We start from the raw sequence: 57,671 nt of genomic DNA, 5'->3' as shown, positions 1-57,671 counted from the left end.
TACCAGCAACTGCACGCCAGCCTCGCCGGCGGCGTCGATAAAGGCCAGATGGCGCACCACGTTGGCCGCGATATCGAGCGGCATGGACGCCGATTGCGCCGCCGCATAGCGCAGGCCGGCCATCAGCTGTTCTCCCAGCCGCGCCGAAGCAGGCCGTAGAAGACGGTATCGCAGATTTCGCCGTTGACGATCCAGCGCTCCGGCATGTAGCCCTCTTTTTGAAAACCCATGCGCTCGAGCAGCTTGGCCGACGCCAGATTGCGCGGGTCGATATCGGCTTCGATGCGGTTCATGTTCATTTCCCTGAACAGGTAGTCGAGGGTGGCGCGCATCGCTTCGCTCAGGTAGCCCTGGCCCCAGTGAGCGCTGGCCAGGGCGTAGCCGATTTCGCAGCGGCGGTTCTGCGCGTGGAAGGCGTGCGGTTTGATGGTGCCAATCAGCTTGCCCGTGTCGCGCAGGACAAGAGCGAGTTGCATGCCGTTGCCGCTGCTGTAGCCGTCGAGCGCGCGCGCGATGTCGGCGTCGCCCTGCGCCGGATCGGTCCAGGCGGTGCCGCTGAAGTAGCGCATCACGGCCGGGTCGGAGTGGATTGTGTAGAGCGCCTGGGTATCGCTGGCGTGCAGAAAACGCAGCGTCAGGCGTTCGGTCTGTAGTGTGACGGGAGCAAGTTCTGGCATGGGGCAAGCGGGCAGGATGGGTAATTGGCAAGAATACACCAATGCTGCGTTTCAGGTATTCCGCTGTCGTCATTCGACATCGCTTCTTTCCTGGCGACAAAAACAGCACGACCTGATCCCACGCGTACCCAAGGCATGGTCCTACCTGTCTGGATAGCTTGCGGTGTAAGAATAACTGTTCGTTATCATCTTCAGGAGACAGGCATGAAAACCAGACTCGCGATTTCCCTTGTTGCACTCATGGTCGGCGGCGCAGCATGGGCGCAAAGCCAGAGCGGCACCGGCACCGCTGGCGCGAACAGTGGCACGAATGCGACCGGCACGAACACGCGCGAGCGCGCCACGCCGGCCAATCCGGACCGCCAGCCTCGTAGCGGCATCAAACCGCGCCAGAACCGCGACAAGTCGCAGGAAGAGCGCGATGTGATCACCGATCCGCGCGACACGACCAACAGCAGCACCAGTGCCAACACCAATCCCGCGCGTGATGCGGACATGACGGGCACCACCAGCGGCACCGAAATGCGCGGCTCGTCCGGCACCAGCGGCAGTACCGGCAGCAGCAATCCGCCGGTTACCGGCAGGTCCGGCAAGCGCGGCATGGACAGCACCGGCGCGGCCACCGGCACCTCAAGCACCGACAAGAAGCCCACGGTGCCGCCGACCCGCTGACCGGCCACACGCGCAAGCGGTAGCCGCGCCCTCCATCGTCGCTTGGCGATGCAGGGCGCGCTGTCATCGTCCGATCAACACGACCGTATACCCGCCTACGATTTCTCCTCCGATCCTCTGGCGCACGCGCAGTACCTGCGCTTCGCCACGCTTGATGTCGGCAATGCTGGCGTGGAAGGGGATGGCTTGCCGCTCGCATCCGCGCAGCACATCCTCGGCCGGCAGCAGCAGCTTGCTGCGCGCATCGAACGGAATATCGCTCAAGCGCTGCCTGCGCGCCTGGCCCACCGTGGCCGGCAGCAGACCGTAGGCCACCGGATTGGCCGGGGTGACCAGGCCGGGATCGGCCAGGCCCGTGTACAGCTTGAGCCAGTCCATGGTGTCCGGTGCGTCGAGGGTCGCTTCGATCCGCGCCGGCCCGGGGTTGGCCAGATAGCCCAGGTTCAGCGCCAGGTCGACCGCCGCCGGCGAGGATGATGGAGTGACGGCGATATTGCGCTGCCCGATATGGCGGTCCGCCGTGGCCGAGAACTGGTCGGGCGCGACGGCGTCGAGTATCGGTTCGTGCACCCGCACCACCAGGCATTCGTGGCCGCCGTTGACGAAGGCCGGCACCCAGCTTTGCGGACACTTGACGATGGCGTGGCAGCCGTGGCTCAGGTAGCGGCCGTCCGGGCCATTCACGACGCGCCATTCGGTGTGGTTGTTGAAGCGGTTGCCAAGGTCGACCCAGGTGGCGCCGATGAAGTTGGCGTCGGCGCGCGAGATGCCCAGCGTGGGGTCGAACCAGTAGAATTCCACGCGCACCCGCAGCGCCGGCGCTTTGCCCAGGTTCCAGACGTGCGCATACAAGGTGTTGGGCGCGTTGGCGCGCGCGATGCCGCCCACCGTGGCCGGCTGCACCGGCGCGCTGGCCGCGTCCTGGTTGGGCACCACGTAGATATCGGGCGACTCCCATAACACGCCGTTCAGCGGGCGCGCGCCGTTGTCGCCGCCGTTGGCGCGGATCAGGAGGAACGGCAGGAATTCATCCTTGCGCGGACCGAAGGTCGGACCGTTCTGGAGGATGCCCTGCACCTGGCCGTGGAACCACGGGATTTCGGCCGGACTGCCTGGCGGCGGGCGGTTGACGGTTTCGGGCCGCTGCGGCGCCGTCTTGACCGGGGGCGGCGGATCGGCTTGCGGCAGTTCGACCGTGCCGGGGAACGGGCAGCGCGGCGGCGGACACACCGGCCCGTGCGGCGGCTGGCACGGATCGTGGCCGCAGCGGCACTGCCGGCAGGGCACTTGCGGCGTGCCCTGCGCGTGGCAGGTGCAGGCGCGGTCTTGGTCGGATGGTTTCATGATGCCCCCCTGTCGTCGTCACTGTCTTTGCCGCCGGCGCCGCGCGCCAGTGCCGCCAGGATGCCGCTGCCCACATCCACGCCGCAGCCGGGGTTGCTTACGCCCGCTTCGAGAAAGTAGATATTCAAGGGCACCGACGGGTTGTGCAGCGTCGCTGGTTCGGCCTGCGATGGCCAGGTGCACGGCGGCTGGAACTCGAAGCCTTCGGGATCTTTGACCCCGCCGGGGGCGAGGCTGCGCGCGAAGTCCCAGGTGTGGTAGCCGTAGCCACGGTCCGCGTCCAGATTCCAGTCGACCAGCGGCACGGTGGGGCCGCCGCCCGGCTGCGGATTCTGGCGCGAATTGAGCCAGATCAGATAACTCGAAAAGCCGACCGCGTCGCCCAGGTGGCGATTCGCGCGCAGGGCCGGGCCGACCGCATCGGCCGCTTGCGGCGTGGCCGCGTTTTCGAGGTCATCGCGGATCTGCGGGTCGGCGCCCACGTTCTGGAACAGCACATCCGGGTTGGCGCGGCGCGGGTGCGGCCCGACGAAGGTGTGAGCAAGCTCCATGCCCGCTTCCTTGGGATACTGCCACGGATGCTCATACTCCGAGCGCGGATGCTGGCGCGGGTAGGACTTGTCCTGGAAGGGCGCCAGGTCGAGTACGTGCGTGTCGAAGTCAGGCAGCACGTTGCCTACATCGTTCAGCACGCCGGCAAATGCCTGCGCATCGGGCATATCGACCGTGATCAGGCCGACCGTGATTTCGTCGGCCATCGGCAGCAGGTAGCCCGACATGACCAGCACGGCGCGGAACGATTTGAGCAAGTGGAACAGCGGCAGTTCGAGCGCGTAGTAGAGGCCCAGGCGCAGCGGATAGGTGACGATGTCGGCCAGGATCGCCCACGGCAGGGTCGCCAGGTACACGGCCACCTGTACGATATACAGCAGCACCTTGATGATCGAGAGGATGAAGTCGAGCAGGTCGTCCCACCAGTTGCCGTCGCTGCCCCCGGCGCCGGGCGCGCTGGCCTGCGGATCGTTAAAGGTGGGGAACTGCAGGTTGGGGAACACGTCGGGCGGTGGCGGCGGTTCGTGCGCGAAGCCGTCGACGGTGGTCATCTTGAGGAAGGAGAACAGCAGGCGGTAACAGGAGGCGATCAGGTCTTCGCCCGGCTTGCCGTCATCCTCGCTCAGGATGCGCGGGTGCGCGCCGTCCTTGTAGTAGATCGCGGTGATGGTCTCGTGCAGCAGTTTGGCGATCGGGTCGGCCAGCTCCGAATCGACGTCGAGCAGGCGGCGCCGGGTCCAGTTCTCGCGCAGCGTGTTACCGCCCGGGTAGGCGGGGCGGGTCACGCCGGCGCCATCGTTTTCGCGGAAGGCGATGTCGAAGTAGAGCGCCGATTCGGTCAGCTGCGGGTACTGGCCGCCGCGCGCCGGCCCGGCGCCGTCGCGCAGGTAGCGGAAGGCGTCCATGTGGTTTTCCACCAGGTGGTGGCGCTGCCAGTGCAGCCGGAACGGCCCGCCCGAAATGGCGTTGACCAGCGCATGGCCGGTGACATCGGTGCCGACGTGCGTCATGTAGCCGAGCGCGTAGGCGCGCGCCTTGTCTTGCTGGTCCTTCGACTCGAATCTGGCCGCCTGGTTCCACAGTTCGCGCGCGAACTGGTCGGTGCGGCGGTAGTGCAGCATGTCCGACCAGAGGAAGGCCTGTTCGTCGAAGCCCTTGTTCAGGCCCAGCGAAAAATACTCGAACCAGTCGCGTCTGGTCACGGCAAAGTCTTCCAGCGCGGTGATCAGGATGCTGGACAGTTCGCCCGCGATATTGCCCACGCTCTCGGACAGGCCGCCGGTCAGCCGACTCAGTTCCTCGGCGGCGTTTTCGGTAATCGGCCCGAGATAACGTTCGTATTTTTCGATGTAGGGATCGAGCGCGTCATACAGCGTTTCAAGCGTGCGCAGCACCAGGATCAGGGCGCTCGATAGCGGAAACGGTCCCTGGTTGCGAAAGTCGGGCAGGAAGAAAAACAGGTCCGGCCCGATGGCGCCAAGGCTGGCGAAGTTGGGATGGCGCTGCATGATGCGCGCCAGTTCGGCGGTGTCGGCGCCGGTCCATTCGGGGTTGATGCGCGCGCTGGCGGCAGGTCGGAAATTGCCGCGCCCGAGCGCACGGGCGGTCGCGCGCATGGCGCTGATGTGTATATACGGTCCGGGCATGATGCCCTCCACAAATGCGGTCGTCGGTCGGAACCAGGGGACTGGTTGGTCGTCTGCATTTGTAACGGTAGACCTGCGCTACCACGCCGCCCTGTGGCATCGCAAAGGCGGCGCGATTGACGGGATCGCCTCAGTTGGCGGGCTTGCCAGTCTCGGCAGCAACAATGCCGAAGCGCACGCGATAGCGTATTGTGTTGATCCGTTTCGCGCCTTCGAGTTGGACGTAGGCAGCTTCGTCGCCACCATCCGGCCCGCCACCGACACCGCGCGTGGCGTATCCCCAATCTTCATCGCCGTAGGTGCCGGAACGACCGACCGTCATGCCCAGCTCCTCGACCTGCGACACGAACGACAGCCGGACCCCGGATTCCGATGCGATGAGCTGCGCCTTGCCGCGCGCATCGGCAAGCGCCGCCGCGTGGGCTTGCGCGCGCTCGGCGTCGGACGCTTCGAATTGCGGCTTGAGCATGGACACGTTCAGGGTGTAGCGCTGATGCTCGAAAATCGGTTGCAGCGCGTCGAGCGCGGTGTACAGGCGCTTCGCTTCCGAACATGCGATCAAAATCTTGAATGCGCGTTCCTGCCCCGGTTTGCTCTTCTTCCAGAACCACGGTTGCCAGGTGGCGTTGCCGCCCTCGCTCATTTCGTCGGGGGCTATGCCCGAGCTTTTGAGGACGCGAATGCAATCGTCGCGCAGCGCGCCGGCTTCGCTGATGGCGGTGTCGGCCTGCGCCGCGCGCACCGACAGCGACAGGTCGGCGCGGTACGTGGTCACTTGTTCGACCAGCGAGGACTGGCCGGTTACTTCAATATATGAATCCATGGTGGTGTCGTTATGCTTTCAGGAGATTGGTCCGGGGCAGCAATCATACGTGAACGCCGGCACGCGGGTCCGCAATGGCCACCGCCGACAGCACCATATGGGTGATCATGGCCTCGGCATCGTCGAAGTCCTTGCGCGAGAGCTGTTTGCGGTTCAGCACCAGTGCCATCTGCGCCGAAAAATCGGCATACGACTGGGTCATCGCCCAGATGGCGAACAGCAGGTGGGTGGCGTTGATCGGGCCGATGCGGCCGTCGCCGATCCAGCGTTCGAACACCTCGATATCCTTGCGCAGCAGCGGCACCACCCGGCTCTGGATCTGCTGCCCGTACAGCTGCGCGCCGCCGATCACTTCCATCGCATACACGCGCGAGGCCCACGGCTGTTCGCGCGAAAAGCGCAGCTTGGCCTGGATGTAGGCGCGCAGCACGTCGCGCGGTTCCTGGTCCGGGTCGGCCAGGGTGGCCATGCGCGCCAGCCAGTCGTCGAGCACGCCATCGAGCACGCGTTCATACAGCGCCTGCTTGGTCGGAAAATAGTACATCAGGTTCTGCTTCGACAGGCCGGCCTGCTCGGCGATGGTGGCGATCGAGCTGCCTTCGTAGCCGCATTCGGCAAACACGCGCACGGCAACGTCGGTGATGTCGGCTTCGAGCTTGTCGCGATTGAGAATGCGGCGCTTGACGGCGGGGCTGTGCGGTGCGGTGACGGTCTTGATGGCGGCCATGGTGACTTTCAGCATTGCGATTGCAGGAACTGGACCAGCTGGGGCGCATCGGCGGCATACGCCACGTTGAAGCGGAACCAGATGCTGGGGGACGGGCGCAGCATGAAAAATTCGTACGGCGAGAGCAGGATGCCGGCGCGCAGCGCGCGGTCGGCAATCACCTTGCCGTTGAACTCCGGCGTGGGCGCTTGCGGCCAGCCGGCGCTGACGAACATGCCGCCGCGCGGCTTGGCCAGCGGCTCCATGCCCGCCTCGCGCAGTCGTTCGATGGTGCGCTCGCGGCCCGACTGCAATTGGTCGGTCAGGCGTTCCAGCATGCGCTTGTAGGGCCGCGCCGAGATGGCGTGGTACACGGCGCGCTCGTTGATCTCGGAGGTGGTCAGCCCGGTCAGCATTTTCACGCGCAGCAGTTCGGGAATGAGCGAATTCGATGCGCAGATCGAGCCAACCCGCAGCACCGGCGAGAGGGTCTTGGAAAAACTGCCGACCCGGATCACGCGCCGCAAGCCGTCCATGGCGGCCAGCGAGGCGTCGCCGCCGGCGGCCAGTTCGCGGTAGATGTCGTCTTCCACCAGCCAGAAGTCGAACTGCTCTGCGGCCAGCAGCAGCCGGTGCGCCTGCGCCTGGGTGAGCGAGGTGCCGAGCGGATTTTGCAGCACGGTGTTGACGAACATGAGCTTGGGCTGGAGCGCCGCCGCCTGCGCCGTCAAGACCTCCATATCGAGTCCGTCCGGTCCGCGCGCAATGCCGACCGCGATGCAGCCGTGATGGCGGATCAGCGAGAGCAGGTTGCTGTAGCCCGGGTCTTCGACAAACACCGTGTCGCCCGGCTTGGTCAAGGTGCGCAGGATCAGGTCGAAGGCGTGGGTGGCGCCGTGGGTGAGCAAAACCTGGTCCGGGCTGGCCGCGAACAGATCGTCGGCGAGCGTGGCGGCCATGTGCTGGCGCAGCGTGGGAAAGCCGAGCGGATGGCCGTAGCCGCGCAGGCGGCTGGCCGGAATTTTCATCGCGTGGCGCACCGCGTCGAGCACCGTGTCGTCGCCATACCATTCGGGCGGCAGCCAGCCCGCACCGACCGGCAGCGCGTCCGACACGCCGGAATACAGGTCGGGGGTGAGGGCGTCGATGGCGGCGGGCGTCGCTTGCAGCGCCAGTTGCTGCGGCGCGCTGGCCGCCTCGCTGCGGGCGACGAAAAAGCCCGAACCGCGGCGTGAACTTAACAGGCCGAGCGTGAGCAGGCGGTCGTACGACTCCACCACCGTGAAGGTGCTCACCCCATTACACTTTGCGAAGCGTCGAACCGAGGGCATCTTGGTCCCCACGCGCAGTTCGCGCCGGTTTACCATCTGCGTGATGGCCGCAACGATCTGGTCGACCAGCCCGCCGCGCTTGCTGCGCTCGATCGCCAGCACCGGCCAGCCATCTCCGCAATTGCCAGGAGGCACTTCCTCATGCAAAACGTCGCTGTCATCCATCCACATTCCTTTGTTGCATTGCCGCGAACTGTATTGTTTGCGCCACCGATACGGTTGGCGGGTTTTGCGATTTGTGTATATGTGCCATAGTTGATCTGCTGACTATTATTGCATCATCATTTTGCCAACTGGTAAATAATTTTTTTGCTTGTAAAAATTCTTGGAGAGTCGCATGAACGAGTCCAGACCAGAATCGATGTCGTCGTTTTGGATGCCATTTACGAATAACCGCGACTTCAAGGCCAACCCGCGCCTGCTGGTGTCGGCCGAGGGGATGTACTACAAGGATGTCGACGGCAATAGCGTGCTCGACGGCACCGCCGGCCTGTGGTGCGTGCCGTGCGGGCATGCGCAGCCGAAGATCGTCGCCGCCGTGCGTGAGATGGTCGGCCAGCTCGACTTCGCACCCACCTTCCAGATGGGCCACCCGGCCGCGTTCGACCTCGCTGAAAAGCTGATGGACTACACCGGGCGCCGTTTCGGCCACGTGTTCTATACCAACTCCGGTTCGGAAGCGGTGGACACGGCGCTGAAGATGGCGCTGGCTTACCACCGCGCGCGCGGCGAAGCGGGGCGCACGCGCCTGATCGGGCGCGAACGCGGTTATCACGGTGTCGGTTTCGGCGGCATTTCGGTCGGCGGCATCGGCGGCAACCGGCGCACCTTCGGGCCGCTGCTGCCGGGTGTCGACCATTTGCCGCACACGCACAACCTGGAAAAGAACGCCTACTCGCGCGGCGAGCCCGAACACGGCGCCAACCTGGCCGATGAACTGGAACGCATCGTCGCGCTGCATGATGCGTCGACCATCGCCGCCGTCATCGTCGAACCGGTGGCCGGGTCCACCGGCGTGCTGATTCCGCCAAAAGGATATCTGAAGCGCCTGCGCGAACTGTGCACCAAGCACGGCATCCTGCTCATTTTCGATGAAGTCATCACCGGCTTCGGGCGCCTGACCACGCCGTTCGCGTACGATTATTTCGGCGTCGAGCCGGACATGGTCACTTGCGCCAAGGGCCTCACCAACGGCATGGTGCCGATGGGCGCCGTCTTCACCAAACAGCATATCCATGATGCCTTCATGGATGGCCCGGCCGGCATTGAGCTGTTCCACGGCTACACCTATTCGGGCCATCCGCTCGCCTGCGCCGCCGCCCTGGCCACGCTGGAAGTGTTCGAGGAACAGAAAATCCTCGACAACGCCAAGGCCGTGCAGGAATACTGGACCGACGCGGTGCATTCGCTCAAGGGGCTGCCGCACGTGATCGATATCCGCACGATCGGGCTGGTGGCCGGCATCGAGCTTGCCGCCATCGATGGCAAGCCTGGCGCGCGCGCGTTCAGCGCCTTCAAGAAGGCGTTTGCCGATGGCGTCCTGATTCGCACGACGGGCGACATCATCGCCCTGTCGCCACCGCTGGTACTCGAAAAGAAGCACATCGACGAGTTGTTCGGCAAGCTCGCTACCATCCTCAAAAACCTGGACTGACGCCATGAGCAATCTCGATACAAAGTTGGACACAATCGCCCACTTCATCAACGGCAGCAAGGTCGATACGGCGAGCGGCCGCTATGCCGATGTCTTCAACCCTGCCATGGGCGAGCCATGCGCGCGGGTCGCGCTGGGCACGTCGGATGATGTGGACGCCGCCGTCGCTGCGGCCGCTGCGGCGTTTCCGTCATGGTCCGCCACGCCGGCGCTGACGCGCGCGCGGGTCCTGTTCAAGTACCTGCAACTGTGCCAGGCGCATACCGACGAATTCGCGGCCATGCTCACGCGCGAACATGGCAAGACGTTCTCGGACGCCCAGGGCGAAGTGGCGCGTGGTATCGAGATGGTGGAATTCGCGGTCGGTATTCCGCAACTGCTCAAGGGCGAATTCACCGACCAGATTTCGCGCGGCATCGATGCCTGGTCGATGCGCCAGGCGCTTGGCGTGGTGGCGGGCATCACGCCGTTTAACTTCCCGGTGATGGTGCCGATGTGGATGTTCCCGGTGGCGATCGCCTGCGGCAATACCTTTGTGCTCAAACCGTCCGAGCGCGATCCGTCGGCCTCGCTGCTGCATGCGCGGCTGCTCCAGGAAGCGGGCCTGCCGGACGGCGTGTTCAACGTGGTCCAGGGCGACAAGGTCACGGTCGACGCGCTGCTCGATCACCGCGATGTGCAGGCGATCAGCTTCGTCGGCTCGACCCCGATCGCCGAATATATCTACGCGCGCGGCAGCGCAGCCGGCAAGCGGGTGCAGGCGCTGGGCGGGGCCAAGAACCATATGGTGGTCATGCCCGACGCCGACATGGACATGGCCACCGACGCCCTGATCGGCGCCGCTTTCGGTTCGGCCGGCGAGCGCTGCATGGCCATTTCGGTTGTGGTGGCGGTGGGTGATGCCGGCGACAAGCTGATTGGCGAATTGGGCAAACGTACCGCCGCGCTCAAGATCCGCGATGGCATGGCCTCCGATGCCGAAATGGGGCCGGTCGTCAGTGCGGCGGCCAAGGAGCGCATCGAGCGTTTGATCGGCGAGGGCGTGGAGCAGGGCGCGACGCTGGTGGTCGATGGGCGCAACTGCAAGGTGGCGGAACGCGAGAACGGCTTTTTCGTGGGCGGCACGCTGTTCGATCACGTGACGCCCGATATGTCGATCTATAAGGAAGAGATTTTCGGGCCGGTGCTGTGCGTGCTGCGCGCGCCGGACGTGGCCACGGCGGTCAACCTGATCAACGCTAACGAGTACGGCAACGGCGTGGCGATCTACACGCGCGACGGCGGCACGGCGCGCGAGTTCGTGCGCCAGATTCAGGTGGGGATGGTGGGGGTGAACGTGCCGCTGCCAGTGCCAATGGCGTTCAACAGTTTCGGTGGATGGAAGCGCAGCATGTTCGGCGACCATCATGCGTATGGACCGGAAGGCGTGCGCTTTTATACGCGGCACAAGGCGGTGATGCAGCGCTGGCCGAACACGGCGAGTGCTGGCGTGGAATTTGCTTTTCCACAGATGAAGTAGACGCCCCTGTAAGCGGGTGATGCGTACGGTTAGCCGATAAACCGTTCCCGCCTGCGCGGGGGCGACGGCTATGAGGTTAGCGTCGAACCCTCCGCAAAGTGGGTGAACTTATTACAAAAACAGGGATGTAAAATGATCGAATCTCTCAAACACCTGCCGCATGCGGCCGGCTCCAGCAGCGCACTGGCCGAACAGTTCACCGATCTCGCGCCGGCGCTGACCGAGCGCCAGGCCGCCATCGAAAGCGCGCGTTGTCTGTACTGCTACGACGCGCCGTGTACCCGCATCTGTCCATCCGAGATCGACGTGGCCAGTTTTATCCGCAATATCCATGACAAGAACATCAACGGTGCGGCGGCGGGCATCCTCAAGCAGAACATCCTGGGCGGCAGCTGCGCCCGCGTGTGTCCCACCGAGATCCTGTGCGAAGACGCCTGCGTGCGCAATCACGACGAGGAAGGCCAGCCGGTCAAAATCGGCTTGCTGCAGCGGCACGCGCTCGATCACGCCTCCTTCAAGTCCTATCCCTTCCAGCGCGCCGAACGCACCGGAAAGAAGATCGCGGTGGTCGGCGCGGGTCCCGCCGGGCTGTCGTGTGCGCACCGCCTCGCCATGCTGGGCAACGACGTCGTCATCTACGAGGCGCGCGAAAAATCCGGCGGCCTGAATGAATACGGCATCGCCAAGTACAAGCTGACCGGCGACTTCGCCCAGCGCGAGGTCGAGTTCTTGCTCGGTATCGGCGGCATCGAAGTCCAGCACGGCCGCACCCTGGGGGTGAACCTGCAACTGCACGAACTGCACGCCCAGTACGATGCCGTGTTCCTGGGCCTGGGCCTGAACGCCAGCCGCCAGCTTGGTTTGACGGGTGAGAACGCGCCTGGCCTGATGGCGGCGGTCGACTACATCGCCGACCTGCGCCAGGCGAGCGACCTGGCGGCGCTGCCGGTGCCCGCGCGCGCCATCGTCATCGGCGCCGGCAACACGGCGATCGACATGGCGGTGCAGCTCAAGCGCCTTGGCGCGCAAGACGTGACGCTGGTGTACCGCCGCGGCTTCGAGTCGATGACCGCCACGCACCACGAACAGGATATCGCCAAGGCCAATATGGTGCGCATCCGCACCTGGGCGGCGCCGCTGGAAGTGCTGCTCGACGAGGTGGGCCGCGTGCGCGGAATGCGCTTTGAAGAGACGCGCCTCGACGATGGCCGCCTGGTCGGCACTGGCGCCTTCATCGAGATCTCCGCCGAAGCCGTGTTCAAGGCCATCGGCCAGAGCATCGACCCGGTGGGTTTGTCGGACGAGATGGCGCAGCAGATTACGCGCGAAGGCGACAAGATTCACGTCGATGCGCAGTTCCGCACGGCCCTGACGGGCATTTATGCGGGCGGCGATTGCATCGCGCCCGGGCAGGATTTGACGGTTCAGGCGGTCCAGCATGGCAAGCTGGCGGCGATGGCCATTCACAATGACATCCAATTCAAGGTGGAGGCTTCCCATGGCTGACCTGAGCATCGAATTTTGCGGCATCAAGTCCCCCAATCCGTTCTGGCTGGCCTCGGCGCCACCGACCGACAAGGCTTACAACGTGGTGCGCGCCTTCGAGGCCGGTTGGGGCGGGGTGGTCTGGAAGACGCTCGGCGAAGACCCGGCTGCGGTGAACGTGTCGTCGCGCTACTCCGCCTTGTACGGCAAGAACCGCGAGGTGATCGGCTTCAATAACATCGAACTCATTACCGACCGCTCGCTGGAGATCAACCTGCGCGAGATCACGCAGGTGAAGAAGGACTGGCCGGACCGCGCGATGATCGTGTCGCTGATGCTGCCGTGCGAGGAAGCGCTGTGGGCCGAGATTCTGCCCAAGGTCGAAGCGACCGGCGCGGATGGCATCGAGCTCAATTTCGGCTGCCCGCACGGCATGCCGGAGCGCGGCATGGGGGCGGCGGTGGGGCAGGTTCCGGAGTATGTGGAGATGGTGACGCGCTGGTGCAAGAAGCACTCGAAGCTGCCGGTGATCGTCAAGCTCACGCCGAATATCACCGACGTGCGCAAGCCGGCGCGTGCGGCCAAGGCGGGTGGGGCCGATGCGGTATCGCTGATTAATACGATCAATTCGATCACGCACCTGGACCTGGACCGCATGGTGGCGCTGCCGATCGTGGGCAACGCCAGTACGCACGGCGGCTACTGCGGCGCGGCGGTCAAGCCGATTGCGCTGAACATGGTGGCCGAGATCGCGCGCGATCCCGAGACGCACGGATTGCCGATTTCGGGCATCGGCGGCATCGGAAACTGGCGCGACGCGGCCGAATTCATCGCGCTGGGCGCAGGCTCGGTGCAGGTGTGCACGGCGGCGATGCTGCACGGGTTCCGGATCGTGGAGGAGATGAAGGACGGCCTGTCGCGCTGGATGGACGAGAAGGGGTACAAGACCATCGCCGAGTTTTCGGGCAAGGCAGTGCCGAATACGACGGACTGGAAATACCTGGACATGAACTACCAGGTGATCGCGCAGATCGATCAGGACAAGTGCATCAAGTGTGGCAAGTGCTACGTGGCGTGCGAGGATACCTCGCACCAGTCGATCGCGCAGCTGATCGACGCGGCGGGTGTGCGCACGTACGAAGTGATCAAGTCCGAGTGCGTTGGGTGTAATCTGTGCGAGATTACCTGTCCGGTGGAGGCGTGTATTACGATGGTGCCGCAACCGACTGGGAAGGCGTATATGAACTGGACCCAGGATCCGCGCAATCCAAGGGCCGAAGTCATCAGCTAACCGTCGTTCCCGCCTGCGCGGGAACGACGGTGCTAGCGTCCCGTGTCATCAATAGGAGAACACCACTGTGAGCAACGACCTGTCCGCCAACACGCAGCTCTGGAACGAAGACCTCGCGCCCACCTCCGACGCGCAGCGCACCTGGCGCTGGTATCACTTCGCCGCCCTGTGGGTCGGCATGGTCATGTGCATTCCGGCCTACACCCTGTCGGCCAGCCTGATCGAAGGCGGCATGTCCGGCTACCAGGCGGTGCTCACGGTCTTTATCGCCAACGCCATCGTGCTGCTGCCCATGCTGCTGATCGGCCACGCAGGCACCAAATACGGCATCCCTTACGCCGTGCTGGCGCGTGCCTCGTTCGGCACCACCGGCGCCCGCATTCCCGCCCTGATGCGCGCCATTGTCGCCTGCGGCTGGTACGGCATCCAGACCTGGTTCGGCGGCAGCATGATCTACACGTTGATCGGCGTGATGATGGGGGCCGAAATCGGCGGCGCCAAAATCGCGGGCCTCGGCATCAACGGCATGCAACTGCTGTGCTTTCTCGCGTTCTGGGCCATCCAGTTCTACTACATCGTGCACGGCATGGAATCGATCCGCAAACTCGAAACCTGGACCGCGCCGCTGAAGATCCTCATCTGCTTCGTGCTGCTTGGCTGGGTCTACAACAAGGCCGGCGGATTCGGGCCGCTGCTCGAACAGCCATCCCAGTTTGTAGAAGGCGGCAAGAAGGCGGGCCAGTTCTGGAGCACCTTCTGGCCGTCGCTCACGGCCATGGTGGGTTTCTGGGCCACGCTGGCGCTGAACATCCCCGACTTCACGCGCTTCGCCAAAACCCAGCGCGACCAGATTATCGGCCAGTCGGTCGGCCTGCCCGTGCCAATGGGGCTGCTGGCGGCGCTGGCCGTGATCGTGACGTCGGCCACGGTGGTTTTGTACGGCAAGGCGATCTGGGACCCGGTGGACCTGGCCAGCCGCATGACCGGCATCGCCGTGCTGATCGCGCTGATCGTGCTGCTGGTCGATACCGTCAGCGTTAACCTGGCCGCCAACCTGGTTGGCCCGGCCTACGATTTTTCGTCGCTGGCGCCGAAACACATCACCTACCGCGCCGGCGGCTACATCACGGCGGGCATCGCGCTGGTGATGATGCCGTGGAAGATCCTCGAATCGACCGAAGGCTATATCTTCACCTGGCTGATCGGCTACTCGGCGCTGCTCGGGCCCATCGCCGGCATCCTGATCATCGATTACTACTTCATCCGCAAGACCGAGCTCAATGTCGACCACTTGTACCGCGATGATGGCGTTTACTCGTACGGGAACGGCTGGAACATGGCCGCGATTGTCGCCTTCGTTCTCGGCGTGGCGCCGAATATCCCGGGCTTTCTGAATGCGGCCTTTCCGGCGTCGTTCCCGGACGTGGGCGCATTGTTCAAGACACTGTATACATATGCGTGGTTCGTCGGGATCGCCATTTCCGCACTGGTGTACGGCGTGATGATGAAGGGGAAGGCGCTGCCCACCCTCGGCACCGCGGCCCGCACCTGAGTATCTGTTTGCCCTACAGGAGAGATTTATGACCACGATTATCCGAGGCGGCACGGTCGTCAATGCAGACCGCGCGTTTCGCGCCGATGTACTCACCGACGGCGACAAGATCGTCGCCATCGGCGAGAAGCTCGATGCGCCCGCCAATGCGACGGTGATCGATGCCAGCGGCCAGTACGTCATGCCGGGCGGGATCGACACCCACACCCACATGCAGCTGCCGTTCATGGGCACCGTGACGGCCGACGACTTCTTTACCGGAACCGCCGCCGGCCTGGCGGGCGGCACCACGACCATCATGGACTTCGTCATCCCCAATCCGCAGCAATCCTTGCTGGAGGCGTACCACACGTGGCGCGGCTGGGCCGCGAAGTCCGCAGGCGACTATACCTTTCACGTGGCGGTGACCTGGTGGAGCGACAAGGTGCACGAGGAAATGGGCACGCTGGTGCGTGATCACGGCGTGAACAGCTTCAAGCACTTCATGGCATACAAGAACGCCATCATGGCGGACGATGAAACGCTGGTGCGCAGCTTCACGCGCGCGCTGGAACTGGGCGCGATTCCGACCGTGCACGCCGAGAATGGCGAACTGGTTTTCCAGCTGCAGCAGGACTTGCTCAAAAAAGGCATCACCGGCCCGAGCGCGCATCCGCTCTCGCGTCCTCCCGAAGTGGAAGCGGAGGCCGCCAACCGCGCCATTGCGATCGCCAATGTACTGGGAACGCCGGTGTACATCGTGCACGTGTCGTGTGCCGAGTCGCTCGATGCGATCGCGCGTGCGCGGGCCAAGGGCCAGCGCGTGTACGGCGAGGCCCTGGCGGGACACCTGGTGATCGACGACAGCGTGTACCAGAGCGCGGATCTGGAATTCGCGCGCGGACACGTGATGAGCCCACCGTTTCGCAGCAAGCACCATCAGGCCGCACTGTGGCAGGGCCTGCGCGGCGGGAACCTGCATACGACGGCGACCGATCACTGCACCTTTTGCGCGGAGCAGAAGGCGGCGGGGCAGGACGATTTCACCAAGATTCCGAACGGCTGCGGCGGCGTCGAGGACCGCATGTCGGTGGTATGGGATGCGGGCGTGAATTCCGGGATGCTGACGCCATCGGAGTTTGTGCGCGTGACGTCCGCGAACGCGGCGCAGATTTTCAATATGTACCCGCGCAAGGGCGTGGTAGCGGTGGGCGCGGATGCGGACCTGGTGGTGTGGGATCCGGAAGGCACGCGCACCATTTCGGCCAAGACGCAGTTTGCCAAAGGTGGGTTCAACGTGTTCGAAGGCCGCACCGTGAAGGGCATTCCTTCGCACACCCTGCATGCCGGGAACGTGGTATTCGCCAGGGGCGAGCTGCGTGCGGTGGCGGGCGCCGGGCGGCATGTGGATCGGCCTGCATTTACCAAAACGCATGCTTGAATAACGCCGATTGTCTCGGTGGCTGGCACGAAAACCTGGGTTCCCGCCTTCGCGGGAACGACGATGGAATTTTGGAGTGATCAATGAACGATCTGCGCATTAACGGCGAGCGCCTGTGGGCGTCGCTGATGGAACTGGCCAAAATCGGCGCCACGCCAAAAGGCGGCGTCAAACGCCTCGCTCTCACGGACCTCGACAAGCAAGGCCGCGACCTTGTCGTCGGCTGGGCGAAGGAAGCCGGCATGTCGATCACGATCGACCAGATCGGCAATGTCTTCATGCGCCGCGAAGGCCGCAATCCATCACTGCCGCCGATCATGACCGGCAGCCATATCGACACGCAGCCGACCGGCGGCAAGTTCGATGGCAACTATGGCGTGCTGGCCGGCCTGGAAGTCGTGCGTACCCTCAATGACCAGGGCATCGCTACCGAAGCGCCGGTCGAAGTGGCCTTCTGGACCAACGAGGAAGGCTCGCGCTTCGTGCCCGTGATGATGGGCTCCGGCGTCTTTTGCGGCGCCTTCAGCCTGGAGACGGCCTACGCGGCCAAGGACACCGAAGGCAAAAGCGTCAAGGACGAACTGGCGCGCATCGGCTACATGGGCGAGCAGGTCCCGGGCCAGCACCCCATCGGCGCTTACTTCGAAACGCATATCGAACAAGGCCCGGTGCTGGAAGACGCCGACAAGGTAATCGGCGTGGTGCCGGCGGTGATGGGCCTGTCGTGGTACGACTGCGTGGTCACCGGCATGGAGGCGCACGCCGGCCCTACGCCCATGGGCTTGCGCAAGGATGCGATGCAGGTCTCCACCTACATCATGCAGGAGGTGGTGAAGATCGCGAACCGCTATCCGCCGTATGGCCGTGGCACGGTCGGCATGGTGCAGGTATTCCCCAACAGCCGCAACGTCATTCCCGGCGAGGTCAAATTCAGCATCGACCTGCGCAACGTGAACGATGAACTGCTCAATACCATGCATGAAGAGATGCTGGCCTTTATCGACAAGACCCGCAGCGACTCCGGGCTGGCCATTTCGATCGAGCGCGTGTCGTACTATCCGCCTTGTCCGTTCCATCCGGACTGCGTGGGCGCGGTGCGCGAAGCGACTGCGAAACTCGGATACTCCACGATGGATGTGGTGTCCGGCGCCGGCCACGACGCCATCTACGCCGCCCGCCTGGCGCCCGCCGGGATGATTTTCGTGCCCTGCAAGGATGGCATCAGCCACAACGAAATCGAGGATGCCAAGTCCGACCACCTTGAAGCCGGTTGCAATGTGTTGCTGCACGCTATGCTGGAACGCGCGAAAATCGTGTCCTCATAATTTCACTTAAGAAATCGCGTCGGCGTACTCCTACCATCACGTACGGACTGTGCTGATTTGTACTTAGGATTTTGCTTGTTACGCTGTCCTTTTCCATGAGGAGGACAGTTCATGCGCGCTTTAACCTATCACGGGAGCAACGACGTCAAGGTTGATAACGTTCCCGATCCGATTTTGCAGGATCTGGACGACATCATCCTGAAAGTGACTGCCACCGCGATCTGCGGATCGGACCTGCACATGTATCGCGGGAAGATCCCGGCGATGAAAAGCGGCGATATCCTGGGCCATGAATTCATGGGCGAAGTCGTCGAGACGGGCCCCAATGTTACCAAGCTGCAGAAGGGCGACCGCGTGGTCGTGCCGTTCGTGATCGCGTGCGGCAGCTGCTTTTTCTGCAACATGGATCTGTACTCCGCATGCGAGACGACCAATCCCGATCGTGGCTCGATCATGAACAAGAAAAGCCTGCGCTCCGGCGCGGCGCTGTTCGGGTTCAGTCATTTGTATGGTGGCGTGCCGGGCGGGCAAGCCGAATACGTGCGGGTCCCGAAGGCGAATGTCGGCCCGATCAAGATTCCCCTGACCTTGGCCGACGAGCAAGTGCTTTTCTTGAGCGACATTCTGCCGACCGGTTACCAGGCGGTGCTCAACACGGGTGTCGGAAAGGGCGGCAGCCTGGCGATTTTTGGTGCGGGGCCGGTGGGGCAGATGGCGGCGGCCAGTGCGCGCATGCTGGGGATCGAGAAGATTTTCATGGTCGACCATCACGCGTTCCGGCTTGAATTCGCGCGCAAGACGTATGACGTCATTCCGGTCAATTTCGACGATTGCGACGCTGCGGAGTTCATCCTCGATCACACCGATGCGCGCGGAGTCGATGGCGTGGTGGAGGCGGTCGGCTTCGAGGCCAAGGGCAGTGCGGTGGAAACCGTCATGACCAGCCTGAAGCTCGAAGGCAGCAGCGGCAAGGCGCTGCGCCAGTGTATCGCCGCCGTGCGGCGCGGTGGGACTGTCAGCGTGCCTGGTTTGTATGCCGGATTCATTCACGGCTTCCTGTTTGGCGATATCTTCGAGAAGGGGATCGGGATCAAGGCCGGGCAGACGCACGTGCAGAAGCATATGCCGGAGCTGCTCAAGTTCATCGAGGAAGGCAAGCTGCATCCGAATGCGATTATCTCGCATCGCCTGAACCTGTCGCAGGCAGCGGAGGGGTACAAGATGTTCGATAAAAAAGAGGATGAGTGCCGGAAGGTGGTGCTGACGCCCTAATCGTCGTTTCTGCCACTGGCAGAACCGACTTCCCGCGCAGGGCTAGGCGCCCCCACGGCAACCCAAGTCCGTCGCGCAGTCGCCGACTAAACGAGCAAACTTGGGTTCCCGCCTGCGCGGGAACGACGATGCAAGGCTGCGCGGGAAGGATGCTATAGCAGGTTCTTCAAAAAATCGAGCAGCACCTGTGCCGCCAGTTCCGCATCATCGCCCGTCATCGTCTCCAGCCGGTTATGGCTGATTCCGCCGTTGCCGCACCGGGTAAACAACATCGCCACATCGGTCATCTTCGCCATCGCCATCGCATCATGCCCTGCGCCGGATGCGAGGTCATAACGCGGCAGGCCGGCGCGTTCGATTGCGTCGCCTAACTGGTCCATCAGCGCTGGCGCGCATGGCGCGGCTGGTGCCGACACGATCTGTTCAATCTCCACTTCCACATGCCGGCGCCCGCAGATCGCCTCGATGCCGTCCAATATCTCCTTGACGGCCGCGTGGCGCACAGCGTCGTCCGCAGCGCGGATGTCCAGCGACAGCTTGCAATGACCGGGAATCACATTCACCGATCCATTCGGCACCTGCAACTGTCCCACCGTACCCACCAGCGACCCGGCGCCGCTGCAACGCCGCTCCACCAGCAGCACGATCTCCGCCGCAGCAGCCGCCGCATCCTTGCGCATGTTCATGGGCGTGGTGCCCGCATGGCTGGCCAGTCCGGTCAGGTCGACCAGGTAGCGCGAGCTGCCGGCAATCGCCGTCACCACGCCCACCGCCAGTCCGCGCTCCAGCAGCACCGGCCCCTGTTCGATATGCACTTCCACAAAACCCAGCAGATCGGCCGGATTGCGCGCGACCGAGGCGATCGCGGCGGGATGGTGGCCAGCCGCCGTCAGTGCCTGCAACATGGTGACGCCGTCGGCATCGACCTGCTCCAGCAGCGCCATGTCGAACTGCCCGATCACCGCGTTACTGCCCAGGAAGGTACTGCGAAAGCGCACGCCTTCTTCCTCGGCGAAGCCGACCACTTCGAGATGATAGGGCAGGCGTTCGCCGCGCTCGTGCAGGTGGCGTACCACCGCAATCGGCAGCAGGATGCCGAGGCGCCCGTCGTACTTGCCGCCATCGCGCACGGTGTCGTAGTGCGAACCGGTCATCAGCGTCTTCGCATCGGGGTCAGCCGACAGATAGCGCCCAACCACATTGCCCACGGCGTCGATATAGGTTTCCATGCCGGCGTCGCGCATCCATTCGGCCAGTTGCGCCGCGGTGCGCTGGTGCACGCCGGTCATGTACGAGCACGTGAGGCCATCGTCCGCTTCGCTCCATGCGCCGATGGTCTCGGCCCATTGCATCACGGTGGGACCGAATACGGGCGTCAGCGTGAGCAGGTCGTTGATGCGCAATTCGGCGATGCGGTGAATCTGGCGCAGGCATTCGGCCATCTCGTCGGGGCGCTGGTTTTTCAGGCGCCGCGTGAAGGTGTCGATGATGGCACGGCGCGTCAGGCCGTTGCCGTCCGGGCCCTTGACCGCGAGGATGAACGGAAAGCCGAAGCGGGCGTTGTAGTCGGCATTGAGCTTGTGCAGGGTCGCGTATTCTTCCGCGCTGCACAGGTTCAGGCCGGACTTGGCCTGCTCATTGGTCGACTCCTGCGTCAGTTCACCCGCGATGGCGGCTTTGCCGGCCAGTTCGGGGTGGGCGCGGATCAGGCCAAGCTGTTCGTCCACGCTGGCTTTGGTCACCGCCGTTTGCAGCGCGTACTTGAGCGCCGCAACGGTGGCGAAAGGGCGCCCCGACAATGCGCGTTCCGGAATCCACGGCGAGTGTTCGTAAATGCCGTGCAGGGTGCCGACAAAGGCCGCCGCGTCGCAGCTGTTCAAATCCGTCAATGTAGTCATGTTATGGGTATTCCATCTTTGATGATCGATCATAAGCGCTGGCCGCTTTGCGACTATACGAGCCAGCTGATAACCGCTATCGCTACTTCTGTACCAGCGCCTTGGCCGCCGCGCTGACCTGGTCGCGCAGCCATTTGTGCTCGGGCGCCTGGTGCACACGTTCGTGCCACAGCTGGTAAAACCGCATCGGCGGGAATTTTACCGGCACTGTGAAGCTCTTGAGCGGCAGCGTCTTTTCGTAAAAACGCATGAACTGGCGGCCGGTGGTCAGTACCAGGTCGGTCTGCGTCAGCATATACGGAATCAGGCCGAAATAGGCCGATTCCACCGCCACCGTGCGCTGCATGCCCTGGCGTTCGAGGAAGGAGTCGATCACGCCGTGGTAACCGGGCAGCATCTGCGATGGCGCCACGTGGGGCAGGGACAGGTAATCCTCGATCGTCATCGCATCGCTGGCGGTGCGTTTGGCGTACGGGCTGTCGGCGCGCATGGTGCAGATGATCGGGTCTTCGAACAGCTTGGAGATGTGCAGGTGCGCCGGTGGCTCGTCCCAGTTGGCGATGACGAGATCCATGTCGCCGTCCGACAGCATGCGGATGTAATCGACGCCGCCGCCCAGGCTGTGGATCACCACGCGGCTGTTGGGCGAACCGCGCCGCAGCGCCGCCACCACGTTCGGCAAAAACTGGCTGTCGAGGTAATCCGGCGCGGCGATGTGGAAGGTGCGCGCTTCTTCTTGCGGCACGAAGGGCGACTTCTTGACGAACAGGCTCTCGGTTTCGTCGAGGATGCGCTTGGCCGGCTTGAGCAGGCTTTCGCCATGCTGGGTCGGCACCATGCCGCGCGCGCCGCGCACCAGCAGCGGGTCGCCGGTCAGTTCGCGCAGTTTGCGCAGCGATGCCGAAATCGAGGGCTGCGGCTGATTAAGCTTGAGCGCCACGCGCGAGACGTTTTTTTCGACCAGCAGCAGGTACAAAATGCGGATCAGGTGCAGGTCGAGATGTTGGGGAAGGCTGGACATCGGTATGTATATGAATTCGAGTATGTCGAATATACGCCATATTTCATGTTGTGGCACTTGAATCAGTTTATCGTGGGTAAAATCGCGCTACTATCGCCGCAGCCCACGCAACAAGGAACCCCCATGGAAGTGTTCGGATACCTGATCCCCTACGGCCTCGAATGGCTCAACCTCATTGTGCGCTGGCTGCACGTGATCACCGGTATCGCCTGGATCGGCGCCTCGTTTTACTTTGTCTGGCTGGACAACACCATCCGCCCCCCGGCGCCGGGTTCCGACCTGGCCAAGAAGGGCGTGTCGGGCGAATTGTGGGCGGTGCATGGCGGCGGCTTCTACAACCCGCAGAAATACCTGGTTGCGCCGGCGGAACTGCCGAAGGAACTGCACTGGTTTAAGTGGGAAGCCTATTCCACCTGGCTGTCCGGCATCGCGCTGCTCACCATCGTCTACTACTTCAATGCGCAGGCGATGATGGTCGATAAGGCCGTGGCGGACCTCAGTTCGTGGCAGGCGATCGGCATCGGCATCGGTAGCCTGGTTGTCGGCTGGACGGTGTACGACCTGCTGTGCCGCTCCCCGCTAGGCCAGCGCGACCTGCCGTTCGGGATCGTGATGTTCCTGTTCCTGGTCGCCAGCGCGTATGTGCTGAACAAATACCTGAGCGGGCGCGCGGCCTACATCCACGTGGGCGCCATGATCGGCACCATGATGGTGGCCAATGTGCTGATGCTGATCATTCCGGGGCAGCGCAAGATGGTGGCCGCGATGATGGCGGGCCAGAAGCCGGACCCGATTCACGGCCTCAAGGCCAAGCAGCGCAGCGTGCATAACAACTACTTCACCTTGCCGGTCCTGTTCATCATGATCAGCAATCACTACGCCATGACGTACCGCCACGAGCATGCGTGGGCGGTGCTGGCCGGGATCATGGCGGCGGGCGTGTTGATCCGCCACTTCTTCAACCTGCGCCACAAGGGCCGCGTGGAATGGAAGTATCCGGCGGCCGGCGTGGCGCTGCTGGCGGCGGTGGCCATTGCGATCGCGCCCAATGCGCCAGCGGCTTCCGTTGCCGGCGCCGATCCGGCGGCGCAGTTCGCGCAGGTGCAGGCCATCATCACGCAGCGCTGCGCGACCTGCCACGCCGAGCATCCGACCCAGCCCGGGTTTGCCAGCGCACCGGCCGGCATCATGCTGCACAACGCGGGACTGATTCATCAGAACGCAGCGAAAATTTACCAGCAGTCGGTGCAGCTCAAGGCCATGCCGATCGCGAACCTGACCAACATGACCGATGCCGAGCGCGCGCAGGTCGCCGCGTGGTTCGAAGCCGGCGCTAAATAGGAAGAACAGGAATGACAATGCAAGCACAAGAAAAACTGATCGACTGGATCGACGCCCATTTCGACGAACAGGTGGCGTTTTTGCAGCAAGTGATCCGCATCCCGACCGACACGCCGCCGGGGAACAATGCGCCGCACGCGGACGCCGTGGCCAGCATGGTGGACGCATTCGGCTGGAGCGCCGAGAAGCATGCGGTGCCGGCGCAGGCGGTGCGCGACTACGGCATGGCGAGCATCACCAACCTGATCGTGCGCCGGCCGTATGCGGCGGGCGGGCCGACCATCGCGCTCAATGCGCATGGCGACGTGGTGCCGCCGGGCGAAGGCTGGGTGCATCCGCCGTATGGCGGCGTGGTCGAAGATGGCTTTATTTACGGGCGCGCGGCGGCGGTGTCGAAGTGCGATTTTTCGACGTATATTTTTGCCGTGCGCGCACTGGAAGCGCTGGGCGTGCCGCTCAAGGGCGGCCTTGAACTGCATTTCACCTACGACGAGGAATTCGGCGGTTTGCTGGGGCCGGGCTGGCTGCTCGAACAAAAGCTGACCAAGCCCGATTTCGTCATCGCGGCGGGCTTCAGCTATAACATCGTCACGGCGCATAACGCCTGCCTGCAGCTGGAAATTACGGTCCATGGCAAGTCGGGGCATGGCGCCATGCCGGAGACCGGGCACGATGCGCTGCAGGCTGCAACGCGCATCCTGAATGCGATTTACGGGCAGCTGCCGGAACTTAAGAAAATCAAGTCGAAGGTGGCGGGTATCGATTCGCCGACCATGCTGGTGGGCCGTATCGATGGCGGCACCAATACCAACGTGGTGCCGGGGAAGGTCGTGATGAAGATGGACCGCCGCATGATTCCGGAAGAAGATCCGGTCGCGGTGGAGGCGCAGGTGAGGGCGCTGATCGAAGATGCCGTGCGCGGCGAGCCGGGCATCCGGGTCGAGATCAGGCGCTTGCTGCTGTCGCATGCGCTGCGGCCGTTGCCGGGGTCGGACAAACTGGTGGCGAGCCTGCAGAAAAATGGCAAGCAGGTGATCGGCGAGGAAATTCCGGCGCAGGGTACGCCGTTGTATGCCGATGCGCGTTTGTATGGGGAGCATGGGATTCCGGCCGTGCTGTATGGCGCGGGGCCGCGCACGGTGCCGGAGTCGAATGCGAAGAAGGCCGATGAACGCCTGGCGCTGGAGGATTTGCGCAAGGCCACCAAGGTGGTGGCGTTGACGTTGCTGGATTTTCTTGCGGTGTCGGATTAGGCCATCGCCGTCCATAACGTCGTTCCCGCCTGCGCGGGAACGATGGAGCTAGCGGGAACGACGGAACTAGCGGGAACGGCGGTATCCTCGCGTTACTTCAACGTCCGCTCAAACAGCTGGTAAATCCGGCGATACTGGTCGTACCAGCTCTCCGGCTGCACGAACGCGTGGCGTTCCAGCGGATAGCTGGCCAGTTCCCAGTGATCCTTTTTCAGCTCGATCAGGCGCTGCGCGATGCGCACCGAATCCTGATAGAACACGTTATCGTCCACCATCCCATGCGAGATCAGCAGGTTCCCGCGCAGCTTGTCGGCGTATTCGATCGGCGACGACTTGCGGTACGCCTCCGGATCGAGATCCGGCGTATTCAAGATGTTCGCGGTGTACTCGTGGTTATAAGTCGTCCAGTCGGTTACAGGCCGCAGCGCCGCGCCCGACTTGAACATCTCCGGTTCGCGCATCAGCGCCATGAAGGTCATGAAGCCGCCATAACTGCCGCCATACACGCCCACGTTTTTCAGGTCGCCCTGGTGGTTCGCCGCCATCCAGTTGACGCCATCGACGTAATCCTCCAGCTCCGGATAGCCCATCTGGCGATAGATCGCGGTGCGCCAGGCGCTCCCGTAGCCTCTGGATGCGCGGTAGTCCAGATCGAGCACGATGTAGCCCTTTTCGACCAGCAGGTTGTGGAACATCTGCTCGCGGAAGTACACCGGATAGCGCTTGCTCACATTTTGCAGGTAGCCCGCGCCGTGCACGAACATCACGATTGGATACTTCTTGCCCGGTTCCAGATTCGCCGGGCGATACAGCTTGCCCCAGATCTGGCCCGCGCCTTTGGTCGACGGCACGGCAACGTACTGCGGCTCGATCCAGCTGCGTGCCCTGAAATCAGGCGAGCGCGTATCGGTCAGCTTGACCGGTGCGCCGCCACTGGCAGCGACGGTCGCCAGCTGCGCCGGCATGTAGCTCGACGAATAGTGCACCAGCAGCTTGCGTTCATCCGGCGAGAGCGCAAACTGCTCCACGCCTTCGAGCGCCGTCACTTCGCGCAGCTTGGCATCAACGGCCGAGACCGAGCACACTTCATACGTACCCGGGTTCTTCGGGTTGCACATCATGAAAGCCGTGCTGCCATCGGCCGACCACTGGATGCGGGTCGCTTCCCACTTGCCCTGCGTGAGCGCGCGCGTCTTGCCGTCGCTGGCGCGGGTGTACAGGTGCGCGTAGCCGCTTTCTTCGGACAGGTACCACAGCGTGCTGTTATCGGGCAGCCAGCCGAATTCGTTGTTGCCCGAGTTGACCCAGGCGTTGTCGGTGACGCGGTGGACCGGCTTGAGCGTGGCGCCGGCCAGGTCGACGGTGGCGATCCAGCGGTCCTTGTTGTCGGCGGCGCGCAGCATCACCGCCAGGCCGGTACCGTTGCGGTTCCATTCGACGGCGGCGCCGTCGTCGTCCACGCGTACCACGCGGTTGCCTTTCAGCTCAGGCAGTTTTTGCGCCTTGCGCAGGTCGGCCAGCGGATCGACGCCGATGCCGGGCAGGTTGTCGAAGGACAGCTCGCGCATCTCGCGCGTGGCCAGGTTGACCAGCTTGAGCGTGTGCGACACCGGTGCGTTGCGGCCCACGCGCGGACGCTGGTCGTCGAATTCTTCGTAGCCCGATTCGGTCACGTAGCGCGGCAGCTTGCCGATGCGGCCCTTGTCGGTGGCCTTTGGCGCGGTCACCAGCAGCAGCCAGCGGCCATCCGGCGACAGCGCGCTGCCGTCGATGACGACTTTATCACCCAGGTAGATCGGCGCCGGTGCGCGCGTGGGATCGGCGCGGCGTTCCTGTTCGACGCGCTCGCGCCCCGCGTCGCGGTCGTCCTTCTGGCGCTTGAGCGTGGAGATCAGGCGCAGTTGCAGGTCGCGCAGGTTGTCGGCATCCGGCGCGGCGTCCGGGTCCTTGGTGGCGCGCGCCGCGGCCAGCGGTGAGATCAGGCGGTCGGCGCGGTTCCAGCCGAGCCATTCGTGGCCCACGCGGAACTGCACGCTGAGGCCATCGGCGGCGTATTGGGGCGCGGCCAGGCCGCTGCTGCCGCGCGTGATCTGGGTCAGCGCGCCGCTTTTGAGGTCGCGTTCGAACAGGTCGCCGTTGCGCAGCATGATCGAGCGGGTGCGCGCGCGGTTGTAGATGACCTTGTCGCTGTCCAGGTTGGCCAGTTCGGCGTCGCCCACCAGGCGTGGTTTTCCGGGCGCGCCCTGGTAGATGTCGCGCAGTTGGGAACCGGTGCGCTTCTGTTTGTAAAACACCTGCTTGCCGTCCCAGCTCCACCAGGCGGTTTCCGCCGGCGTGCCGATCCAGTCGGGGTGGGCCATCGCCTGGTCGAGGCTGATGGGCGTGGCGGCGACGGCGGGGATCGCCCACATCGCGGCCAGGAGGGGAAGGATAAATAGGCGCATGGTAAATACAGTTCGAGAGGAAATGAAAGGAAATGCGAGAAGTTGCAGGATCGCATTCTAGCGCAGGCGCGGCGGGGTGTGGGCGGCTTGTCGGTCGCGCGTTTTCCGTGTGCACGAGCGTGCCGGAGGCGCAACGCGTGCTCGTGATTACGGGGCGCGGCGCGCCTTGCGGACCGATTCGATCAATTCAAAGAGCAGCATCCCGCCCACCATCGCCGCCACGAACAGCAAGGCATCGCCGCCGCCCGTCATGAGCGACGCCAGCGCGGGACCGGGGCAGTAGCCGGCCACGCCCCAGCCGGCGCCGAAGGTCAGCGCGCCGATCAGCAGGCGCCGGTCGATCTTGCGCGCGTCGGGCAGGTGCAGCGCTCCGTCCAGCAGTGTGGTTGAGCGCCGGGCCGCGATGCGGAAGGCGATGGCCGCCACCGGAATGGCGCCGGCCATCACCAACGCCAGGGCGGGATTGAAGTCGCCGGCCAGGTCCAGGAAACCGATCACCTTGGCAGGATCGGTCATGCCTGACAGGATCAGGCCAAGGCCGAACACCAGGCCGCTGATGAAGGCTGTGCTGGCGTATTTCATCAGGCGCCCGATCCGGACAGATGGCGCAGCACGAACACGGTTACGAAGCCGGCCAGCATGAAGACGGCGGTCGCGGCCAGCGAGCGGGGCGACAGGCGCGCGATGCCGCACACACCGTGCCCGCTGGTGCAGCCAGCACCGTAGCGGGTGCCCAGTCCGACCAGCAGGCCGCCCACGATCAGGCTCGCCTTGCCGGCCCCGACATGCACCAGGGGCAGGGGAGCGAACAGCGCGAACACCAGCGGGGAGAGGACCAGCCCGAGCAGGAAGGCGATGCGCCAGCCAAGTTCGCTACGCACCGGGCGCAGCAGCCCGCCGAGGATGCCGCTGATGCCGGCGATGCGGCCATTTAGCAACAGGAACATGGCGGCGGCGAGGCCGATCAGGGCGCCCCCCGCCAGCGCGCGGATCAGGTCAGCGTGGAGTGATGGCATCGTCGTGTTGCTCCGGGGTGGGTGAACAGAATTGCTGATACAACACGTCCATGACGGCCGTCGCCTGCGCGCTGCTCAGCGAGTAAAAAATCTGCTTGCCGGCGCGCCGGGTGCTGACCAGTTGCTCGTTGCGCAACACGGTGAGCTGCTGCGACAGTGTCGGCTGGCGAATGCCGGTCAGTTGTTCCAGCTCGCCCACGTTGCGCTCATGGTGAGACAGCTGGCACAGCAACAGCAGGCGGTCGCGGTTGACCAGCACTTTCAGCAGGGCGCAGGCTTTGTCCGCGCCTTCGGTGAAGCGTGCAAGGTCAAACGGATTGTCCGGCTTGGGCATGGCTTGGAAACGTCACTCAATATGTATCTGGATAATATATCACAAGATAAAATATTTTTATATGAGTTGTCCGGAGGGAAGCGTTTTGTGCGCCGCGGCGGTGGCAGCGCGGGAAATGCATCCGGCCGCGAGCGCGGCCGGGGGAACTTATGCGTCTTGCTGTTCCTGCTCCGGCTCAGGGCCGTCGCGGAAGAAGATGGCGACGCGCACGACAAACGCGATGGCGGCCAGGGCGCCCGGGAGATATTCGATCACTTCCATGATCAACCCCGCGCTGCCAGGTTGCGCAGTTCGGCCGCCAGGCTAGGATGCATATGCTGGTAGGCATTCGCCAGGACGATCAGCTTGCGGTGGCTGCGCATGCGCGCACGGTCGTTCTGGGTTGGCTTGAGCGCTACTTCCTGCGTGATGAACTGGCGCTCTTGCGCTGCGAACAGCGCTGCGGCAAAGGCACGCGCCGCATTGCTGACGTCGGTCAGGTAATGGCGGAAGCCTTGGTTCGTCGGTTGGGTGTAGGTGGCGCTGCTCATTTGGAACTCTCCTGGGGATTAAATTGCGTTGTTGCAGTGCAGTATAAGAGAGTCTCAGCTATAAAGAAAATTTCGATTTATGATGCCTCATATCACTGACGTCAATAATGCCAAATTCACGGCTATATGCGTTATTCGCGCCAGTGATGTCGATCGGCAATATGAGGTGTCCGAATATTAATATGAATAAACCGGAAAACGAACGCCGGGGATGGCAGTCCGGGTGGCATGCGCTGTGCTGCCTGTATGGCCCCTTCCACCTAGGATGCATGATGAAGCTTGGAACCTTGAAGCATGTGGCGGCAGGCGTGTCGCAGTCTTTCGTCGGCCGCAATAACGATGTGGGCGGCTACCGGGCGCTCGGCGAGCTGTACAAGGAGGCGAGCGCGCCTGACTACGCCTTTCTGTTGCTATTGCTCGACGGTGTTGCCATACCGTCTACTCGCGGCGCCTCCCAGGTCGCTAAAAATGACGCGGCGTTTTTGCAGCGCGCGCTGGTCAACAAGGGCATCGCGTTGGCGGAGCTTGCGCAAGCGAGCGTGTACATACAGTTCAATGCCGACCTACCCGTCGCTGCGCTCCCCATGCAATGCGGGGGGCGCCCCTTTCGTTTGCACGGTTACCTTGAGAACGGTGCAGGGCAAGTTGGCGGTGGCGAAGGCGTTCGGGCACTGCCTGCGCAACCAGTGGGGCAAATTCTGCGGTCGAGCGGGATAGTGGCTGCCACCCGCCCTCCGTTGATCTGTTCCGCCGCAGGCGACGGAACATGTGCACGCTATTTAGCTGGTTTGCGCGGTGGAACGTGGCTGGCGAGGTGCTGCTCGAACAGATAATCGTCCAGGCCGACGTAGCGCGGCAGTCCTTCCGCCTCGGCCGGGGTGATTGGTGCCGACTTGCCTTCCATATTCTTCCACATCAGCGTGTTCGGGTTGGAACCATAGACATAACGCAAGGCCTTGTATTTCGGACCCAGCACAAAGTCCGGCGTGTGGCCGATAATGCGCCAGTCGCCAATCGAACGCATTTCGAGCAGGGAGTAGCTTTCGATGGGCACCGGCGGCACCAGCCAGGTATCGATCTTGGTGTAATCGAAGACCGGCTGTTCGGCGAAATAATCGAAGATTTCGGCAAACGCACCGACCGAGGCGGCGGCGACCACGCGGCCAAATCCGAAGCGGCCGTCTTCCCGCTTGTACGCAAAAATATCGCCTGGCGTCACCTTGTGCTTCGTTGGCCGCTTGGCGGTTTTCAGGGCAACCTGCTTGACTTCCAGTTCGTCGACGCCGTCGAGGATGGCACTGTCGACGTTGACTTTGAACGCCAGATTCAGGGCGTATTCAAGTTCCTGCAGCGTCGGTTTGCGCGACAAGTCTTCCTGGTACTCGCTGCTGAAATTACGCAGAAAATGCCGTACCGAATCCAGCACGGCATCGCCTACGCTTACTTCCGGATTGTCCGGCGCACTCCACCATCCCATCAATCTCTTCCTATTCAGAAGCTGCACATTTGGCGTATGGACTCATTTTTCCTTCGCGCGGGGCGGGACATGACTGACGATGAATTCGTTAAAGGTGAAATCGTCATAGGAAGAGTATTCCTGCAAGCCTTCGGCTTCAGCAGCGCTGATTGGCGCCTTTTTGCCATAAATATCGATCGCCATTAGCGTGTTCGGGGTGGAACCGTACCGATAACGCAGCGAGTTGAACTTCGGCCCGGGCACGAAATCTGGCGTATGGCCAATGGTGCGCCAATCGCCAATCGAGCGCGTCTCCAGCAGCGCATAGCTTTCAATCGGTACCGGCGGCACAAGCCATTTATCGAGCTTGCTGTAGTCAAATACGGGTTGATCGGAGAAATAGTCAAAGATCTCAGCAAATGCGCCGACGGATGCAAGGCTGACGACGCGGCCAAACCCGAAACGGCCGTCCTCCAGCCGGTATGCAAAAATATCGCCTGGCGTCACTTTATGTTTTTTCGGTCGTTTGGCAGTTTTCAGCGCGACCTGTTTGATCTCCAGTTCGTCAAAGCCGTCGAGGATGTCGCTGTCGACGTTGACTTTGAACGCCAGATTCAGGGCGTATTCAAGTTCCTGAAGGGTCGGCTTTCGCGACAAATCTTCCTGGTATTCGCGGCTGAAATCGCGCAGAAAATGCCGGACCGAGTCCAGTACGGCATCGCCAACGGTTACTTCCGGGTTGTCCGGTGCACTCCACCATCCCATTACACGCTCCTTATTGATAAATGCATTTTCCAACTGGCCGCTCAGCAGCCTCCCGCGCCTTTGCTACCTTTGCTGCCACTGCCATCGGCACTGGCGTCAAGTCGCGCTTTCTCGGCTTTAAATTCGCTTTCAAAATATGCCTGGCGGGTTCGGTCGCGGGTCAAATTATCGTGATCGAATGAGGCAATTTTGTTGCCTCGCTGGTCGTATGTAGTTGCCTTCTTCAGATCGGATCCCACCGTTCCGGTCTTCGTTTCTTTAAATTCTATGTGTGCTTGTTCGATGCCACGAGCTTTACCATACGTAACGTCATCTGCAATCGTCTTCATCGATGCCCCCTTCGGCATGCGGCCGGATTCGCGATGCTCTGTCTTGCGCCGGGCCAGGTCGTCGGTAATGCCGACATAGTATGGCTTGGTGGCACCCGGCGCCCAGAGTTCGTACACGAAGTACCCCGGCGTCGTCTCATGAATCCACCCCAGCGGATCCATCCACCCGCTCGGATTGGGCGCGTAGGCATACAAGTTCGCGCCGCCATCGAGCCCGATCGGGTCCTGGCTGATGTAGCGTCCCACATCCGGATCATAATACCGGAACGTGTTGTAGTGCAGCCCTGTTCCGTGGTCTTCGTACTGTCCCGGAAAGCGCAGCGGCTGGTCGATGCGCGCCACCAGGGCCGCGTCCTCGCCTTCATCGACCTTGCCCCAGGCCTTGTACTTGCCAGCCCAGGCAATCTCGCCGGCGTCGTCGGTCACTTCAAGCGGCGCGCCCACCAGGTCGGTGTGAAAGTGGAACACGCGCGTGCCTTGGCGGGCATTGTCGATCGCCGCCGCCGCCATCGCCCCGCCGATCACCGCATCGATGCGCGCCAGCGGCGTGTAGGCCGCGTCCGGGCTGTACACATAGCTGCTCACGCCACGCTCGCGCACTTCCTGCGCCATGCGCAAGCCTTGCCAGACGAAGCGCTTGCGCTCCGCTTGCGTGATGCCGCGCGTGTCGGTGCGGGTCTCGGTGCTGGCGATGCGCCGGCCCAGCGGGTCGTAGTCGAAGCGCATTTCCACCAGCCCGCGCAAGGATTCGGTGCTGACCTTGATCAGGCGGTCCTCGGCGTCGAAGGTGAACCGCTGCACCTGGTGCGCGCCCTTGCGCTTGGTCGCCACATTGCCCCAGGCATCGTAGTCGAAGCGGATATCCTGCCACACGCGCAGGCGGTTTCCCTCCACCTGGCCGCGGCTCCTGGCGCCGATGTCGTCCAGCAGATTGCCGGCCGCGTCCCACGCGAATTGTTCCTGGCGCTGCTCGGCGCTGCGCGTTTCGCGTTGCAGCTGGCCGGCCGGATCGTACTGGAAGTCGATGCCGCCGCGCAGATTGTCGCGCTGTTCGGCCAGTTCGCCGGCCGGGGTGTAGCGGTAATTGCGCCACAGGCGGCCCTGTTCCTGGCCCACGCTGTCGGCATGCAGGCCGCTCGCCTGCCAGGCGCGCCGTCCGAGCGCGTCGTAGCCCATGCGCTGGGTCAGGCGGCCTTGGGTGCGCTGCACTTCGCGGTGCAGGTCGTCGCGCTCGAAGTCGCTGATGACGTGCTGCTCGCTGCGGATCTGGTGCACATGGCCGGCGCCGTACGTGAGCGTGTCGATGCGTTGCCCGTGCGGCAGGTTCAGCGTGGTCAGGTTATCGAGTTCGTCGAATGCGTAGCCGACCGCGCCCTCGGCGCCGTGTTCGGCCACCAGGCGGCCGGCGTCGTCATAGTCGAAGTTGACCGTGCTGGCCACCACGCCGAGCGCGGCGCCGGCATCGGTCGGCACGCGCGCGCCGCCCAGCAGGCGGTCTTGCTGGTCCCAGGCATAGCGGGTGGTGGCGCTGGCGGTCAGGCGCGCCAGCAGGCGTCCCATCTTGTCGCGCTCGAAGCGGGTGCTGCGGCGCGGCCGTTCGGCTTGCGCCGGCAGCGGCGCGCCGATCTTTTCGATCTCCACCAGGCTGCCCGCCGCGTCGTAGCGCAGCAGGCGCTCCATGCCGTCAGGCCGGATTTCGCGCGCGAGGCGGTCGGCGCTGTCGTATTCGAAGCGGTAATGGGCGTCGCTGCCGGCTTCCATCGCCACCACGCGGCCCTTCACATCGTAGCGATAGCGCAGGCGGCGCTGCGCCGGGTCGATCGCCTCCAGCACCTGGCCGCGCGCATTGCGCACCCATTGGTTGACGCGCTCGGCGCCATAGCGGCGCTCGACCAGGTGGCCGGCCGCGTTGTACTCGAACGCTTCGACGCTGCCGTCGGGCAGGGTGACCCGCACCGGTTCGCCGCTGCGCATGCGCTCGATGCGGGTGCGCTGGCCCATCGGATCGATCGCTTCGGCCAGCAGGCCGTCGGCATCGTACGCGTACTGCGTGGTCTTGCCGGAGCAGTCGGTGTAGGAGGTGAGCAGGCCGCGCCGGTTCCAGGCCAGGAACTTGCGCCCGCCGCGCGCATCGATGCGCAGCACCGGGTAGGGACTGAGGCCGGGCGGGTATTCCTGGCGCGCTTCGCGGCCCAGCGGGTCGGTGCTCGACAGCAGGCGGCCCAGGTAATCGTAATGCGCGCTCCAGCGCTTGCCGTCGGCCGTGGTCAGCTGGCTCACGCGCAGGCTGTTGCCGTCGTAGGCGGTGTGCGTCACGCGCCCGAGCGGGTCGGTCTCGGCGACAATGCGGCCGGTCTGGTCGTATTCGAAGGCGATCGTGCGCTCGCCCGGCAGCTCGATCAGGAGCGGCTGGCCGGCCGCGTTGTAGTGCATGCGGTAGCTGCCGCCATCGAGATCGGTGCAGGCGACGATCTGGAAGTTCTCGTCGTAGACCCAGTGCGCGCTGCGTCCCAGTTCGTCGGTGGCCCAGCTCTGGCGTCCCGCCACGTCGTAGCGGAATTCGGTGTGTTCGCCTTCGCTGGAGCGGCAGGCCACCACCCGCGGCTGGCCTTCGACGACGGCCCAGGTGTAGCTCGATACCAGGCCGAGCGCCGTGGTGTGGCTGGTCATCAGGCCGTCGGCCCAGGTGAACTGGCGCGACAGGTCGCCATTGGCATCGGTGACCGAGAGCAGCTGGCCGGCGCCGTCGTAGCCGTAGCGCACCAGCGGTCCGGGCGTGCCGCCCTCGGTGCATTCGACCATCGTCAGGCGCGCCGGCAGGGCACTGTAGTGCAGGCGCAGTTCCTGGCCGCCGCTGGAGCGGATCGTTTCGACCCGGCCGGCGTCGTCGCGCTGGTAGCTGATCCACTGGGCGCTGCGGTCCTCGACCCGGCGCAGCCAGGCGATGTTGTCGCTGGCCAGGTCGAGGTGGCCGAAGTCGAAGTAGGTTTCGTTGAGGGTGTACAGGATGTACTGGCCGTCGGCGCTGCACGCCAGGTAGCATTGTTCGGATTCGCTGAAGGCCGTGTGCCCCGGCTGCACCAGCGGGAAGCCGGTTTCGCGGCCCTGGCCGTCGCTGTACCAGATCTTGCCGTCGCGCTGCTGCAGGCGCAGGTCCCAGGGCAGTACCCAGCCCCGGCCCAAGCTGCCTTCCCAAGTCAGGTTGCTGGCGTAAAAGCGCGCGCCGGCCAGGGGCAGGGGGCTTTGCACGACAAAGTCGATTTCATCCTGCGCCAGCAGGATCTTGCGGCCGGTGGCCACCTCCACCGGTTTGCCGAACAAGCCGCCCATGACGCGGCTGACGACCGGCGAGATGACATAGCGTCCCACCGCTTCGCCGATGATGAAGCCGCCGATGAATTTGGCCGCGCACGGCAGCAGCGCCTTCGATAGCCCGCCGGCCGCCTTGACCAGCCCCGCCAGGCCGCCCACCAGGCCGGCCAGCGCGAAGGCCCAGTCGACCGTGGTGCGCAGCCAGGCCGGGACTTCGTCGGCCACTTCCTTGTAACGCACGGTGCCGCCGCCGATGAACACATTGTCCGAGCCGCCGTCGATCTTGGCGCCGCAGACGATGGTGTCGCTCTTGCGCGCCGCCGGCAGGCTGTTGATGAAGACGTTGCCGGAGCCGTCGGCCACCACCGGCGCCGGCGGGTGCATGCTGCAGGCGACGGTGCTGACGGTGGCGTAGGCCGACGCCAGGCTATTGGCGAACACGTTCATCGAGCCGGTGGCGATGACCCCGGCCGGCGACGAGAACATCTTGCCGATGCTCTCGCTGAGCGAAAGGATGGCGCTCGCCCCGACGCCGGCCGCCAGGCCCGCCAGCAGGGCCACGCCGAAGCCGCAGGTGAAGGTGGCAAAGGCGACGGCGGCGATGAGAGCGATGCCGATGATCGCGCCGACCAGAAAACCGGCCAGTGCGCTGGTGTGGGAAATGGGGTCGGTAATGCGGGCGGCTTCGAACATGGCGGCGTTCCGTTGGGTTTTTACGCGTCGGTTGAGCTAAGGTCCCCGCTGGTGCTGGCGGGCGGTGCAAAACTGTCGAGCCAATTGCGCCACAGGGTATCAAAACGCTCGTCGAACGGACGCGCGGTGGCGGCGGTGAGGATCAGCGCGCGTTTCGGTCCGATCAAAAAAGCGGCCTGGCGCTGGCGTATCGTCTGGGGCCCGTTCTTGTACTGTGCGTCGATCCGTTCGCCCAGCATGTCCGGCTGGTGCGCGCCAAGGCGCTCTTGCGTGCGCTCGAGCAGCTTGTGGCCGGCCAGGCGCGCCTTGAGCAGGCCAAGCTGGCGGTCGACATAGGTGGCGAGGGTTTCGCCTTCGGCCAGCCAGTCGCGCGCGATGCTCAGGTTGGGCTGGTTTTGCAGGTCGGCCGGTACGAAGATATTGGTGGTGTTGTCCTGGTAGCCTGGGGGTAGGCCGATGCTGCCTTCGTGGATGCCGACCCGGGGTGCCGGGTCCGTGCTGTTTGCTGCGGTGTTGTCGCTCATGTGCTGGTTCCGTTTTCTGAGAAAAAAGTGATTGGCAATGGGGGCGTCGGCAGGGACTGGCCCTACTTGGTCGAGTAGCGCGGCGGCGCGGCGTTATCGGCGCAGTGCGGCGGACGCTGGCCGATGCAGCGCTCCAGCATGGCGACAATGCCGGGCAGGGCGCGCCGCCGCGCGATGGCCAGCGCGTTCTCGCCGCGCGCGTTGCGCAGGGCCGGGTCGGCGCCCTGGTCGACCAGGAAAGCGGTCAGGTCATGGTTGCCGGCTTCGATGGCCAGCATCAGCGGGGTGTTCGCTTGCGGCCCGGCCAGGTCGATCGCGGCGCCGCCCTTGAGCATCATGTCGGCCAGCGCGGTTTGCGCGCGCGTGTCCGCCGTGTGGACGCTGTTGGCCAGCAGGTGCAGGCCGGTATTGCCATGGTCGTCGCGCTGGCGCGCATCGGCGCCGCGTTCGAGCAGGGCGCTCGCGGCCGGCCAGCGGCTGCTGGCCAGCGCCGCGTGCAGGGCGCTGCCACCCTGGGCGCCACGCGGCGCATCGAGCACCGCGCCGGCCTGGTGCAGCATGTGGAGGGCGTCCACATCGCCGCTGGCCGCCGCCGCGATCAGCGGCGTGATGCCGCCATGGCAGGAATTCGGATTGTCACCGGCATCCAGGATTTTTTTCAGCGCCGCGTGGCGCTCCTTGCCGAGGGCGCCAAAGATGCGTGGCGCGCGGGCCGGCGGCCGGTCGGCGGCCTGGCGTTTGTCGGCGCTGTCGGCGCTGGCGGGACAGCGCTGGAGCGCCGATGGCTGGTTGGGCAACGGCGCTGCCCAGGCCAGTGGCAAACCCGGCACGCAGGCAGCCAGCACGGCGGCACGGAGAGCTTTATTCATTTCCGGGCAACGAACAGGGTTTTTTTGGCATGCATGGCGATGGCGTTTTCCAGGTCGGCAAGCGATTTGATCTTGCTCGATATATGTTAAATATAAAAAAAACAAGATGATTCTAGCAAATCATGTCATCGCAGACAATTCATACCGTACTTTCCTGCTCATCAGCATGCTTGCCGCGCTCAAGCATACGCATGAGCCGGCTCCGGCGGCACTGAATGCCATGCCGACCTGTTTGCTAAACAGCCGGGAGCTGCGGTCAACGTCGTGGCATGTGGCAAACAGCCCGATCTGGTGCCTGCTCATGAGGGCCGCGTTGCCCGCGTGGCGCTGCCTAGCGCGGCGCCATTTGCGCGGGGGATAGCGTGATATTGGTGGCCGGCCCGGTGTCGAGGAGAATTTTCTGCGCGATCTGCTTGTTCGCCGGAGCCAGCACGTTGAAGTGATTGGCGCCGTGTACCGGAATGAAGCGGATATGCTGGTTGCGCGTGGCGCTGCGCATGGCCAGCAGCGAGTCGATATTGCCTCCCGCGCCTTCGATCACGAATACCGGCGAGCGCACCGATTCGAGCCAGCGCCCGGGTGAGCGCAGCGCCGCTTCGCGCGGATTGGCCGGATTGAAGCCGGTGAAGCGTCCGCCATAGCCATCGATGTCTTCAACCGGGCCAAAGGCAAAGACGGCGCGAAAGCGCGTCGAGATTTCGGCTGTGAGCAGCGCCAGGGTGCCGCCGGTACTGTGTCCACCGAGGTAAATCCGGTCGGGATCGACGTACGCTTGCCTGGCCAGGTAGCTTGCGGCGGCCAGCACATCGTCGACTTCACCGAGGAAGCCTTCGCGCACGCCGGGATTGTCGTTGCCGCCGCGCAGAGACGGGAACATCATGATGATGCCCGCCTTGCGATAGGCGCTCGCGGTCTGGTCGTTGCTGTCCGGCCCTGGTTGCCACAGCGCGTCGATGCTGTTGGAGTCGCCGCCGGTGATCCAGATGATGGCCGGATGCTTTTTGCCGTCGCGCGGGTCGGGCGTCAGATACGCGCCGAGTTTGCCGGGCGCGGCATCGTAGCTCACCAGCTTGAAGACCTCGGCCGGCGGCGCCGGGATGGGCGGCTGCGCGGGCATTTTGCGCACCAGCGTGGTCCGGAATCCCTTGCGCGCGTCGGCAAGGTCGCCGCTCTCGGCGGATTTGGCCGGACGGACGGGCTGGGACTGCGCAGCGGCGTGCAGCTGGACGCCAAAAGCAGCCGCCAGGGCCAGCATCAGCGCGGGTAAACGGAGGGAATTCATGGTGAGTCCTTTGGTGACGCCACGGCGGCGTCGACATGCATGGCGGAAAGGTGCGCGGCGGGGAACAGCGTACGCGCTCGGGAGCGCTGCATGGACTGCGGATGGTGAACCCACCCGTGTCCTGCGGCGCAGCAACCTTTGCAATATAGAAAAACTTTGAAGGCCTGGCAAGGGTTTTAGTGCGACGCGGGCGGGATGGGCAGGCGTTTCAGTGAACAGTCCGGCGTGGGGCCGGTTTGCCGGCACTGAGCTCCAGCAGGACCACATCGTTTTCGCGCAGAGGCAGTTGCATGCTGAAGCGGCCATCGGCACCCACGCGCACCGTTCTTTGCTCGTCCGGCTTGCCGCTGGCGAGCGATGCCAGGGCAGCGACCTGGCTTTTCCCCAGCTGTTTCGGCGAGCCCATGCCGATGTAGGCGGTAAACGCATCGTTGCGCTTGTAGCCGACCGTGGAGAGCGTCACCTGGTAGTTGCCGGCTTTCAGTCCGCGCATGGTGACGGCGACCTGGCCTTTGTCCCTGGGTGGCAGGTCCTTGATGAAATACTGCTGGTTATTGACGCCTTCCGGAAGCGTGTGTGTGTAATCCCACAGCAGCAGCTGGACCTTGCCCTGTTTGTCGGTGGTGGCGAACGATTGGCTGTCGCTGTTTTTCAGCGCGGCCGGGGCCAGCCGGTTGAGGAACTGGTAGGCAAAATAGGCGGGCTTCTTGATTCCCTGGGTATTCATCAGGCCAAAGCCGCCGTGAAAGGCTTCCATGCGTGGCCCGGCTTCTTCAAAAATATCGGTGAACACCCAGTACGACATCGATTGCGCCGCGCCGCCGACCTGCTTGAGCTTTTGCAGGATGTACGTAGCCTGGTGGTAGCTGTCGTGCGTGGGGTCGGCCGGCGTGTACGACGAACTCCATTCGGTGTAATGCAGTTCCAGCCCCGGCATGGCCGATGCCGCGATTTGCTGGCGATTCCTGAGGACGTCGGCGCTGACCGCATCGCCATCCTTGCTGAGCACGGTGCCAGTGGTGCCGTATTCGTCCAGGAAGCCTTGATTGACGCCGTAAGTGTGGGTGCTGACGAAATCGAGCGGGACCGCATTGCTGGCGCAGTAAGCGATCATTTCCGGTATCCATGCGGCGCCGGCGGTGGCGGGGCCGCCCACCTTGTAATTGGCGCCCACACGCTTGATCGCGCGCGCGGCATGGCTGTAGAGCTTGAAGTAGTCGTCCTGCGAACCGGCCCAGAAGCCGTCCAGGTTCGGTTCGTTCCACACTTCAAAGTACCAGCTGGCCACTTCGCGCGCGCCGTAGCGCTCGGTGAAATGTTCGGTCAGGGCGCTGATCAGGCGTTCCCAGGCGGCATAGTCTTTAGGCGGTGTCACGTTGCCGCGCCACCAGAAAACGGTTTTGTCGCCGCTGACCATCTGCGACGGCATGAAGCCCAGTTCGACGAAGGGTTTGACGCCGATGCTCAGCAGGTAATCGTAGAGCGCGTCGACGTACTGGAAGTTGTATTGTTCCTTGCCTTGCGCGTCGACCCGGTACACGGCCATGTCGTCGGAGAGCAGGCCGTGCATGCGGATATATTTGAAACCCGCATCGCGCTTGACCTGGGCCAGCTGCTGCTGCCAGTCGGCGCGCAATCCTTCGTTGGCGCGGCCGGCGCCGATGGAAAAATTGAAAGCCGGGTCGAAACGGCCCGCGATGGCCTTGGTATCGATGTCGATCACGCGCGTTTGTGCCTGGCTTGCCAGCGGCACGGCCAGCATGGCACTCAGCAGGGCAATGCCGATCTTCTTTGGACTCATGTGTCGTTCTCCGCGCAAGCAAGGATCAAGGTGTCCTGCATTCTGGAAGAGGGACGCTGGCGCCGCAATCGTGAAAACTGCGTTTGCGCGTTATGAAATCCGCCAGCGGCAGCCGCCACGCATCGATGCCAGGACCGCATGACGCCGGCAATTGGCACAGCGCCGGCACCCCGGCGCCGCGCATTTCCGCTGACGGCGTGCACCGGAAATGAAAACGATATATGATGATTATCATGCAGGCGAAATCGCACAAAGGCACGGCCCCTAGCCACTGCGCCTTCTTCTTCGCCACGCTAAAGCAGTTTTCGTCGATTGCCGATGAGTTTGTTCGGCAGTTTTTTTGAATATAAATATGATGATCGTCATATTTTGTGCCCTGGCGTCGCATCCCGCCACGCTCAACAAAAAGGAAATACCATGTCAAGCACTTCCCGAAAAATCGCAGTGGTGACCGGCGCTTCGTCGGGCATCGGCGCCATCTACGCCGACCGCCTGGCACAACGCGGCTATGACCTGGTCCTGGTGGCCCGCCGCGCGGATCGCCTGCGTGCGCTGGCGGCCACGATTGCGGCCGCGCATGGCGTGCAGGTCGAGCCGCTGAGCGCCGACCTGGGCACCGAAGCGGGGCAGGAGAGCGTTGCCCACTTGCTCGCCACCAACCCGGCGATCAGCGTGCTGGTCAATAACGCCGGCGTTGCACGGCTGACGCCGATTGAAGGCAGCAGCGTTGCCGATCTGTCCTCCCAGGTCGCGCTGAACATCACGGCGCTGGCCCGGCTGACGCACGCGGCCCTGCCCGGTTTCAAGCTGCGCAATGAGGGAACGATCATCAACATCGCGTCCGTGCTGGGGCTGCACTCGCTGGCCATCAGTTCGGTCTACAGCGGGACCAAGGCATTCGTGGTGGCATTCACTCGCGGCCTGGAGCAAGAGCTGGCCGGCACCGGCGTCAAGGTCCAGGCAGTGCTGCCGGCGGCCACCGCCACCGAGCTGTGGGACCCGTCCGGCGTTCCCTTGTCGGCGCTGGCGCCGGAGACCGTCATGCAGGCCGATGCCATGGTCGACGCCGCCCTGTTCGCGCTCGACCAGGGCGAGAGCCTGACCATGCCGTCGGTGGCGGAAGCGGATTTGATCGAACGCTACGAGGCGGCCCGGGTCGCCCTGTTCGGCGCCTCGCAAACCGGCACCGTCGCGCCGCGCCTGCGCGGTCCGCTCGCGCATTGATCTGCGCCCCCTTGTCCTGAAGGGCGCCGGTCCGTGGCGGGCCAAGGGATGATCGCGGCGGGAGGGGCCTCGACATCGGGTTCGACCGGGAGGCCCGCTTGCCGGCGCTGCGCTTATTTTCCGGTCAGGGGATTGAACCAGAGTTCGGTGCGCGACAGCGGCGTTTCCGGCGTCAGGCGCGGATTGGGCAGCCTGATGACGCGCCGCTGCTTCATTGCCGCGCGGGCGATGATGTCGCCTTTGTATTGCTGGAACAGGGTGTTGAGCGTGCCGTCGCGGATCATCATTTCCATGCCCGCCTCGATGCGCTGCGCCAGCAGCATGCCTTGCGCGTCGCGCCGCAGAAAGAAATAGCGGGGCAGCGGATAGTGCAGCAGCAGTGTCGGTTCGATCGCGATCTGCCGGTATTGATCGCGGCGTTCATCGAATTCGCGCAGGGCTTCGTCGGCGGAGCGCGAGAAAAAATCGAAGCGTCCGGCCTCCAGCATGGCGAACAGGCCGGCGTAGTTGCTGCCCTCGACCACGCTGATGCCCGCGCTTTGCAAGACCGGGATGTCGGCCCAGCCCTGGCCCAGGCCGGCGCGCAGCGGGCGCAGGTCGGCCACCGTTTTCACTTGTGCAAAACGGGGCCGCTCGTCCTGGCGGATCAGCAGCAGGCGGTAGCCGAGCAGGCCGCGGTCGACCGGCAGCCGGACCGGCAGGAATTGTTTTTCCAGTTCAGGCGAGCTGGCGCGCACGAACACATTGATGCGGCCGGATGCCATCGACATTTCCTGGACGATGCGGGACGGCGACATCGCCACCGGCGACTGGCGCTGCCCGAATGCGCCGAAGCCGGGCGCGGTCTTTTCCATCGCCGCGCGCAGCACCGCCCAGTCGTAGTCGTAGCGGCTGTCGATGCCATCGCTGGAGAGCGGATAGGTCAGCTCGGTGGCGGCCCGGGCAGGGCAGGCGAGCGCCAGCGATGCCACCAGCATGCGGAAAACGCCCGGCAAGCGATTGGTGATCGTGCGCATCATGGGTTGGGTTGGTCTGGCGAAACAATGAGTGTGCCATGCCGGCGCGTGCGCGGCCAAGTGTGGCGAGCGCCACTGGTGCGATAACAACGGATCGCCAACGCCCGGGGGCCTGGAACGGCGTGTCAGGCGCGCCGCCCTCTCGTCAGGGCAACAGTTTGCGCGTGCCCGCCGTGCTGATGCCGTCCACGTGCCTGCATGCTGGCGCAATCTTGGTAATGTCGTCAGCCGGGACCCCTGAACGCTCGAACGCCGTCGTCGCATGGCGCTGATGGCGCACCCGTGCGTTTTTCAGGCTAACTGGCGTTTCAGCACCTGCCCGACGAACTCACCGCCCCGGCTTGCTGCAATCAAGGCCTGCACATCCACCTTGACCACGCTCTCATTGACGCCCGCAGCGCCGGCCGCCGCCATCATGGCCGCGTACGCGTCCAGGACGTCGATACTCGTGATGTCATAGCCCCATCCATTGGCGATGCCGCGCAGCGCGGTCATGCCTGCCGCCATCGCAAACTGCGGCCGCTCGGCCGCGAAGTCCCTGGCGGCGCGGATGAGCGTGCGCGGGTCTGACGGGCTGCGGTTCGCCAGTTCAATGGCCAGCTCGAAGAAGCCGGCATCCTTGGCCGCGGCAAACCATTTGCCCTCCTGGCCCGGCTGGCTCGCGATCAGGTCACGCAAGACGGTCTCCTTTGGCTTGCCCGGGTATTTCTTGACGATCGCCTTGAAGGTGGCCAGATTGGTTGTTGCGTACGTCGCGTCGATCGCGTAGCGCGCATATGCCTCATCCGCCAACCCGGACTCCAGCAACACACCCTCGCAGAACGCGGCAATGGCCGTCAGCGGCGCGTTCAGTCCCTTCGCGTCTTCGGCATAGCGGATGGCCTCCACGCCCTTGCCAGCTGCAGCCAGGGCCTTGGCGCCCCACACTCTGTTGTGCCACGACTTGTACTGGTACTCGGACTTCTCGATCAAGGCGAGCAGTTCATCGTGGCGGCCTGCCGCGAACAGCGCGCCCAGGCACGCTGGCGTGCCCTTGAAGTAGCCAAACTCGCCCGTGCGCGCAGAGTGGTCCCACATTGCCGTCAACGTCGGCGACAGATGGTCAGCCCAGCTGGATGCAATTTCCGGCGACGCGCACAGCTCGCCCCAGAACTCCACGAGGTATTCAAGGTAGGGTATGTCGTCTTCCTGGACCGCCTCCCAGAGCCGGTCGAGCCATTTCCCGCGCGCCGCACGGCTGACGTCCGCCTTGGCGATGATTGGTACCAGGGTCTCGATGGCGCGATTGACGGCCGAGCCGATGCGGCCCGAGCTGCTGTCAACCTGTTCGATGGCCGGCGCCAGCTTCTCCAGGAACAGCACGGCGCCTTCGGCCGCCAGCAGAGGCTCCTTCCTGGCCAGCGCCTTGATTTCGGCGAGCGCTTCCTTGATGCGTTGGATCGGGGTGTCTGATTTCCATCCGAACGCGTTGCGGCGGAAACGTGAGGAGAACTGAAATTTGTATGCTGTAGCCATTGGTCGAAACTTGCCTGTGAAGTTGTCTTGTATATTCGTCTTGGGAGAATAGAATATAAACGATTTACTTTATTTTATGCTCGACGATGCCATCGACTTTCCTTGGAGCGGTGAGCAGCTCCACGATGTCCCCGAACACCTTCTCCAGGCTCTTGTTGCCGAGTGAGTTGGTCGGATACGCTGGGCGGCCGGGTCCCTTCTGGCTGTTGTAGAGCGTAATGATCGCCGCCTTGGTCCAGCGCTTCTTGAATGTGAGGGGCGAGAAGACCATATGCTCCGGAAACAGGGAGAACGCTTCGACGGTCGCGTCGATGACGTCGCGTGGCGCCATGTCTGCGAAAGTGATGGTTGCCAGCTGCTTTTCGCACGCTGCCCACGACTTGGCGCCAATCAGTCCGCTGCCGGTGTCGATGACGATGGGGAAACGGGGCTTTCGAAACAAAAAATTCATTGCGGCCATGGGATTTTCGGAGGGGCTGTTGTGAAGAGTTGGACGGGGTAGGAGAACGTCAGGTCACGAGCATGTCCAGCGCAATACGTTGCGCATCGTTGGCGACGTTGCGCGCGACTTCGACATACCATGAGCGGTCGCAGATCACAAAATCCGCAATCGCTCGTTCCACTGTCGGCGCGAATTCCTCTGGCGACGAGGCCTTGGCCAAGCACCTGAAATACGCTGGTAGCGCGGCACGCCAATCGACCCCGACGTCCAACGAGCTGCCATCGTTGGCAAAGAACAGTACGTCATCGTTGCCTTTGTCGATGTGGCTGAGCAGCCCAAAGAGGAGTTCGAAGCTGTTGCCTACTTCCGAAGGCGCTTCCCGGTCGGCAGCGCGGATGCACTGATGCAGCAGTCGGTGGCATTCGGCGATGAAAGCATCCGTGCCTGCGGACTGTTCCTGCCTGCCGCGGTTGTTGATCTCGACGGTTTCGTAGTAATTCCCAGCCATGGCGGCATCGTAAAATGCCCGCACGTCCTGTGGCAGCGATACCGGTGCATTGCCCGATTCGGAGGAGCGTGCCGTGAGCCGCACAACATCGTTCAGTAAGGTACTCAGTTGCGCCGCCGGCACCAGTTCGACGGCGCGTTCGGCAATAATCAAGAGACTGCCGCGGTTGAGGGCGCGCAGCTCGGCGCGCACCGCAGTGAAGTCAATCGGATGTTCGGTCATGCTGGTATTTCCTTCAAATCGGTTGGCCAAGGCGTGCACATGGATATCGGCGCTTTTTGATGCAACATATCAGCACGGATTTTACTTGATTGCGATTGCGCTCTTGCCGATAAATTCGCGTGCTGGCGTGGCGTGGCGCGGCGCTGACGACGGCCATGTTCGCCGGCGCCGTGGTGCTCTCGCCGATTTGGGGGATTCTGCTTGGGAACGGTAAAGTGGCTGTCCATTGACATACATACGATGACGAGTTTTTACATACCAATGAATCATCGTGCCTTGTCGTCTTTTATCTGGCCGGTTGCCGACCTGCGGCTGACATCAGACAGCAGCGCGTGCTCATGGCTGGGCGTAGGCTGTTGTGGTTAAATGAGGCACTTACCCGATTGGAATGAAGATGACCGCACATACCGCAACCGCTCCCAAATGGGGCATGGCGCTTGACCTGGAACGCTGCATCGGATGCCACGCCTGCTCCGTCGCTTGCAAAGTCGAAAATTCAGTTCCACTCGGAAATTTTCGCACCAAAGTGTATTACTACGACTTCACTGCCATCAATCCCTTCAACAAGAAGGAAACAATGAAGCGGGCTTTTTTGCCCACCTTGTGCATGCAGTGCGAGGATGCGCCCTGCCTGAGTGCCTGCGAGCAGGACGCGATCACGCGCGACCTTGATGGCATCGTGCGCATCAACGACGACAAGTGCGACGGCGATCGCTCCTGCATCAAAGCCTGCCCTTACGGTGCGATCCACCAGGATCCGGTGACCAAATTGGCCGACAAATGCGACTTTTGCTCGCACCGGCTGGAAGCGGACCTGCTGCCCGCCTGCGTGGAAGTGTGTCCGGCCGATGTATTCGCCTTCGGCGACCTGAACGATCCGGCCAGCCGCATCAACGCGTTCAACCAGCGGCACGGCAAGGAACTGTCGGTGCTCAAGCCTGAAGAGAAGACCAGGCCGGCCGTCAAATACCGCGGCATCGGCACGGTCGCCCCGCGCGCGATGGAAAAGAAAATCCCCAAGGGCCACAATCACGATCCGTTTTCGTATGAAGTCGATACCTGGAGCCAGTTGCAATCGACCTTTGCCCGTGCCCCCGTGAAGAAAGGCTGAGAACATGGACCGCAGATCATTCATCAGGAACGGCATCGGATCGATGGCCACGCTCGGCGTGGGCGAGCTTATTCTCCTTAATCCGTCGCCCGCGCAGGCCATGGCATACCGGCCGGTGGCGGACGGCAAGCAGCGCAAGATCAAGAACAAGAACAACTACAAGACGGCCACGCGCGTCACCAGCGTATGCCTCAATTGTTCCACGGTGTGCGGCATTGAAGGCTTTGTGCAAGATAACAAGGTGATCAAGATCCGTGGCAATCCGCTCGACCCGAACATGGGCAGCCACATGACGTGCGCCAAGGGCCAGTCCGGCCCCACCGTCAACGATTATCCGGAGCGCTTGCTGTACCCGCTCAAGCGCGCCGGCGAGCGCGGTTCGGGCCTGTGGAAGCGTATCACCTGGGAAGAAGCGTATGAAGACATCGCGCGCCGCATTCGCGCCAGTGTCGATGCCGGCCACCCGGAACGCGTGTGCATCCACCAGGGCCGCTCGCGCATCGAGGCGGAGATCGGCCGCTTCCTCGACGCCATCGGCACCCCGGTATTGCTCAATCACCGCGCGATCTGTTCGTCGAACAAGCGCGCGGCCAATTACGTGTCGCTCGGCGAGACGGACTGGGAATCGATCGATGCCGAACGCTGCACATACTTCCTGAACTTCGGCGCCAATTTTTATGAAGCGCACCAGGGCGGGCTGCATTTGGTCTCGCGCGTGGTCAAGGCCCGCTACGACCACGGGGCCAAACTGGTCACCTTCGATGTGAGGCTGTCCAACACGGCCGGGCGCAGCGACGAATGGCACCAGCCGTTCCCCGGCACGGAAGGTGCCATTGCGCTGGCGATGGCGCACGTGATCGTGCGCGAGAACGAAGTCGATCATGATTTTCTGGACAAATTCGTGCAGCCGGGGCTCGACACCATCCGCGCCTGGCTGGCGCCGTGTACGCCGACGTGGGCGGAAAAGCTGTCGGGCGTGGCGGCGGCCGACATTACCCGGCTGGCGCTGGAATTCGCGCGCAAGCGGCCGGCGGTGGCCGCGTTCACCAACCGTGGCACGGGCGCGCACTACAACGGGTTTAATGCCGAGCGTGCGGTGGTCATGCTCAATGCCCTGGTGGGCTCGGTCGCCAAGGAGGGCGGCTATTGCTACGGCCTCGATGAAAAGCTGTCGCCGGCGCGCTATCCTGCCCCGGAGCCAAGGCCGCCCAAGCCGACCATCCGGACCGACCTGGAAGACCCGCCGGAGTGGCCGCTGGCCAACCGCTGGCAAAAGATGAAGGTCGGCCAGGTCGTGTTCGATTTTCTGCGCCAGGGGCGCGCCAAGCTGGACGTCTATCTCAGTTATACCATCGCCGCGCCGATGACCTGGCCGGAAGGGCGCAGCACGACCGTCGAGGTGCTCAAGGATGAAAAGCTGATTCCCTTCCACGCCTGTTCGGATGTGGTGTATTCCGAAATGGCGCACTACGCCGACATGATTTTGCCCGATGCGACCTACCTTGAGCGCTGGGGTCTGGATATCCGCAACAACATGGAGCTGCAGCATTTCGTGACCTTGCGCCAGCCGATGGTGAACCCGCCCGGCGCCGCCACCAGCTTTGCCGATGTGCTGTTTGAAGTCGGCAAACGGCTCGGTCCCGAGCAGGCCAAGTACTTCAAGTTCGGCAAGCACGAAGACTTCGTGCGGCATCAGTGCTCGCTGCTGCCGACCAAGGGCGCGGACGGGAAGGTATTCAAGGATGGCTTCGACTATATGAAGCACTATGGCGTGTATGTCGACAGCGCGGCGCCCAAGCCGTACGAGGTGTACCGCAAACCGCTCGCCGCGGCGCTGGTGCAAGGCAGCCGGGTGGACGAGAAAACCCGCGTGATCTACAAGGCCGACGGCAAGGGCAAGGAAAAGGCGATCGGGCTGATGGTGGGCGAGCTGCCCGTGCGCGGCTTTACGACGCCGTCGCGCAAGTTCGAGATTCATGCGCCGGAGGTGGCGATGGTGGCTGCGACGATCGGCATGGTTGACGACGGGCTGCCGACCTTTCATCAGGTTCCATCGCACGTGGGCCTGGCGGCCGATCGCTTGATCCTGACCACGTTCAAATGGAATGTGCACACGCAGGGCAGGACGGCGGCGCAGAAGTACCTGGCCGAGATCGTGCATGACAATCCCATGTGGATTCATGCGGCGACCGCGAAAAAGCTGGGCATCAAGAGCGGCGACACGGTGGAACTGACCACCTACCGGCCGCTCAGCGGCGCGGCGGGGGACAAGGCGTACCGGGGCATGAGGGAGGTGGTGGGCTCGGCGCGGGTGAAGGCGTTTGTCACGAAAGGCATTCATCCAAGGGTGGTGGCGGTGTCCAATTCGCTGGGCTGGATCACCGGCGGGCGCTCTTGCGAGGGTGAGCGCGGGCGGCGGGTGGAGGTGGCGGCCAGGGGGCTCGCGCCCGATGCGGCGCAAGCGTTCGGGCCGGCGCCGGCGGTCGACGACCTGGAGTTCGGCTTATGGTGGGACGAGAAGCATGGCGGACGCGGGAGCGGGGTGAATATCAATGCGATTTTGCCGATCAATCCGCAGCCTTTGGTGGGGATGCAGGCGTGGTTTGATACGGTTTGTTCAATCCGGAAAGTCGTCTGAGGAAAAAACGTCGAATAGCGCTGTTTGCCATGGCACTCGGGGAGGCTGATGTTCGTAAGTGCCCATACGTGACGAGTGTCAGCGTATGGGGCCGCCTGAAATGATCTTATTGTTTGGCGGTGAACCGCTTTTGCTTGCGGCGCGCGGTCAGCAATACTGCTATGCCTGCAGCCGGCATCTGGCAGCTTTCTCATTCGTCGAGGCGCACGGAAGTGGTAAAGTCGCTGTTTTAGACGATCCAACCACTAGCTGCCAATGAATCATCAAGCCTTGTCGTCCTTTATCTGGTCGGTTGCCGACCTCTTGCGAGGCGACTATAAACAGTCGGAATACGGTCGCGTCATTCTCCCATTCACCGTGCTGCGCCGGCTGGACTGCGTTTTGGAATCGACCAAGGCCGCTGTATTGGCCGAGTTCAGTGCCAAGACAAAGGCCGGGCTGAATCCTGAGCCATTCCTGCTGCGTAAGGCTGGCCAAAGCTTCTACAACACGTCGCCATTGGACTTGGTGAAGCTGCTGGGCGACCAGGACCACATCCGCCAGAATCTCTACGCATACGTCCAGGCGTTTTCTCCGGCCGCGCGCGACATTTTCGAACGCTTCGATTTTTACACGCAGGTGGAACGCTTGGCCAAGGCGAATCTGCTCTACCTCGTCACCGAAAAATTCTCCAATATCGACTTGCATCCCGACGTAGTCGACAATGGCAGCATGGGCCTCGTGTTCGAGGAACTGATTCGCAAATTTGCCGAAATCTCGAATGAGACAGCCGGTGAGCACTTTACCCCGCGCGAGGTCATCCGCCTGATGGTGAACCTGCTGTTCATCGAGGACGACGATGTGCTTACCCCCGGTAGCGCCGTGGTGCGCACCATCTACGACCCGACTGCCGGCACTGGCGGCATGCTGTCGATTGCCGGCGAATATCTGCTGGAACACAACCCGCAGGCGCGGCTGACCATGTTTGGCCAAGAGCTCAACGACGAGTCCTTTGCCATCTGCAAGGCGGACATGCTCATCAAGGGCCAGCCGGTGGAGAACATCATCGTCGGCAACACGCTCAGCGAGGACGGCCACAGCGGGCGCAAGTTCGACTACATGCTCTCCAATCCGCCCTTCGGCGTGGAATGGAAAAAGGTCGAGAAGGCTGTGCGTCAGGAGCACGAGAGCAAGGGCTTCGATGGACGCTTTGGTCCTGGCCTGCCGCGCGTTTCCGACGGTTCCATGCTTTTTCTGATGCACCTGCTATCGAAGATGACTCCCGTCGTCAACGGCGAGGGCGGTAGTCGTTTCGGTATCGTGCTTAATGGCTCTCCGCTCTTCACGGGCGGGGCCGGCAGCGGCGAGAGCGAAATTCGCCGCTACGTGTTGGAGAACGACCTGGTGGAAGCCATTGTCGGGCTGCCGACCGACATGTTCTACAACACCGGGATCGCCACCTACGTTTGGATTTTGTCCAACAAGAAGCCGGCCGACCGCAAGGGTCAGGTACAGCTTATCGACGCCAGCGGCTTTTGGCAGAAGATGCGGAAAACCCTGGGCAGCAAACGTAAAGAGATGAACGATGCCCATATTGCTATGGTCACACGCCTGTTCGGCGACTTCACGGAAGGTGAGCTCGTCACTACGTTCGATGTCGCCGGGACCGTTATTGGCGAGCCGCAGATTGTCACCGGTACCGATAGCATGCCCGTCGTGCCAGAAGGCGGAAAGCTCAAGCGCGTACCCATTTCGCGCATCTTCCGTAATGAAGAATTTGGCTACACCACGATCACCGTTGAGCGCCCGCTTAGAGACGAGGCTGGCAACCCGATGCTGGGCGTGAAGGGCAAGCAGAAGGGCAAGGTCCAGTCTGACAGCGTGTTACGTGACACCGAAAACGTGCCACTGACGGAGGATATCCAGGCTTACTTCGAGCGCGAGGTGCTGCCCCATGCGCCCGATGCCTGGATTGACGAGGAGAAGAGCAAAGTCGGTTATGAGATTTCGTTTAATCGCCACTTCTACGTGTTCGAGCCGCCGCGTAGCCTGCACGCCATCGACGAAGAGCTCAAAATCGTTACAGCCAACATCATGAAGATGTTAGAGGAGCTGGCGGAATGAGTTTGCCAAGATATGGGGAGTACAAGAAGAGCGAACTTAGTTGGCTTGGATTGGTACCTGCGCACTGGCCCATCAAGCGGATTCGCTACGTCGCTGATCTTAATCCCTCAAAGTCAGAGCTAGCTGGGTACAATCGAAACACAGTGGTGTCCTTCTTGCCAATGGAGGCGATCGGAGACGATGGCTCACTCAACCTTGACCGGACGCGTACCATCGCTGAAGTTGAGGTTGGCTACACATACTTCCGAGATGGTGATGTCACGCTGGCCAAAATCACGCCCTGCTTTGAAAACGGTAAGGGAGCACTTATCCAGGGTCTTCGAGAAGGAATTGGTTTCGGCACAACTGAGCTTATCGTGGCTCGTCCAAAGTCATCGGAAGTGCTAGGTCCTATGTTGAACTGGATTTTCCGGTCCCCAGGCTTTCGCAATCAAGGGGAGGCGAGCATGTATGGCGCTGGTGGGCAAAAGCGGGTACCTGACAACTTTCTTCGGGATTTTGCGTGGCCGTTTCCGCCCATCAATGAGCAAATCGCGATCATAGCTTTCCTCGACCGTGAAACCGCCAAGATCGACACACTGATTGCCGAGCAGCGAAAGCTTATTGCCGTGCTGGCTGAAAAGCGCGAAGCCACCGTCTCGCAAGCCGTTACCAAAGGTCTTAACGCTAACGCCCCTAGGAAAAATTCCGGCGTAGCGTGGCTAGGGGAGGTGCCATCGCACTGGGAGGTTGTACGGATAAAGCGCGTTATCGCATCAATTGAGCAAGGGTGGAGCCCGCAATGTGAGAATTTCCCCATCAGCTTACCCGATGAGTGGGGTGTACTGAAAGTTGGCTGCGTAAATGGTGGAGTATTTCGACCGATGGAGAACAAGAAGCTTCCGCCTGGGCTTGAACCAGTCCCAGCCTATTCGCTAAAGCGTGGCGATTTATTGATTTCTAGGGCAAATACCCGTGAGTTGGTCGGTAGCGCGGCAGCGGTCGGAACGGACTTCGATAATTTGATGCTGTGCGACAAGCTATATCGCCTGAGACTGGACAACGCACGTTGTACTCCGTTTTACTTGGCAGCCTACCTTGGAACCCCCCAGGCAAGGTCGCAAATTGAATTGGATGCCACGGGAGCCAGTAGCTCAATGCTTAATATCGGTCAGTCTGCAATCTTGGACCTGCTAGCGCCGATGCCAAGCGTTAAAGAACAAAACGAAATTCGGGAATTTTTACGAACTGAAACGGAACGGCTTGACACTCTTAATGTTGTCGCGGAACGGGCAATTGTGCTATTGAAGGAGCGCCGTAGTGCCCTCATCGCCGCCGCTGTCACAGGGCAAATCGATGTGCGTGGCGTCATGTCACCAGCGCTAATCGAACACCCGGAGGTTCTTGCTGCATGAGTGATATCCAGTTGTTTCGCCTGCACGGTACCAGCACCGTCACGGAACTCGCCAGCCAATCCGCTCCGCTCGAAAAGACTCTGCAAACGCTCATTGAGGGCCACATGGAAACATTCCTAGGGATGCGCTTCCTAGCCAGCGAATACGTTACCGGCAAGACGCACAGAGGTCGCATCGACTCGTTGGGCCTGGATGAGAATGGATTTCCGGTCATCGTCGAGTATAAACGCCACAGCACCGAGAATGTCATCAACCAAGGCCTGTTCTACCTGGACTGGCTGCTGGACCATCAGGCGGAATTTCGCTGGCTGGTGATGGAAAAGCTCGGCAAGGACACGGCCGAGCACATCGAATGGGAGGGCACCCGGTTGCTGTGCATTGCGGCTGATTTCACCCGCTATGACCAATACGCGGTGCAACAGATCCCGCGCAATATCGAGCTCATTCGCTACAAACTGTTCGGTGACGACCTCTTGTTGTTGGAGTTGGTCAATGCGCAAAGCGTGCCGGACGCCACCGCCGTGAAGCGGACACCGACCACTAGCCCACCAGCCGAGCCGAACGCTCCCAAGTCGACTGGAAAAGACAAGTCGCTGACCGAGCAATTGGCGCTGGCCACGCCAGAGATTCGCGCACTCTACGAGCAGACCACCTCGCTCCTGCTATCACTGGGCGACGACGTGCAGCAAAAGGCGCTCAAGCTCTACACCGCTTTCCGCCGGCTCAAGAACTTCGCTTGTGTCATCGTTTTTCCGAGCCGTCTGCTTCTGATACTCAAGCTCAACCCGGCCACGGTCGCTTTCGAAGAAAACTTCAGCCGCGACATCAGCCAGGTGGGCCATTGGGGTACTGGTGACGTAGAGCTATGCGTGCGCAATACTGCCGACTTGAAGCGTGCCCAAGCGCTGCTGGAGCGCAGCTACGCCGAGAATTAAGCGGTAGCAAAGGAGCATACAAAAAATGAACCCGGGAAAAACATGAGCCACGACTTGCACCAGGAGCATCACTTCGAAGCCGAAATCTGCACCCACCTGGCCTCTGGCGGCTGGCTGTATGCAAAAGGCGACGCCGCGCAGTTCGACCGCGCCAGCGGGCTCTTCCTGCCGGATCTTCTGACATGGGTTGAGGCGACCCAGCCCGATAGCTGGCAGCGCCTGAGCAAGACGCACGGAGCGGCCTTGCCACAGGTACTGGCCGAGCGTGTGCGCAAGAACATGAACGAGCGCGGCACCTTGGACGTGCTGCGCCGGGGTATCGAGATGCTGGGCTTGAAGGAGTCGCTCGAACTGGCGCAATTCAAACCGGCACTGGCCATCAACCCGCTCATTCAGGCGAAGTACGCTGCCAACCGGCTGCGCGTGGTGCGGCAAGTCTGTCACTCGCCGAATAACCCCAAGGACGAACTGGACTTGGTGCTTTTCCTCAACGGCGTCGCCGTGGCCACGGTCGAACTCAAGAGTGACTATACCCAAAGCGTCCAGGACGCCGTCGACCAGTACCGTTTCGACCGCATCCCGCAGCCCAAGGGCGGCGTGCTGGAGCCTCTGCTGGGTTTCCCGGGCGGGGCGCTGGTGCATTTCGCGGTGAGTCAGAGCGAAGTGATGATGACAACCAAGCTGGCGGGTCCGGCGACGACCTTCCTGCCTTTCAACCGTGGCAACGCCGGTGGGGCCGGGAATGCTCCCAACCCGGACGGCTTTGCTACAGCGTACTTGTGGGAGAACGTATGGGCGCGTGAAAGCTGGCTGGATATCCTGCACCGCTACCTCATTTGCAAGCGTAATGACAAGAAGCAGCCGCAGGCAGTCATCTTCCCGCGTTACCACCAGCTCGACGCCACGCGCGCCTTGGTCGCCGATGTGCTGGACAAGGGGCCCGGTGAGCGCTACCTGATTCAACATTCCGCTGGGTCAGGCAAGACCAACTCGATCGCCTGGACGGCGCACTTCCTGGCCGACCTGCATGACGCGCAGCACAACAAGCTGTTCGATAGCGTGCTGGTGGTCAGCGACCGCACTGTACTGGACGCGCAGTTGCAAGAGGCAATCTTCGATTTCGAACGCACCACAGGCGTGGTTGCCACCATCACCAACGAACATGGCAGCAAAAGTGCTCACCTCGGCCAAGCGCTGAAGGGCGGCAAGAAAATCATCGTCTGCACTATCCAAACTTTCCCTTTCGCATTGCAGGCCGTGCAGGATTTGGCGGCCACCGAGGGCAAACGCTTCGCGGTGATTGCCGACGAGGCGCACAGCTCGCAGACCGGCGAGGCGGCGGCCAAGCTCAAGCAATTGCTGTCGGCGCAGGAATGGGCCGATTTGCAGGATGGCGGCGAAGTCGACACCGAGGCGCTGCTTGCTGCGCAAATGGAGGCTCGCGCCGGGGTCAAAGGCCTGACCTATGTGGCTTTCACTGCGACGCCAAAAACCAAAACGCTGGAACTTTTCGGCCGCAAAGGCCCGGATGGGTTGCCGCAACCCTTTCATGTGTATTCGATGCGCCAGGCGATCGAAGAAGGCTTCATTCTCGATGTCTTGAAGAACTATACAAGCTACAAGCTTGCGTTCAAACTGGCCCACGACGGGCAGGAGTGGGACGACAAAACGGTAGAGCGCAGCACGGCGATGAAAGGGCTGATGCAGTGGGTACGGCTGCACCCGTACAACATCGCAAGCAAGGTGCAAATCGTTGTCGAGCATTTTCGCGAGAATGTGCAGCCACTGCTGGAGGGCAAGGCCAAGGCGATGGTGGTGGTCGGCAGCCGCAAGGAAGCTGTGCGCTGGCAGAAGGCCATCCGCGCCTATATCGTCAAGCAGAACTATCCACTGGGCGTATTGGTGGCCTTTTCTGGCGAGGTGGACGACGCCGAAAGCTTCCCCGAGGCTGTTACCGAAAACAGCGATACTTTAAACCCCGGGCTGCGTGGCAGGGACATCCGCGAGGTGTTCAAGGGACCGGACTTCCACCTGCTTTTGGTGGCCAATAAATTCCAGACCGGGTTTGACCAGCCGCTACTGTGCGGAATGTACGTGGACAAGATGCTCGGTGGCATCCAAGCCGTACAGACGCTCTCGCGTCTGAATCGTGCCTATCCGGGAAAGGATGCGACCTATGTGTTGGACTTCGTCAACGAGCCAGCGGAAATCCTGAAGGCGTTCAAGACGTATTACGAGACTGCCGAGATGGAAGCGGTCACTGACCCGCACCTGGTCTACGACCTGCGCGCCAAGCTGGACGCCACCGGTTTTTACGACGACTACGAGGTGGACCGCGTCGCCAAGGTGGACCTTGACCCGAACGGCACGCAGAAACAGCTCGATGCCGCCATTGCTCCTGTAGCCGACCGTCTGCTCAAACGCTACAAAGCGGCACAGCGGGATAAGGGGGCGGCCGAGGAGGCACATGACGAGAAGGCTGCGCGCGCAGCCAAGGACCAGTTGGAAGCACTACTTCTGTTCAAAAACGACATGGGTGCCTATGTGCGGCTGTATGCCTTCCTGAGCCAGATTTTCGATTACGGCAATACCGCCATCGAAAAACGCTTCCTATTTTACAAACGCCTTACGCCGCTGCTGGAGTTCGGTCGGGAGCGCGACACGGTGGACCTTAGTAAGGTGCTATTGACTCATCACACGCTGAAAAATCAGGGCAAGCAGTCGATGGGCCTGAACGCCGACGGCAGCTACAAATTGCCGCCCATGGACGCGGTAGGCAGCGGGAGCGTGCAGGAAAAGCAGGAGGCTTACCTGAACGAAATCATCGAGAAAGTAAATTGCTTGTTCGAAGGCGAACTCACTGACGACGATCAGCTCGTCTACGTCAACGGCGTTCTCAAGGGAAAGTTGCTGGAAAACGAGACCTTGATGCGACAGGCCGCCAGCAACAGCAAGGAGCAGTTCGCTAACTCGCCTGACCTGAAGAATGCGGTGCTGCACGCCATCATGGATGCGCTAGATGCGCACCAGACCATGAGCACCCAGGCGTTGGGCTCTGAACGGGTCCGCGACGGCCTGCGCGACATCCTATTGGGGCCTGCCCAGCTTTACGAAGCACTGCGGGCAAAATCGGTTCCTGGCGACTCAAGCACTCGCCCCTAATCCATATTTTGTATGACGTCCGTCGGAAACTGGCGTCTCCAGTTCCGGTCCGTGGGATGCTCATTCATCTCGGATGGGCGATGGGCTGAGTACCTGAGTACTTATGCCAGCTGGTTGCCAAAGCAAAACAGCGAGCCAATAGCTCGCTGTTTAATAAGGAAAATTCTGGTCGGGGTGAGAGGATTCGAACCTCCGGCCTCTGCGTCCCGAACGCAGCGCTCTACCAGGCTGAGCCACACCCCGACGGGTAGTAGAATAAGTAGAACTCTTAGGTATGAAGTTAACGCCGCTCAGTGGTTCCTGTCAACTGCGAAGCTACACAGTTGCAGCAAGCTCTGTTTGTACAGGCTGTCCGGCAAACCAGCGATGGCGTCCGCCGCGCGCTTGGCGGCAATGTCCGCCTCGCGCCGCGTAAAATCCAGGGCGCCGCTGCTGGTCACCGCCGCGAGAATGGCGTCGAAATGCTGCTCATCACCTTGCTCGATGCAATTGCGCACCAATTCACGCTGTTCCGGCGTGCCGTTTTCCATCAGCCAGATCAGCGGCAGGGTCGGCTTGCCTTCGCGCAGGTCGTCGCCGACGTTCTTGCCGATTTCGTCGGCGTCGCCCGCGTAGTCGAGCACGTCGTCGATCAACTGGAAAGCCGTGCCCAGCGAGCGGCCGTATTCGCCGGCCTTGCTGATCTCGTCATCGCTGGCGCCGGAAATGAGGGCGCCCAGTTCAGCCGCCGCCTCGAACAGCTTGGCGGTCTTGGAGCGGATCACTTTCAGGTAGCTTTCCTGTGTCACATCCGGATCGTGCATATTGAGCAGTTGCAGCACTTCCCCTTCGGCGATCACGTTGGTCGCGTCCGACAAGATCTGCATCACGCGCATATTGTTCAGCCCAACCATCATCTGGAACGAGCGCGAGTACAGGAAGTCGCCCACCAGCACCGATGCCGCATTGCCGAACAGCGCGTTGGCGGTCTGGCGCCCGCGCCGCATCGACGATTCGTCGACCACGTCGTCGTGCAGCAGGGTGGCGGTGTGGATGAATTCGACCACGGCCGCCAGTTCATGGTGGGCCGTGCCCTTGTAGCCATAGGCGTTCGCCACCAGCAGCACCAGCACGGGGCGGATGCGCTTGCCTCCGGCACTGATGATGTACTCGGCGATCTGGTTGACCAGGCTGACCTCGGAATGCAGGCGTTCGCGGATCACCGTGTTGACTGCCTCCATGTCCGGAGCAATCGATTGGGCGATGGTATTTTGTTGTGCGTGTA

46 protein-coding genes, 1 tRNA gene and 1 pseudogene (2 of these 48 running past the window's edge) are annotated in these 57,671 nt (G+C 62.7%); 20 read left to right on the top strand and 28 right to left on the bottom strand.

What is annotated here, in order from left to right:
- Positions 1-123: the start of a carbon-nitrogen hydrolase family protein gene (locus F2P44_RS09940; protein WP_187363278.1), read on the bottom strand. Its footprint begins 618 nt before the window's first position; 123 of the gene's 741 nt are visible here — the first part of the coding sequence; it begins with the start codon at positions 121-123; the stop codon falls past the left edge of the window.
- Complete coding sequence (locus F2P44_RS09935) at positions 123-677, bottom strand: GNAT family N-acetyltransferase (protein WP_167086533.1); 555 nt, start codon at positions 675-677, stop codon at positions 123-125. Before F2P44_RS09935 ends, F2P44_RS09940 begins: the two co-directional genes overlap by 1 nt.
- A gap of 204 nt (positions 678-881) precedes the next feature.
- Here F2P44_RS09935 and F2P44_RS09930 point away from each other — a divergent pair, with 204 nt between their 5' ends.
- Positions 882-1,349 carry a hypothetical protein gene (locus F2P44_RS09930; protein ID WP_167086532.1) on the top strand — a complete coding sequence of 156 codons (468 nt, stop codon included), beginning with the start codon at positions 882-884 and terminating at the stop codon, positions 1,347-1,349.
- A 63-nt stretch (positions 1,350-1,412) separates the two neighbouring features.
- Here F2P44_RS09930 and F2P44_RS09925 read toward each other — a convergent pair whose 3' ends face one another.
- The 5 genes from F2P44_RS09925 to F2P44_RS09905 all read right to left on the bottom strand — a co-directional run bounded on the left by F2P44_RS09925 (position 1,413) and on the right by F2P44_RS09905 (position 7,916).
- Entirely contained in the window at positions 1,413-2,693 is a 1,281-nt protein-coding gene (locus F2P44_RS09925; protein WP_167086531.1) for a hypothetical protein, read from the bottom strand.
- Complete coding sequence (locus F2P44_RS09920; protein ID WP_167086530.1) at positions 2,690-4,891, bottom strand: zinc dependent phospholipase C family protein; 2,202 nt, start codon at positions 4,889-4,891, stop codon at positions 2,690-2,692. The genes F2P44_RS09925 and F2P44_RS09920 overlap by 4 nt, the downstream gene beginning before the upstream one ends.
- Positions 4,892-5,021: 130 nt before the next feature.
- Positions 5,022-5,714 (bottom strand): SIMPL domain-containing protein, encoded by a 693-nt coding sequence (locus F2P44_RS09915; protein ID WP_167086529.1) that lies wholly within the window; start codon positions 5,712-5,714, stop codon positions 5,022-5,024.
- 43 nt (positions 5,715-5,757) lie between these two features.
- The gene (locus F2P44_RS09910) at positions 5,758-6,456 is read right to left on the bottom strand and encodes a TetR/AcrR family transcriptional regulator (RefSeq protein ID WP_229423480.1); all 699 of its coding nucleotides are present in this window, start codon (positions 6,454-6,456) and stop codon (positions 5,758-5,760) included.
- Positions 6,450-7,916 carry an aminotransferase-like domain-containing protein gene (locus F2P44_RS09905; protein ID WP_167086528.1) on the bottom strand — a complete coding sequence of 489 codons (1,467 nt, stop codon included), beginning with the start codon at positions 7,914-7,916 and terminating at the stop codon, positions 6,450-6,452. The genes F2P44_RS09910 and F2P44_RS09905 overlap by 7 nt, the downstream gene beginning before the upstream one ends.
- A gap of 172 nt (positions 7,917-8,088) precedes the next feature.
- Between F2P44_RS09905 and aptA the strand changes: the two genes are divergently transcribed.
- The 8 genes from aptA (at position 8,089) to F2P44_RS09865 (ending at position 19,269) form a co-directional block, all read left to right on the top strand.
- Positions 8,089-9,405 carry an omega-aminotransferase AptA gene (gene aptA, locus F2P44_RS09900; protein ID WP_167086527.1) on the top strand — a complete coding sequence of 439 codons (1,317 nt, stop codon included), beginning with the start codon at positions 8,089-8,091 and terminating at the stop codon, positions 9,403-9,405.
- 4 nt (positions 9,406-9,409) lie between these two features.
- Positions 9,410-10,924, top strand: a complete 1,515-nt coding sequence (locus tag F2P44_RS09895) for a CoA-acylating methylmalonate-semialdehyde dehydrogenase (protein WP_167086526.1) — start codon at positions 9,410-9,412, stop codon at positions 10,922-10,924.
- A 132-nt stretch (positions 10,925-11,056) separates the two neighbouring features.
- Positions 11,057-12,430, top strand: a complete 1,374-nt coding sequence (locus F2P44_RS09890) for an NAD(P)-dependent oxidoreductase (protein WP_167086525.1) — start codon at positions 11,057-11,059, stop codon at positions 12,428-12,430.
- On the top strand, positions 12,423-13,700 hold the full coding sequence (gene preA, locus F2P44_RS09885; protein ID WP_167086524.1) for an NAD-dependent dihydropyrimidine dehydrogenase subunit PreA: 1,278 nt from the start codon (positions 12,423-12,425) through the stop codon (positions 13,698-13,700). The genes F2P44_RS09890 and preA overlap by 8 nt, the downstream gene beginning before the upstream one ends.
- Positions 13,701-13,767: 67 nt before the next feature.
- Positions 13,768-15,252: an NCS1 family nucleobase:cation symporter-1 gene (locus F2P44_RS09880; protein ID WP_167086523.1), complete on the top strand. Its 1,485-nt coding sequence runs from the start codon at positions 13,768-13,770 to the stop codon at positions 15,250-15,252.
- A 28-nt stretch (positions 15,253-15,280) separates the two neighbouring features.
- Positions 15,281-16,672 (top strand): dihydropyrimidinase, encoded by a 1,392-nt coding sequence (gene hydA / locus F2P44_RS09875; protein WP_167086522.1) that lies wholly within the window; start codon positions 15,281-15,283, stop codon positions 16,670-16,672.
- 83 nt (positions 16,673-16,755) lie between these two features.
- Positions 16,756-17,997, top strand: a complete 1,242-nt coding sequence (locus F2P44_RS09870) for a Zn-dependent hydrolase (RefSeq protein ID WP_167086521.1) — start codon at positions 16,756-16,758, stop codon at positions 17,995-17,997.
- A 111-nt stretch (positions 17,998-18,108) separates the two neighbouring features.
- Positions 18,109-19,269 carry a zinc-dependent alcohol dehydrogenase gene (locus F2P44_RS09865; protein WP_167086520.1) on the top strand — a complete coding sequence of 387 codons (1,161 nt, stop codon included), beginning with the start codon at positions 18,109-18,111 and terminating at the stop codon, positions 19,267-19,269.
- 152 nt (positions 19,270-19,421) lie between these two features.
- Here the strand turns inward: F2P44_RS09865 and F2P44_RS09860 are convergent, their stop codons facing one another.
- Positions 19,422-21,167, bottom strand: a complete 1,746-nt coding sequence (locus F2P44_RS09860) for an allantoate amidohydrolase (protein ID WP_167086519.1) — start codon at positions 21,165-21,167, stop codon at positions 19,422-19,424.
- 82 nt (positions 21,168-21,249) lie between these two features.
- Positions 21,250-22,188, bottom strand: a complete 939-nt coding sequence (locus F2P44_RS09855) for a LysR substrate-binding domain-containing protein (RefSeq protein ID WP_054266540.1) — start codon at positions 22,186-22,188, stop codon at positions 21,250-21,252.
- A 123-nt stretch (positions 22,189-22,311) separates the two neighbouring features.
- Here F2P44_RS09855 and F2P44_RS09850 point away from each other — a divergent pair, with 123 nt between their 5' ends.
- Positions 22,312-23,529 carry a urate hydroxylase PuuD gene (locus F2P44_RS09850; RefSeq protein WP_167086518.1) on the top strand — a complete coding sequence of 406 codons (1,218 nt, stop codon included), beginning with the start codon at positions 22,312-22,314 and terminating at the stop codon, positions 23,527-23,529.
- An 11-nt stretch (positions 23,530-23,540) separates the two neighbouring features.
- Positions 23,541-24,782: a M20/M25/M40 family metallo-hydrolase gene (locus F2P44_RS09845; protein ID WP_167086517.1), complete on the top strand. Its 1,242-nt coding sequence runs from the start codon at positions 23,541-23,543 to the stop codon at positions 24,780-24,782.
- A gap of 92 nt (positions 24,783-24,874) precedes the next feature.
- Here F2P44_RS09845 and F2P44_RS09840 read toward each other — a convergent pair whose 3' ends face one another.
- The 5 genes from F2P44_RS09840 to F2P44_RS09820 form a co-directional block, all read right to left on the bottom strand.
- On the bottom strand, positions 24,875-27,226 hold the full coding sequence (locus F2P44_RS09840) for a S9 family peptidase (RefSeq protein WP_167086516.1): 2,352 nt from the start codon (positions 27,224-27,226) through the stop codon (positions 24,875-24,877).
- Between the two features lie 147 nt (positions 27,227-27,373).
- Positions 27,374-27,808: a DUF6691 family protein gene (locus F2P44_RS09835; protein WP_167086515.1), complete on the bottom strand. Its 435-nt coding sequence runs from the start codon at positions 27,806-27,808 to the stop codon at positions 27,374-27,376.
- Positions 27,808-28,242: a YeeE/YedE family protein gene (locus F2P44_RS09830; RefSeq protein ID WP_167086514.1), complete on the bottom strand. Its 435-nt coding sequence runs from the start codon at positions 28,240-28,242 to the stop codon at positions 27,808-27,810. The genes F2P44_RS09835 and F2P44_RS09830 overlap by 1 nt, the downstream gene beginning before the upstream one ends.
- On the bottom strand, positions 28,223-28,576 hold the full coding sequence (locus F2P44_RS09825) for an ArsR/SmtB family transcription factor (protein WP_167086513.1): 354 nt from the start codon (positions 28,574-28,576) through the stop codon (positions 28,223-28,225). Before F2P44_RS09825 ends, F2P44_RS09830 begins: the two co-directional genes overlap by 20 nt.
- A gap of 263 nt (positions 28,577-28,839) precedes the next feature.
- Complete coding sequence (locus tag F2P44_RS09820; protein ID WP_167086512.1) at positions 28,840-29,106, bottom strand: hypothetical protein; 267 nt, start codon at positions 29,104-29,106, stop codon at positions 28,840-28,842.
- 182 nt (positions 29,107-29,288) lie between these two features.
- Here F2P44_RS09820 and F2P44_RS09815 point away from each other — a divergent pair, with 182 nt between their 5' ends.
- On the top strand, positions 29,289-29,939 hold the full coding sequence (locus F2P44_RS09815) for a hypothetical protein (protein ID WP_167086511.1): 651 nt from the start codon (positions 29,289-29,291) through the stop codon (positions 29,937-29,939).
- Here the strand turns inward: F2P44_RS09815 and F2P44_RS09810 are convergent.
- The 8 genes from F2P44_RS09810 to F2P44_RS09775 form a co-directional block, all read right to left on the bottom strand.
- The gene (locus F2P44_RS09810) at positions 29,882-30,583 is read right to left on the bottom strand and encodes an Imm26 family immunity protein (RefSeq protein WP_167086510.1); all 702 of its coding nucleotides are present in this window, start codon (positions 30,581-30,583) and stop codon (positions 29,882-29,884) included. The two genes, F2P44_RS09815 and F2P44_RS09810, sit on opposite strands and share 58 nt — an antisense overlap.
- 42 nt (positions 30,584-30,625) lie before the next feature.
- Positions 30,626-31,327, bottom strand: coding sequence for an Imm26 family immunity protein (locus tag F2P44_RS09805; RefSeq protein ID WP_167086509.1), 702 nt, complete (start codon positions 31,325-31,327; stop codon positions 30,626-30,628).
- 41 nt (positions 31,328-31,368) lie between these two features.
- Positions 31,369-35,661 carry an RHS repeat-associated core domain-containing protein gene (locus tag F2P44_RS09800; RefSeq protein ID WP_167086508.1) on the bottom strand — a complete coding sequence of 1,431 codons (4,293 nt, stop codon included), beginning with the start codon at positions 35,659-35,661 and terminating at the stop codon, positions 31,369-31,371.
- A gap of 20 nt (positions 35,662-35,681) precedes the next feature.
- Positions 35,682-36,185 carry a DcrB-related protein gene (locus F2P44_RS09795; protein WP_167086507.1) on the bottom strand — a complete coding sequence of 168 codons (504 nt, stop codon included), beginning with the start codon at positions 36,183-36,185 and terminating at the stop codon, positions 35,682-35,684.
- A gap of 62 nt (positions 36,186-36,247) precedes the next feature.
- Complete coding sequence (locus F2P44_RS09790; RefSeq protein WP_167086506.1) at positions 36,248-37,054, bottom strand: ankyrin repeat domain-containing protein; 807 nt, start codon at positions 37,052-37,054, stop codon at positions 36,248-36,250.
- A gap of 331 nt (positions 37,055-37,385) precedes the next feature.
- Entirely contained in the window at positions 37,386-38,336 is a 951-nt protein-coding gene (locus F2P44_RS09785) for an alpha/beta hydrolase family protein (RefSeq protein WP_223165016.1), read from the bottom strand.
- 208 nt (positions 38,337-38,544) lie between these two features.
- Positions 38,545-40,137 carry a GH39 family glycosyl hydrolase gene (locus F2P44_RS09780; RefSeq protein WP_167086505.1) on the bottom strand — a complete coding sequence of 531 codons (1,593 nt, stop codon included), beginning with the start codon at positions 40,135-40,137 and terminating at the stop codon, positions 38,545-38,547.
- A gap of 25 nt (positions 40,138-40,162) precedes the next feature.
- On the bottom strand, positions 40,163-40,561 hold the full coding sequence (locus F2P44_RS09775; RefSeq protein WP_167086504.1) for a hypothetical protein: 399 nt from the start codon (positions 40,559-40,561) through the stop codon (positions 40,163-40,165).
- Between F2P44_RS09775 and F2P44_RS09770 the strand changes: the two genes are divergently transcribed.
- Positions 40,555-41,361 (top strand): SDR family NAD(P)-dependent oxidoreductase, encoded by an 807-nt coding sequence (locus tag F2P44_RS09770; protein ID WP_167086503.1) that lies wholly within the window; start codon positions 40,555-40,557, stop codon positions 41,359-41,361. The genes F2P44_RS09775 and F2P44_RS09770 overlap by 7 nt on opposite strands.
- Before the next feature lie 113 nt (positions 41,362-41,474).
- Here F2P44_RS09770 and F2P44_RS09765 read toward each other — a convergent pair whose 3' ends face one another.
- From F2P44_RS09765 to F2P44_RS09750, 4 genes are all read right to left on the bottom strand, one after another.
- Positions 41,475-42,380, bottom strand: coding sequence for a transporter substrate-binding domain-containing protein (locus F2P44_RS09765; protein WP_229423478.1), 906 nt, complete (start codon positions 42,378-42,380; stop codon positions 41,475-41,477).
- Between the two features lie 288 nt (positions 42,381-42,668).
- Positions 42,669-43,892, bottom strand: a complete 1,224-nt coding sequence (locus F2P44_RS09760; protein WP_167086502.1) for a hypothetical protein — start codon at positions 43,890-43,892, stop codon at positions 42,669-42,671.
- A 64-nt stretch (positions 43,893-43,956) separates the two neighbouring features.
- A complete protein-coding gene (locus F2P44_RS09755) occupies positions 43,957-44,352 on the bottom strand; it encodes a hypothetical protein (RefSeq protein ID WP_167086501.1) in 396 nt (131 codons plus the stop codon).
- Between the two features lie 49 nt (positions 44,353-44,401).
- Positions 44,402-45,064, bottom strand: coding sequence for a hypothetical protein (locus F2P44_RS09750; RefSeq protein WP_167086500.1), 663 nt, complete (start codon positions 45,062-45,064; stop codon positions 44,402-44,404).
- A gap of 388 nt (positions 45,065-45,452) precedes the next feature.
- Here F2P44_RS09750 and F2P44_RS36550 point away from each other — a divergent pair.
- The 7 genes and pseudogenes from F2P44_RS36550 to F2P44_RS09720 all read left to right on the top strand — a co-directional run.
- Positions 45,453-45,548: pseudogene (locus F2P44_RS36550) on the top strand (4Fe-4S binding protein); the annotation flags it as partial.
- Positions 45,549-45,641: 93 nt separating this feature from the next.
- Entirely contained in the window at positions 45,642-46,175 is a 534-nt protein-coding gene (locus tag F2P44_RS09745; protein ID WP_167086499.1) for a 4Fe-4S dicluster domain-containing protein, read from the top strand.
- Positions 46,176-46,179: 4 nt separating this feature from the next.
- Positions 46,180-48,813 (top strand): molybdopterin-containing oxidoreductase family protein, encoded by a 2,634-nt coding sequence (locus F2P44_RS09740; protein WP_167086498.1) that lies wholly within the window; start codon positions 46,180-46,182, stop codon positions 48,811-48,813.
- Positions 48,814-49,068: 255 nt separating this feature from the next.
- A complete protein-coding gene (locus tag F2P44_RS09735) occupies positions 49,069-50,916 on the top strand; it encodes a type I restriction-modification system subunit M (protein WP_167086497.1) in 1,848 nt (615 codons plus the stop codon).
- Entirely contained in the window at positions 50,913-52,310 is a 1,398-nt protein-coding gene (locus F2P44_RS09730; RefSeq protein WP_167086496.1) for a restriction endonuclease subunit S, read from the top strand. The genes F2P44_RS09735 and F2P44_RS09730 overlap by 4 nt, the downstream gene beginning before the upstream one ends.
- A complete protein-coding gene (locus tag F2P44_RS09725) occupies positions 52,307-53,245 on the top strand; it encodes a DUF5655 domain-containing protein (protein ID WP_167086495.1) in 939 nt (312 codons plus the stop codon). The genes F2P44_RS09730 and F2P44_RS09725 overlap by 4 nt, the downstream gene beginning before the upstream one ends.
- Before the next feature lie 42 nt (positions 53,246-53,287).
- Positions 53,288-56,407: a type I restriction endonuclease subunit R gene (locus F2P44_RS09720; RefSeq protein ID WP_167086494.1), complete on the top strand. Its 3,120-nt coding sequence runs from the start codon at positions 53,288-53,290 to the stop codon at positions 56,405-56,407.
- A gap of 166 nt (positions 56,408-56,573) precedes the next feature.
- On the opposite strand, the gene F2P44_RS09715 is transcribed toward F2P44_RS09720, so the two are convergent.
- Together F2P44_RS09715 and ispB are read right to left on the bottom strand one after the other, a co-directional pair.
- A tRNA-Pro gene (locus tag F2P44_RS09715) sits at positions 56,574-56,650 on the bottom strand.
- A gap of 47 nt (positions 56,651-56,697) precedes the next feature.
- On the bottom strand, positions 56,698-57,671 hold the 3' portion of the coding sequence (gene ispB, locus F2P44_RS09710; RefSeq protein WP_167086493.1) for an octaprenyl diphosphate synthase. 16 nt of this gene lie beyond the right edge of the window; 974 of the gene's 990 nt are visible here — the last part of the coding sequence; the start codon falls outside the window, past its right edge; its stop codon occupies positions 56,698-56,700.

This window comes from Massilia frigida, from assembly GCF_011682175.1.
Lineage (GTDB): Bacteria > Pseudomonadota > Gammaproteobacteria > Burkholderiales > Burkholderiaceae_D > Telluria_A > Telluria_A frigida.
Note: the sequence above shows the minus strand (reverse complement) of the source record. Positions and strands in the feature narration are given on the sequence as shown.

What these genes read in the sequence shown, in the direction of transcription:
- F2P44_RS09935 (WP_167086533.1), bottom strand. Translation starts at nt 677, where the DNA reads ATGCCAGAACTTGCTCCCGTCACACTACAGACCGAACGCCTGACGCTG.
- F2P44_RS09930 (WP_167086532.1), top strand. Translation starts at nt 882, where the DNA reads ATGAAAACCAGACTCGCGATTTCCCTTGTTGCACTCATGGTCGGCGGC.
- F2P44_RS09925 (WP_167086531.1), bottom strand. Translation starts at nt 2,693, where the DNA reads ATGAAACCATCCGACCAAGACCGCGCCTGCACCTGCCACGCGCAGGGC.
- F2P44_RS09920 (WP_167086530.1), bottom strand. Translation starts at nt 4,891, where the DNA reads ATGCCCGGACCGTATATACACATCAGCGCCATGCGCGCGACCGCCCGT.
- F2P44_RS09915 (WP_167086529.1), bottom strand. Translation starts at nt 5,714, where the DNA reads ATGGATTCATATATTGAAGTAACCGGCCAGTCCTCGCTGGTCGAACAA.
- F2P44_RS09910 (WP_229423480.1), bottom strand. Translation starts at nt 6,456, where the DNA reads ATGCTGAAAGTCACCATGGCCGCCATCAAGACCGTCACCGCACCGCAC.
- F2P44_RS09905 (WP_167086528.1), bottom strand. Translation starts at nt 7,916, where the DNA reads ATGGATGACAGCGACGTTTTGCATGAGGAAGTGCCTCCTGGCAATTGC.
- aptA (WP_167086527.1), top strand. Translation starts at nt 8,089, where the DNA reads ATGAACGAGTCCAGACCAGAATCGATGTCGTCGTTTTGGATGCCATTT.
- F2P44_RS09895 (WP_167086526.1), top strand. Translation starts at nt 9,410, where the DNA reads ATGAGCAATCTCGATACAAAGTTGGACACAATCGCCCACTTCATCAAC.
- F2P44_RS09890 (WP_167086525.1), top strand. Translation starts at nt 11,057, where the DNA reads ATGATCGAATCTCTCAAACACCTGCCGCATGCGGCCGGCTCCAGCAGC.
- preA (WP_167086524.1), top strand. Translation starts at nt 12,423, where the DNA reads ATGGCTGACCTGAGCATCGAATTTTGCGGCATCAAGTCCCCCAATCCG.
- hydA (WP_167086522.1), top strand. Translation starts at nt 15,281, where the DNA reads ATGACCACGATTATCCGAGGCGGCACGGTCGTCAATGCAGACCGCGCG.
- F2P44_RS09870 (WP_167086521.1), top strand. Translation starts at nt 16,756, where the DNA reads ATGAACGATCTGCGCATTAACGGCGAGCGCCTGTGGGCGTCGCTGATG.
- F2P44_RS09865 (WP_167086520.1), top strand. Translation starts at nt 18,109, where the DNA reads ATGCGCGCTTTAACCTATCACGGGAGCAACGACGTCAAGGTTGATAAC.
- F2P44_RS09860 (WP_167086519.1), bottom strand. Translation starts at nt 21,167, where the DNA reads ATGACTACATTGACGGATTTGAACAGCTGCGACGCGGCGGCCTTTGTC.
- F2P44_RS09855 (WP_054266540.1), bottom strand. Translation starts at nt 22,188, where the DNA reads ATGTCCAGCCTTCCCCAACATCTCGACCTGCACCTGATCCGCATTTTG.
- F2P44_RS09850 (WP_167086518.1), top strand. Translation starts at nt 22,312, where the DNA reads ATGGAAGTGTTCGGATACCTGATCCCCTACGGCCTCGAATGGCTCAAC.
- F2P44_RS09845 (WP_167086517.1), top strand. Translation starts at nt 23,541, where the DNA reads ATGACAATGCAAGCACAAGAAAAACTGATCGACTGGATCGACGCCCAT.
- F2P44_RS09840 (WP_167086516.1), bottom strand. Translation starts at nt 27,226, where the DNA reads ATGCGCCTATTTATCCTTCCCCTCCTGGCCGCGATGTGGGCGATCCCC.
- F2P44_RS09835 (WP_167086515.1), bottom strand. Translation starts at nt 27,808, where the DNA reads ATGAAATACGCCAGCACAGCCTTCATCAGCGGCCTGGTGTTCGGCCTT.
- F2P44_RS09830 (WP_167086514.1), bottom strand. Translation starts at nt 28,242, where the DNA reads ATGCCATCACTCCACGCTGACCTGATCCGCGCGCTGGCGGGGGGCGCC.
- F2P44_RS09825 (WP_167086513.1), bottom strand. Translation starts at nt 28,576, where the DNA reads ATGCCCAAGCCGGACAATCCGTTTGACCTTGCACGCTTCACCGAAGGC.
- F2P44_RS09820 (WP_167086512.1), bottom strand. Translation starts at nt 29,106, where the DNA reads ATGAGCAGCGCCACCTACACCCAACCGACGAACCAAGGCTTCCGCCAT.
- F2P44_RS09815 (WP_167086511.1), top strand. Translation starts at nt 29,289, where the DNA reads ATGAATAAACCGGAAAACGAACGCCGGGGATGGCAGTCCGGGTGGCAT.
- F2P44_RS09810 (WP_167086510.1), bottom strand. Translation starts at nt 30,583, where the DNA reads ATGGGATGGTGGAGTGCGCCGGACAATCCGGAAGTAAGCGTAGGCGAT.
- F2P44_RS09805 (WP_167086509.1), bottom strand. Translation starts at nt 31,327, where the DNA reads ATGGGATGGTGGAGTGCACCGGACAACCCGGAAGTAACCGTTGGCGAT.
- F2P44_RS09800 (WP_167086508.1), bottom strand. Translation starts at nt 35,661, where the DNA reads ATGTTCGAAGCCGCCCGCATTACCGACCCCATTTCCCACACCAGCGCA.
- F2P44_RS09795 (WP_167086507.1), bottom strand. Translation starts at nt 36,185, where the DNA reads ATGAGCGACAACACCGCAGCAAACAGCACGGACCCGGCACCCCGGGTC.
- F2P44_RS09790 (WP_167086506.1), bottom strand. Translation starts at nt 37,054, where the DNA reads ATGAATAAAGCTCTCCGTGCCGCCGTGCTGGCTGCCTGCGTGCCGGGT.
- F2P44_RS09785 (WP_223165016.1), bottom strand. Translation starts at nt 38,336, where the DNA reads ATGAATTCCCTCCGTTTACCCGCGCTGATGCTGGCCCTGGCGGCTGCT.
- F2P44_RS09780 (WP_167086505.1), bottom strand. Translation starts at nt 40,137, where the DNA reads ATGAGTCCAAAGAAGATCGGCATTGCCCTGCTGAGTGCCATGCTGGCC.
- F2P44_RS09770 (WP_167086503.1), top strand. Translation starts at nt 40,555, where the DNA reads ATGTCAAGCACTTCCCGAAAAATCGCAGTGGTGACCGGCGCTTCGTCG.
- F2P44_RS09765 (WP_229423478.1), bottom strand. Translation starts at nt 42,380, where the DNA reads ATGATGCGCACGATCACCAATCGCTTGCCGGGCGTTTTCCGCATGCTG.
- F2P44_RS09760 (WP_167086502.1), bottom strand. Translation starts at nt 43,892, where the DNA reads ATGGCTACAGCATACAAATTTCAGTTCTCCTCACGTTTCCGCCGCAAC.
- F2P44_RS09755 (WP_167086501.1), bottom strand. Translation starts at nt 44,352, where the DNA reads ATGGCCGCAATGAATTTTTTGTTTCGAAAGCCCCGTTTCCCCATCGTC.
- F2P44_RS09750 (WP_167086500.1), bottom strand. Translation starts at nt 45,064, where the DNA reads ATGACCGAACATCCGATTGACTTCACTGCGGTGCGCGCCGAGCTGCGC.
- F2P44_RS09745 (WP_167086499.1), top strand. Translation starts at nt 45,642, where the DNA reads ATGAAGCGGGCTTTTTTGCCCACCTTGTGCATGCAGTGCGAGGATGCG.
- F2P44_RS09740 (WP_167086498.1), top strand. Translation starts at nt 46,180, where the DNA reads ATGGACCGCAGATCATTCATCAGGAACGGCATCGGATCGATGGCCACG.
- F2P44_RS09735 (WP_167086497.1), top strand. Translation starts at nt 49,069, where the DNA reads ATGAATCATCAAGCCTTGTCGTCCTTTATCTGGTCGGTTGCCGACCTC.
- F2P44_RS09730 (WP_167086496.1), top strand. Translation starts at nt 50,913, where the DNA reads ATGAGTTTGCCAAGATATGGGGAGTACAAGAAGAGCGAACTTAGTTGG.
- F2P44_RS09725 (WP_167086495.1), top strand. Translation starts at nt 52,307, where the DNA reads ATGAGTGATATCCAGTTGTTTCGCCTGCACGGTACCAGCACCGTCACG.
- F2P44_RS09720 (WP_167086494.1), top strand. Translation starts at nt 53,288, where the DNA reads ATGAGCCACGACTTGCACCAGGAGCATCACTTCGAAGCCGAAATCTGC.